The sequence below is a fragment of the Massilia sp. BKSP1R2A-1 genome (genome assembly GCF_050586525.1).
GTDB lineage: Bacteria > Pseudomonadota > Gammaproteobacteria > Burkholderiales > Burkholderiaceae_D > Telluria.
On sequence record NZ_JBOBRE010000005.1, the window covers coordinates 226,509 to 281,369 of the forward strand.

Consider the following 54,861-nt stretch of genomic DNA (forward strand, 5'->3'; position numbering starts at 1 on the left):
GAACTCCACATCCGCGACGTCGCCGTCGCCCGCATCGCCCCGCTGGGCGACAGTTTTCTCAGCATTACTTTCCAAGGCGAGGCCCTGGCCCAATTCACATCGCTCTCTTTCGACGACCACGTCAAGTTCATGTTCGACGTGGATGGCGGGCAGGTCCGGCGCGACTTCACGCCGCTGCACTACGATGCCGGCCGGCGCGAACTCACCCTCGAATTCGCCCTGCACGAGGATGGCGCTTCGTCAAACTGGGCGCGCGCCGCCAGCGTCGGGCAGCGTGCCATTATAGGAGGTCCGCGCGGCTCCATGGTCATTCCACAGGACCATGACTGGCACCTGCTGGCAGGCGACCGCAGCGCGCTGCCGGCGATCCGGCGCCGCCTGGCCGAGCTGCCGGCCGCCAGCAAGGTCGTGGCCGTGATCCACGCCGGCGGCGCCGACCGCCTGGCGCTGGACACGCAAGCCGATCTCGAGTTGCGCTGGGTCGACAGCGATGCCGCGCTGCTCGCGGCCCTGCGCGCTGTCGCGCTCCCCGCCGACGACGGGTTTGCCTGGTTCGCAGGCGAGGCCGCCACCGCCAAGGCGGTCCGCGCCCTCTTGCTGGAAGAAAAAGGCTTGCCGAAGGAAGCGATGCGGGTATCGGCCTACTGGAAGCAGGGTGTGGCCGATCACCACGAAAACCTCGAATAAGCGTCATTCAGGCGTCGCCGGGCATGACGCAAGCCCTCCATGTGGCTATAATTTCGGCCTTCGCATCCAGGAATCCGCCATGTCATTGTTGAATCACGAGCTCGAACTGCTGTCGCCCGCCAAGACCGCCGAGATCGGCCGCGAGGCCATCCTCCACGGCGCCGACGCGGTCTACATCGGCGGCCCCGCCTTCGGCGCGCGCCACAACGCCAGCAATCCGCTGGAAGACATCGCCTCCCTGGTGCAGTTCGCGCACGGCTACCGCGCGCGCATCTTCGTCACCATGAACACGATCATGCACGACAGCGAGCTCGAGCTGGCGCGCAAGCAGATCTGGCAGCTGTACGAGGCGGGCGTGGACGCCCTCATCATCCAGGACATGGGCCTGCTGGAAATGGATCTGCCGCCGATCCAGCTGCACGCCTCGACCCAGTGCGACATCCGGGGCGTGGAAAAGGCGAAATTCCTGGGCGACGTCGGCTTTTCCCAGCTGGTGCTGGCGCGCGAGCTCACGGTCGAGCAGATCCGCAAGATCAAGGCCGAAGTGGACACCCCGCTCGAGTATTTCGTCCACGGCGCCCTGTGCGTGGCCTTCTCGGGCCAGTGCTATATCTCGCACGCCGACACCGGACGCAGCGCCAACCGCGGCGACTGCTCCCAGGCCTGCCGCCTGCCCTACACCCTGAGCGACGGCCAGGGCCGCGTGGTCGCCTACGAAAAGCACCTGCTGTCGATGAAGGACAACGACCAGAGCCGCAACCTGGAAGCCCTGGTCGACGCTGGCATCCGCTCCTTCAAGATCGAGGGCCGCTACAAGGACATGGGCTATGTGAAGAACATCACCGCCCACTACCGCCTGCTGCTCGACGAATTGCTCGAGCGCCGTCCGGAATTCGTGCGCGCCTCGAGCGGCGCGACCCGCGTCCTGTTCACCCCGGACGTGGACAAGAACTTCCACCGCGGCCACACCGACTATTTCGCGCAGGGACGCCAGGACGACATCGGCGCCTTCGATTCGCCCAAGTACGTGGGCGTCGAGCTGGGCACGGTCAGCCGCATCGGCCCGGACTTCATCGACCTCGTGACGAACGCCCCGATGGCCAATGGCGACGGCCTGAACTACATGCACAAGCGCGAGACCGTCGGGGTGCAGGCCAACACGGCGCACAAGCTGGGCGAGGATGCCGAGGGCCAGCGCTGGCGCATCTTCCCCAACGAAGTGGTCAAGAGCCTCGAGGGCCTGAAGGTCGGCACCGTATTCCACCGCAACCGCGATCACCACTGGGAAGCGGTCCTGAACAAGAAGTCGTCCGAACGCAAGGTGCGCGTCGACCTGTGCCTGGAAGAGCAGCCCGGCGGCCTGCGCCTGGTGGTGCGCGACGAGGACGGCATCGAGTCCGCGACCGGCGCCGAACTCGCCCTGCAGCCGGCCCAGCAGGCCGCCCAGGCGGAAAGCGCGCTGCGCACCAGCGTCGCCAAGCTCGGCAGCACCATGTTCGAAGCCGGCAGCGTCGAGCTGAAGCTGTCCCAGCCCTGGTTCGTCCCGGCCGCCGGCATCAACGCCCTGCGCCGCGACGCCATCGCCGCCCACGAAGCGGCGCGCCTGGCCGCCTGGCAGCGCCCGGAGCGCAAGGCGCCCGTGGCGCCGCCTGCAATCTATCCGGAGCAGCAGCTGAGCTACCTGGCCAACGTCTACAACGAGAAGGCGCGCGCCTTCTATCACAAGCACGGCGTGCAGCTGATCGACGCGGCCTACGAGTCGCACGAGGAGCCGGGCGAAGTGTCGCTGATGATCACCAAGCACTGCCTGCGCTTCTCCTTCAACCTGTGCCCGAAGCAGGCCAAGGGTGTGCAGGGCGTGCAAGGCCAGGTGCGTGCGGAACCGATGACCCTGGTCAGCGGCGACGAGCGCTACACCCTGCGCTTCGACTGCAAGCCCTGCGAGATGCACGTGGTCGGCGCGATGAAGCCGGGCATCCTGAAGTCGCCGCCGCCCTCGGCCGTGCCCTACAGCCCGCTGACCTTCCACCGCCAGCGTCCGCGCGCGCAATAAAGAAAAAACGCCGCCCGGTCTCCCGAGGCGGCGTTTTTCATTGGAGGTCGCGGCGTTCAGTCGACCGTCGCACCGCTCTGCTTCACGACCTTCGACCAGCGCGCATGCTCGGCCTGCACGAACTTGCCGAAGTTCTCCGGCGTGTCGCCCACGTAGTCCGAACCGGTATCGGCCAGCACCTTCTGGAACTCCGGACCCTTCATGACCTTCTGCGCCTCGGCATTGATCTTGTCGACGACGGCTTTCGGGGTCTTGGCCGGTGCGAAGAAGCCATACCAGGCGTAGGACTCGATCTGCGGCAGGCCCGCTTCGGCGAAGGTCGGCACGTCCGGCAGCAGCGGCGAGCGCTTGGCGCTGGAGATTGCGATCGGCTTCACCTTGCCGCTCTTGATGTGCGGCATGATCGCGATGGTGCTGTCGAACATCACCGGAATGTGGCCGCCCAGCAGGTCGGAAATGGCCGGCGCCGAACCCTTGTACGGGACGTGGGTCATCTCGAGCTTGGTGACGCTGGCGAACAGTTCGCTGGTCAGGTGCTGGGGCGTGCCGTTGCCCGAGGAGCCATAGGAGAACTGGCCCTTCTTCGACTGGATGTAGGCCATCAGTTCCTTCAGGTTCTTGGCCGGCACGGAAGGATGGGCGACCAGCACCAGGGGCACGCGCAGCAGGTTGGTCACCGGCTGGAGGTCCTTGAGCGGGTCGAAATTCATGTTCTTGTACAGGCTCGGATTGATCACGATCGGCGCGCTGGACGTGATCAGGAGCGTGTTGCCGTCCGGCTTGGCGCGGGTCACGGCCGCCGTGCCGATGTTGCCGCCGCCACCGGCGCGGTTATCGATCACGAAGGGCTGGCCCAGCGCCTGGGTCAGGCCCTTGGCGAGCGGACGCGCCGCGATGTCCGACGGGCCGCCCGGCGGCCAGGGCACGACCACGGTGACCGTGGAGCTGGGCCAGTTCTGCGCGAGCGCGCTGAACGACAAGACCGAAGCCGCAATGGCGAAACCCAACTGTTTGCCGGCGTTACCGGAGCCGAAGAATAAACGCATAGTCCCCATCCTTCTATTGATGCTGTTGATGAATTGGCATGAGCGGACAGTGTAGCGCATTCCCGGCTGGGTAACACGTCGTGCATGCGTATCGGAGACGCCGTCCTGTCCTCGAATTTATGCATCCGACATCGCGCCGGGCGGTCGGCGTGGCACTCCGCACAACAGATTCATCAATTTTCCGCAAGAAATGTAGATTTATTAATGGAAATACACTATTCTGTAGGAACTATCCTACTTTGAATTTTTTTCATGGACCGCAGCTATCCTTACACCCGACGCCTGGCGCGGCGCACGCAGCTCCACAAGCGCATGGCGGCCCTCGCGGCGGTCGGTGCGGCGGGCTGTGCGGTCCTGTACGCACTGATGGCTCCGGCGCCCAGCCCCGCGCCGCTGGCTGCGCAGCCGGCACCTTCCACGCTCGCTGCGGCCGCATTGCCCGGCGCGGCGCCGCTGGAAGCGCTCAAACCGGGCCAGCGCCGCGTCTACCCCTATTCCATCGTTCCGGGCGGCGTAACCGGTGCACGGGAACTGGGCCGCGTGATCCGCGAAGACAAGGTGGTCGCCGCCCACTACGCCGAGTTCGACATGGCCAGGGCCCATGAGACGACGGTCACGACGCCGCGCGCCGTGCACGTGTCCTACCGCAAGGGCGACAAGGTCTACTGGACCGCGAAGAAAGTGATGCTGGCAGAGGGTGAGACCCTGGTATCCGACGGCAAGATCGAGGCGCGGGCCCGCTGCGCCAACCAGATTTCCGATACGCCGCGCCTCCCGGTCGAGGCCCACGGTCCGTCGGCGGAAGAGCTCGACTCCTCGGTCGTGGAAAACAATCCTGCCGCGGCAGGCGGCCTCGAGAACGTGTCCATGGGCATGCTCGAGGGCGAAGGCGTAGCCGGCGGCTTCCTGAATGCAGCGGGGACCGGCAGTGCCGGCGGCATCCTGGCCGGCGGCAGCGCATCCGAACGCGAATCCCTGTTCGCCGCTGCGGCGAACGTCCCGGGCGCGTCCAGCGGCGCCTTCCTGTCCTCGCGCTCGAGCAGCTCGCGCGGCGCACCCGGCAAGGGTGCGGAAGAATCCTCGGGCGAAAGCGGCGCTGGTGACAGCGGCGGCAGCGGCGGCATCGGCGGCGGCATACCAACCGAATCGAATCCGTCGACCGGCACGCCCGGAAGCAAGGGCCCCGACACGCCATCCGCCCCGTCGCCCCAGCCCGCGACACCGCAACCTTCCACGCCCGGCGCCACGCCCGGCGACGGCGGCAGCCCCACGACGCCGGGCACGCCCGGGACCCCGTCCCAGCCGGAGGTCCCTTCCCCCGTCACGCCGGGTGGCGGCCAGTCCGGCGGCGGCGAAAGCGGCACCCCATCCCAGCCACCGACCGACATCGGCGGCAATCCGGCGCCTGGCGGCCCGGGCGGCTCCCCTGCCCCCGAGCCCTCCCTCGAACCGCCGAAGGAGCCGGTGCAGCCGGGCCCGCAGCCGTCCAAGCCGGTCGAAGTTCCCGAGCCGGGCTCGCTGTGGCTGCTGGCCCCGGGCCTGGCGCTGCTGCTGGTCCAGCGGCGCCGCAAGCGCCACAGTCAGGCGCTCAAGACGGAATCCTGAGCCCGGCCGCAACGGCCGGACGCTCGCGGAAACGTTCCAGGGCCGCCTGCAGGCGCGGGAAGTCCTTGAAGCCCACCAGCTCGCCGGCGTCGTAGAAACCGATCAGGTTGTTCACCCAGGGGAAGGTCGCGATGTCGGCGATCGTATAGTCCTCGCCCGCGAGCCAGGCATGCCTGCCCAGCTGGCCCTCCAGCACGCCCAGCAGGCGCTTCGATTCGTTGACGTAGCGATCGCGCGGGCGCTTGTCCTCGTATTCGCGGCCGGCGAACTTGTGGAAGAAGCCGAGCTGGCCGAACATCGGCCCGATGCCGCCCATCTGGAACATCAGCCACTGGATCACCTCGTAACGCCTGGCCGGATCGCTGGGCAGGAAGCGGCCGGTCTTCTCGGCCAGGTAGATCAGGATGGCGCCCGATTCGAACAGGGCCAGGGGCTTGCCGCCGGGACCATCTGGGTCGATGATGGCCGGGATCTTGTTGTTCGGATTCAGGGACAGGAAGGCCGGCGACAGCTGGTCATTGGTCTCGAAACTGACCTTGTGCGCCTCGTAGGGCAGCCCCGTTTCCTCCAGCATGATCGAGGCCTTCACCCCATTGGGCGTGGGCAGCGAGTACAGCTGGAGGCGGTCGGGATGGTGCGCCGGCCATTTGGCGGCGATGGGAAAGGCGGAAGGGTCGAGCATGGCAGTCCTCACCAGGTTGCAGGACTGCCAACGATAGCAAAGTTCGTCGCGTCCTGCCGGACGCGCCTTCAAACACCTTGCGCCGGCGTCCCGTCCTAGCCGAACAGCTTGGCGGCCGTGCGGGCGATCAGCTCGCCCTGGTGGCGCGCGCCGCCCAGCTCGATCTCGCTCGGCTGGCGCTGGCCCTGCCCGCCCGCAATGGTCGACGCGCCATAGGGGCTGCCGCCGACGATCTCGTCGAGCGACATCTGGGGCGCATAGCTGTACGGCAGGCCGACCACCACCATGCCGAAGTGCAGCAGGTTGGTGATGATCGAGAACTGCGTCGTTTCCTGGCCGCCGTGCTGAGTCGCCGTGGACGTGAAGGCGCCGCCGACCTTGCCGTTCAGGGCGCCGCGCGCCCACAGGCCGCCGGTCTGGTCGAGGAAGGCCGCCATCTGGGAGGGCATGCGGCCGTAGCGGGTCGGTGCGCCGATGACGATGGCATCGTAGTCCGGCAGCTCGTTCACGGTGGCGATCGGCGCATCCTGCTGCAACTTGAAGTGGGCATTCTTCGCCACTTCCTCGGGCACCGTCTCGGGAACCCGCTTCACGTCGACCGTGGCGCCGGCCGCACGCGCGCCTTCCGCCACGGCATTCGCCATCTGCTCGATATGTCCGTAGGTCGAGTAATACAGTACCAGTACCTTTGCCATCGACTGCCTCCGCTAGATTGGTGGGTGGAAGGCCATTGTAGCGACAATGGCCGGATACGCTTCCGGGCCGGGCTGCGAACCGTGCGTGACGCGCCGGAGGCAACACCGTACACTTTGCCTTTCCATTCTGGCATGAAAGGAAGCGAATAACTGTGCAAGATCGTGAAACATCGTGCCTGCCGGCGCCCCTGCCGGAAGGCATGGCGGCGCTCGTGGCGGGATATGCGTGGGCCCGCGACACCGTCGGCGAATCCGGCGGCGCCGTCTACAGGCTGCACGGCAAGCCGGGCAGCCCGGAGCTCCACCTGAAACACGGCGGTGCGGCCGTCGCCGACGACATCGGCCAGGAAATGGTCAAGCTGCGCTGGCTCGCCGGGCGCCTGGCCGTGCCTACAGTCGAGCACTTCGTGCGCACCCGTGACGAGGCATGGCTCCTGATGCGCGCGATCCCGGGGCGGACCGCCTGGCAGCTGATGGAGCTCGAGCCCGCATCGCGCCCCGCGGTGGTGGATGCCCTCGCGGCCTTCCTGCGCCGCCTCCACGCGATTCCCGTCGAGAGCTGTCCCTTCGCGAGCGACCATGCCCGGCGGCTGCAGGCAGCGCGGGCGCGCATCGATGCGGGCCTGGTGGACGCGGACGACTTCGACGAGGATAGGGAAGGCTGGACCGCCGAACAGGTCTGGGAGGCGATGCAGGGCCTGCTGCCCCTCGGGGCCGATCCGGTGGTGACGCACGGGGACTATTCGCTCGATAACCTCCTGATCCAGGACGGCCAGGTAGTGGGCTGCATCGATGTGGGACGGGTCGGCATCGCCGACCGCTACCAGGATCTCGCCATCATGTGGAACTGCCTGGGCGAATTCGGCGCGGACTGCCAGCGGCGCTTTCTCGCCGGCTACGACGTCAACGAGGTGGACCAGCACAAACTGGCCTTCCACCTCATGCTGGACGAGCTGTTCTGATCAGATCCACCAGATGAAGGCGGCCAGCGCCACCACCAGCAGGATGCGGGTGATGTTGTAGGCCGTCCTGTTCCAGGCCTTGAAGCGGCGGCGGTACTGGCCCATGGTGTAGGAGATCCGGAACAGCTTGCTCACCAGGCCGACCTGGTCGCCCGTTTCGTTGGGCGAGGCGGCGGCCGTCATCAGGGTGCGGCCCAGCCAGCGGTTGACGGCCCCCATCCAGCGGTAGCGCATCGGGCGCTCGACGTCGCAGAACAGGATGATGCGGTCGCTCTCGCTGCCGTTGATGGCCCAGTGAATATAGGTTTCGTCGAAGATCACGCCCTGGCCGTCACGCCAGCTGTGGCGCTCGCCGTCGACCTCGATGAAGCAGCGGTCGTCGTTCGGTGTGGCCAGGCCCAGGTGGTAGCGCATCGAGCCGGCGAAGGGATCGCGGTGCGGGTTCAGCTTGCCGCCTGGCGGCAGCTCGGCGAACATCGCCGCCTTCACCGAGGGAATGGACTGCAGCAGCGCATGGGTCTGCGGGCAGAGTCGCTCGGCCGAGGGGTGGCTGGCGTCATACCATTTCAGGTAGAAGCGCTTCCAGCCGTTCTTGAAAAAGGAATTGAAACCGGCGTCGTCGTTCTGCTCGGCCGCCTTGATCTTCTTGAGGGCCAGCAGGTTCTCGGCCTCGGCGCGGATGATGGGCCAGTTCTCCTGCAGGCGGCTCAGTTCCGGGAACGCGCTCACCGGAATGTAGGGCGTGCTCGGCACACGCGAGAACTTGTGCATGAAGATGTTGATGGGCGCCATGAACGACGAATGGTCGAACAGCTGGCGCCGGAACGGCAGGCGCACGCGCCCGCGGAAGTGGATGTGCAGGATCGAGAGAATATAAAAACCGACCACGACCCACTTCATTGCATCCTCCATCCCGGCCGACCTGGCCTGCTTGACAAGGACGCAGGATACCATAACGGCCGCTCGGCCGTTGGAGGGTGGGTCGCAATTCTACGGACCCAGGGTGCGCCGGCAAGTGAGTCGCTCACCGGGCCGGCGCGGTGTGCGGCGCAGCAGGCCGCAAGGGAAACTCAGTGCTGGCTGGAGGTGATCGCGTAACCCTTTTCGCCGATCTGGCCGGACACGTTCTCCAGGTCGAACTCGCTCACCTGGTCGGCGTCGTCGTCGACCTCGTAGGCACGGGTGTCGATTTCCCAATCGGTGTTGGTGGCTTCTTCAGGGATGTTGCGTGATTCCGGGACTGCCAGATAGGACAGCTTGCCGTCGGTCTCTGCTCTACGGTAAATATCCAAGCGCATAGTCGTTTCCTCAAAGTCAAAGCCTGCTTTCACGATAAAAGCGGGCAGCTCCACAGTAGAAGATCGAAGCGCTGTCGTCTGTTATCTGGCCCACACTCAGCGGCCGGGTGAATTGCCGAGTATCCGCGCCGGCAGCATCACGATGGCGCGCAGCAACTCGAACACTGCCTCCACCCCGATGCCGAGCAGCCGGAATGGCAGCAGGATCAGCCAGACAAGCGGATACAGCAGCAGGGCCAGCAGGGCGATGGGCCAGCACAGGAACAGCAGCAGCAACCATAGCAGGAAACCTAACATTGTTCTCGCTCCTTTGAGTTTGACGGCGCAGGAGAAGAGTAGGCTGGCGTGGCGGTATTGACAATCCGTCTGCGACAGACGGGGCAAAACGCGGGGTGGATGGAAGAAAAGGCGGGTAAGCGGCGGGCGCCGCCGCCGCCCACCTGGCGCAGCATCAGGCGTAGGCCGGGACCTGCGCGAGGACCTTCTGGTTGATCACCTGGGCCTGGATCGAGGCCTGCAGCGACGGGATCGAGCCGCCGGCGCGGTACTGGAAGGCCACGTGCAGCATGTCGCCCGCCTCCACCTGCATCGGGTTGGCCAGCGGCAGGGTCATGTAATGGTTGAGCCAGTCGATCGTGGTCGACTGCTCCTGCACGATGGCGAGCACGTTCTTGGTGATGAAGCGCATGGCGTTGAGCAGGCCGCCCTTCTCGATCATGATCGCGCCTTCCCAGGCGAATACATTGTCGACCGGCTGGCTGAAGTCGATCACGCTGTAGACGGCCGGCTGGCCCAGCTCGACGGTGCCGGGCCAGATCACGCCGGTTTCCTGGAACTGGACGATGGGCGCGTGGAAGCCCTCGAAATCGTATTCCTGCGAAATCGGCTGGGCCGCCATGATCAAGGCTTCCGGCAGGAAGACCGGCAGCGGGCCGCCGAACTTGGCCAGGTAGCGGCGCTTGAACGATTCGATGACCTCGACCTGCTTCTCGCGCAGCATGGCCACGTGGATCATCTCGCAGATCACGACGTCGACCGGCTCGGGCGGCAGGTAGTCGAAGGCGTCGGCGTGGATGACCTCGACCTTGTGGCCGTTCGGGTTCATCGCCAGGAACTTGCGCGCCTCGCGCACCATGTCCGGGTTGTATTCGACGCAGTAGACCTTGGCCGCCTGCTGGGCTGCGAAGAAGGACAGCACGCCGGTGCCGCCGCCCAGTTCCAGCACCTTGGCGCCGGGCTTCACGGCATAGTGGATGGCGGACTTGAAGCTGTGCATCCGGTTCTGGTCCATCAGCATATTGTGATGGTAGTGGACTGGAATGAACTGCCCCAGGTAGCAGCTTTCGATTTCGCGTTCGTTCAGCATGGTCTTCCTTCTCGCACGATGTGCACGCCTTGCGCACATTTCAGGTCGTGGGAGCATTATGGCCAAGGAAGCATGCCGCCCATGCGCGGAGCTGGAGGGTGTTTACCGTCCAGTTCCGTGAAGGAATGTTAAAACGCTAGGGTTTGAAGCCGGATATCGCCCTGGCAAGGTCGTCGCGGCCGGCACGCGCGGCGATCTGGACGGCGGTGAGGCCCTCGCCGTTCTTCAGGCGCGGATTGGCGCCCTGCGCCAGCAGCAGGCGTGCGACCCCTTCCTGTCCCTCGCGCGCCGCCATCATCAGGGGCGTGTAGGCGCCGCTGGCGCGCGGCGAGACCGCATCGAGCTTCGCCTTGCGGGCGATGAGCAGGCCCGCGATCTCTTCGTCGCCGCTGGCGGCCGCATAGTGCAGCGGGGTCCAGCCGGCCCGGTTCACGGCGGCGCCGCGCTCGATCAGCGCCTGGGCCGCCGCCTTGTTGCGCTTGAACGCCGCCATCATCAGGGCGGTGTTGCCGTTCATGGCCTTCGCCTCGAGGTCGGTGCCCGGGTGGGCCAGCAGGGCGCGGAACACGCCCATCGCGTCTTCGCGCACCGCCAGCACCAGGGCCGGCTCGCCGCCGAGCGGATTGATCTCGTTGGCGTTCACCACCTTGCCCACCATCTCCGTCACGGTCTTCGTGTCGTTCAGCTGGACCGCGCGGAAGAAGGCGGTGAGTTCCTCGGGCGTGGCGGCAGCCGCCAGCCCCCCATGCAGGGTGGCGGCCAGGACGATGGCGGGCAAGAATAAACGCATGATTCAGGCTTTCGCGGTATTGAACAGGGTGAAGAAGTTCTCGCTGGTCTGCCGGGCCACCTCGGGCAGGGAGACGCCCTTGAGGTTGGCGATGAACTCGCCCACATGGGCCACATAGCCGGGCTCGTTCATCTTGCCGCGGAAAGGCACCGGGGCCAGGTAGGGCGAATCGGTCTCGATCAGCATGCGCTCGAGCGGCACGGCCCTGGCCACTTCCTGCAGCTCCTTTGCGCTCTTGAAGGTCACGATGCCGGAGAAGGAAATGTAAAAGCCCTGCTCCATGGCGGCCCGGGCGACTTCCAGCGACTCGGTGAAGCAGTGCATGACACCCGCCACGCCGCCGGCGTCCGTGCCGGCGCCCTCTTCCTTCATCAGGCGGATGGTATCGAGGCTGGCCGCGCGGGTGTGGATGATCAGGGGCTTGCGGGTCTCTCGCGAGGCGCGGATATGGGTGCGGAAGCGCTCGCGCTGCCACTCCAGGTCGCCTTCCAGGCGATAGTAATCCAGGCCGGTCTCGCCGATGGCGACGATCTTCGGATGGTTCGCCAGCGCGACCAGCTGCTGCACGGTCGGCTCCGGCGTGTCTTCGTAGTCCGGGTGGACGCCGACCGAAGCGTAGATATGCGGATATTGCTCGGCCAGGGCGAGCACTTGCGGGAAGTCCGGCAGGTCGACCGACACGCACAGGGCGTGGGTCACCCTGTTCTCGGCCATCTTGGCGAGGATCTCGGGCATCCGGGCTGCCAGCTCCGGAAAATTGATATGGCAGTGGGAATCGATGAACATTCCGTCATTTTAATGCAGCCGCCGACAGGCCGTCGCCCCGGGGGCCCGCCGGCTTGCCCTACGATATTGCCATTCCAACAGGGACTGGCCGATGAGCATCAAATCGATGACGAAGGAGGCGCTGTATACCCTCCTGCTGGCCTTCCATGGCGCCTCGCTCGCGCTGCGCGGCGTCGGAGGCGAACACAGCGCCGGCTTCGCCATGGCGCAGCGCCTCGAACAGCCATGGCAGGACGTTCCGGCAATCGTGGCCAGGCACATCAGGAAAGCACGGCCACCCCAGTAGTGTCAGGTCTGACATTCGGACACGAGCTCAACAGTCCTTGCCAAGAATGGATGAGTTCGTGTCCGTTTGTCAGACCTGACACCCGGTTTAGACAGCCGCTTCAAGGTTCCAGCAATCCGCGCAGGCGCTCGAGCGACGCGTCCCAATGGGTGGAGACGGCGCCGAGGTAGGCGCGCGCCTGCTGCAGGCGGCGTGCGTCGAGGGCATACAACACTTCGCGGCCCTGGTGGCTGTGCGTGACCAGTCCCGCGGTCTCGAGTACCTGCAGCTGCTTGACGATGGCCTGGCGGCTGATCGCCTCCCCGTCCGCCAGCGCCGTCGCCGACATGGCGCCGGCTGCCGGCAGGCGCCCGATCAGCTGCAGGTGTCCGCTGTCGCCCAGGGCCGCGAACAGCTGGGAGCGTGCGCTGGTGGGCCATGATCCTGGCTTCGTCGAATCAGGCGACGCGTTTGCCCAGAATGATGAGGTCGCGCTCGATGCCGTCGAGATTGGCCACGCGCGGGAAATGCGCCCATTTCTCGAAGCCGTACTTGCCGAACAGTGCCAGGCTCGGCGCATTGTGGCCGAAAATGAAGCCCAGCAGGGTGTGCACGTCCACCTCCGGCGCATGCGCGATGGCGAGCTCCAGGCAGTAGCGGCCGATGCCCTTGCCGCGCGCGCTTTCCGCGATGTAGATCGACACCTCGGCCGTGCCGGAATAGGCCGGGCGGCCGTAGAAATTCGAATAGGACAGCCAGCCGATCACCTCGGGATCGTCGCGCCTGTCGTCGGCGTCATGGATCACCCACAGCGGACGACGCTCCGGCGTATGGTCCGCGAACCACCCTTCGCGCGACTGGACCGTGATGGGGTCGGTGTCGGCGGTGACTTCGCGCGAGGCGATCGTGGAATTGTAGATGTCGACGATGGCGGGCAGGTCGTCGCGGGTGGCGAGGCGGTGAACGTAGGACGGCATAGATTAAGCGCAGCTAATGCGAAACCGAAATGGGTAAATTAAATTGAATCAGAGCGTGTGGGTAGCGCGCGCCGAGCGCAGGGCCGCGCCGAGGATCTCTTCGATGCGCGCCTTGGCGCGCTGGCCCGCTTCGTCGGCCGGGAAGTGCACGCCGATGCCCTGGGCCTTGCTGTTGTTGGCCCCGGCCGGCGTGATCCACGCGACCTTGCCGGCGATCGGGTATTTGTTGGGGTCGTCCATCAGCGACAGGATCAGGTAGATCTCGTCGCCAATCTTGTAGGGCTTGGTGGTCGGCACGAACATGCCGCCATTCTTCAGGAAAGGCATGTAGGCGGCGTACAGGGCCGCCTTTTCCTTGATCGCGAGCGACAGGACGGACGGCCGCGGCTGCTGCGGGGCGGTCGGGTCGTTCGTCGTGGCGTTCATCTGATTCCTTTCATGCGCAGCACGAAGTGTACTCAAGCAACATATCTTCTACAAATAATTTCGCAGAAAGGGGGTGGTCCGCCACCGCCCGGCGCTCCCCGAGCCCCTTGATGGCGCGATTCAGCCTGGCGGTCGGCACCCGGCCGGCCAGCTGTGAAACTTCCTTCTGGTAGCGCGGATAATAACGGATTCGGCCGGACAGCTTCATCGAGAGTACATCGTATAGCCAGCGCTGCTGCCACGCCACCAGGGCCGGCAAGGCGGCCTTGGACAGCTTGTCGGCGGTGCGCAGGGCGCCATCGACGCTGGGCGCCGCCAGGAAATGCAGCAGGGTGTCCATCTCCTCGCGGCTGCCGGATTCGGACTCCTGCAAGGCCGCCAGCGGGGCGCCGCCCTGCTCGCGCAGCCAGCTGTCGGCATCCTGCACGCCCTGCGCCTTGAGCCAGGCCAGCGCTTCCTCGTGGGCCGGCATCGGCAGCGCGAACTTGCGGCAGCGCGACAGGATGGTCGGCAGCAGGCGGTCCAGGCTGTTCGAGGCCAGCAAAAACACGGTGCCCGGGGGCGGCTCTTCGAGTGTCTTCAGCAGCGCATTCGAGGCCGGCATGTTCAGCGCCTCGGCCGGATACAGCACCACCACGCGCAGCCCCTGCCGGTGCGTGGAGATGTTCATGAAGTCGGCGAGCGAGCGGATCTGCTCGATCTTGATCTCTTTCGACGGCGCCTTGCTCGACTTGGCCTTGCCGGCGGGCTCGGCGCCCTCTTCCGCCTCGCCGGAGGGCTCGTCTTCCAGGGCTTCGGGCCGCACGCGCCGGTAGTCGGGGTGGTTATTCTGCAGGAACCAGCCGCAGGACGCGCATGCGCCGCAGGCGTGGCCATCCGGGCGCACGTTCTCGCACAGCAGGGTCTGGGCGAAGGTTTCCATGAAGTCGGCCTTGCCGACGCCGAGCGGGCCGTGGAACAGGATGGCATGGGGCAGGCGCTCGCGCATCTGCTGCAGGCGGGACCAGGCGGTCTCCTGCCAGGGGTACATCGTCACAACAATTTCTCCAACACTTGCGACAGCTGGGACTGGATCGCGGAAATCGTCTGCGTCGAGTCGATCACGACGAAGCGCTCCGGGAACTGCCCGGCCCGGCGAAGGTACTCGCCGCGGCATTTCTCGAAAAACCCGGCCTGCTCGCGCTCGAACTTGTCGAGGGTGCGGGTCGCATCCAGGCGCTCGCGCGCAACGTCCAGCGGCACGTCGAACAGCAGCGTCAGGTCCGGCTGCAGATGCGGATGCACCCAGGCCTCCAGCGCCTCCATCTTCGCGCGTCCAAGGCCGCGTCCACCGCTCTGGTAGGCGAAGCTGGCATCCGTGAAACGGTCCGACAGCACCCAGTCGCCGCGCGCCAGGCCGGGCTCGATGACCTGGGCGATGTGCTCGCGGCGGCTGGCGAACATCAGCAATGCTTCGGTTTCCAGGTGCATCTTCTCGTGCAGCAGCAGCTCGCGCAGCTTCTCGCCCAGCGGCGTGCCGCCCGGTTCGCGCGAGGAGACGACGGTCTTGCCGCGCGCCGCCAGGAAATCGGCGACGAAGCCGATGTGGGTCGACTTGCCGGCCCCGTCGATGCCCTCGAAGGTAATGAATTTCCCTCTGACCATACCGTCCTGCGTCATTGATTGATCCGCCGCTGGTACTGGTTGACTGCCCGGTTGTGGTCGTTCAGGTTGTCCGAGAACTGGCTGGTGCCGTCGCCGCGCGCCACGAAATACAGGGCCTGGGTCTTGGCCGGGGCCAGGGCTGCCGACAGCGACTGGATGCCCGGCAGGGCGATCGGGGTGGGCGGCAGGCCGCTGCGCGTATAGGTATTGTAGGGGGTGTCGAGCTGCAGGTCCTTCTTGCGGATATCGCCGGCGAAGCGCTCGCCCATGCCGTAGATCACGGCCGGGTCGGTCTGCAGCATCATGCCGGTGCGCAGGCGGTTGACGAACACGCCCGCGATCATGGTGCGCTCGCTCTTCTGCCCGGTTTCCTTCTCGATGATCGAGGCCATCGTCAAGGCCTCATAGGGGTTCTTGTAGGGCAGGCTCGGGTCGCGGGTTTCCCAGGCGGCCTTCAGGTGGTTCAGCATCGCCTGGTGCGCCTGCTTGTAGATGGCCAGTTCCGACGAGCCCTTGGCGAAGAGATAGGTATCCGGGAAAAAGAGGCCTTCCGGCTTGGTGTACTCGGTCGAGATCTTCTTCATCAGCTCTTCGTCCGACAGCTTGACGGTGTCGTGGCGCAGGCGCTGGTGGGCCTGGACGGCGGCGCGCATCTGGCGGAAGGTCCAGCCTTCGACGATGGTGATCGATTCCTGGGCGAACTCACCGCGCACCAGCTGGGTGAGCAGGCGCCGCGGCGAGGTATCCGGCTTCAGCTCGTAGCTGCCCGCCTTGATCTTGCCGGCCTGGCCCGTCACGCGCGCCAGGATGTTGAACAGCTGCGGGTTGACCGGCACGCCGGCCTTGGCCATCTGCTGGGCCGCCGCGCCGACCCCGCTGCCCGGATTGATGGTGAACTCGACCACCGGCCCTTCCGTGGTGAGCGGGCTCTTGGCCCACCAGGAAAACCCGGAGACCGCGGCCACCGAGACGATGACGCCGGTGACCAGGAGTTTTTTAATGAATGCCATGTGTTCTTTTTGTGGTGTGCGTCGCGGGTTGGACCGCTTCCGGCGCGATTTTGCCGACATCTTTATAATGAGCCCGTAATGATAAAGCCTAATTGCTAATACTAACTGGATTTATGCTCAACTGGACAGATACGCTTTCCTCGCTTGGCGCCCGTTTCCATATTGACGAGGCTTCCCAAGTGGAAGATTTTGGCCGTCCCCTGGCGGCCGCCGAGCTGGCCGGGGGCTTCGTGGCCGCGGTCACCGACCTGGGTCTGATCGCCGTGCAAGGCGAGGATGCCGCCAGTTTCCTGCACAATCAGCTGACCAACGACGTCGAACACCTTGGCCAGGGCGAAGCCCGCCTGGCCGGCTACTGCACGCCGAAAGGCCGCCTGCAGGCGACCTTCCTGGTCTGGCGCGATCCCGACACCGTGTATCTGCAACTGCCGCGCGCCATCCAGGCGCCGCTGCAGAAACGCCTGTCGATGTTCGTGCTGCGCGCCAAGGCCAAGCTGCGCGACGCTACCATCGAGGCGCCCTTCGCGGCCGTGCTCGGCCTGGGTGGCGCCAAAGCCGAAACCGCCCTGCGCCGGCACGTGGCCACGCTGCCCGAGGCGCCCTACGGCAAGGTCCAGGGCGAATTCGGCACCGTGATCCGCCTGGCGGACGCGTTCAAGGCCCCGCGCTACCTGTGGCTGGCCACGGCCGAAGCCGCGAGCAGCGCCCTGCCCGCCCTCGCCGGCGAACTGGCGCTGGGCGGCGCGCAAGCCTGGCAGCTCGCCGCCATCCATGCCGGCGTGCCGCAGATCACAAGCGCCACCCAGGAACAGTTCGTGCCGCAGATGGTCAACCTCGAACTGCTGGGCGGCGTGAACTTCAAGAAAGGCTGCTACCCGGGCCAGGAAATCGTCGCGCGCAGCCAGTATCTCGGCAAGCTCAAGCGCCGTACCGCCCTCGCGACGGTCGACAACCCGGCCGTGCGCGCCGGCGACGAAGTCTACTCGATGGAAGACCCGGGCCAACCCTGCGGCATGGTGGTCAACGCGGCGCCCAACGGCCTGGGCGGCGCCGACCTGCTGGTCGAGCTGAAGCTGGGCGCGCTCGGCGAGGACGTGCGCCATGGCGCGGCCGGCGGCCCCGCCTTGCGCTTCGAGCAGATGCCCTACCACCTCGACGCGCTCGACATCTAGCGATGATCGACCTGTACGTGTATTACAAGGTGCGCGAGGAAGATGCCGCCGCCCTCGCGCCGCGGGTGCGCGCCATGCAGGCGCGGCTCGCCGTTGAGGGCGTCGCCTGCCAGCTCAAGCGCCGTCCGGAAGTCCGCGACGGCCTGCAGACGTGGATGGAAGTCTATCCCGCCACCACCGAGTCCTTCGCCGGCGCGGTGGAAGGGGCCGCGCTTGACGCCGGCCTTGCCGAATTCATCCAGGGCCCGCGCCGGTCCGAAATCTTCATGGACCTGCCAATATGTGCCTGATCGTCTTTGCCTGGAAAGTGCTGCCGGGCGTACCCGTCATCGCCGCGGCCAACCGCGACGAGTTCTACGACCGTCCCGCCACCCCGGCCGCGCCCTGGCCGGAACACCCGCACGTCATCGCGGGCCGCGACCTGCAAGGCGGCGGCAGCTGGATGGGAGTGACGACCGACGGCCCCAACGGCCCCCGCTTCGCCGCCCTGACGAATATCCGCGGCCCGGCCGAGCGCCGCGAGAACGCGCCCACCCGCGGCGACCTGGTGGCCGGCTTCCTGACGGGCGCGATGTCGGCCCAGGAGTACATCGCCGACATCGTCGCGCGCGGCGACGTCTACAACGGCTACAACCTGGTGCTGGGCGACCGCGAGGCCCTGTACTGGTACTCGAACCGCGGCGCGGACGATCCGCGCAACGGCCAGGCCCTGGAACCGGGCCGCATCTACGGCATCTCGAACGGCCTGCTGGACGCACCCTGGCCCAAGGTGCTGCGCACCAAGGCCCAGTTCGCCAGCCTGCTGTGCCAGGGCGCGCCGGAAGACGCCTATTTCGAGATGCTGGCCGACACCACCCGCGCGCCGGACGTGCGCCTGCCCGAGACCGGCATGCCGATCGAGATCGAGCGCATGCTGTCGCCGGTCTGCATCGAGTCGGATGGCTACGGCACCCGCACCTCGACCGTCGTCAAGCTGTATAGTGAGGGCGAGCCGGAACTGCACGAAAGGGTCGTCCAGCCCGACGGCCAGGTCGCCGCCTGATCCGCGCCCACCCCTTCCGCACTCCCCCCTCGGGTGGGGGAAAGACATTTGTGCGACAGATTCCGGGCGCGGACGGACTTAACATTCTTTCCTCATGGCAACCACAGGAGGAAAGAAATGAAGACATCGTTGAAACGGCTGGCGGCGCTCTGCCTGCTGGCGGCAAGCGCCGGCGCTCCCAGCGCGGCGCAGGCCCAGGACAGCGGCAAATGGGTGACCGGCTACTACGGCGCCTATTTCTGGGACAACCCCGACTACCAGGCGCCCGAGCACGTCGACATGACGGCGATGACACACTTCGTCTTCGCGCGCATCGGTCCGGGCGGCGGCAAGAGCGGCAAACCGGGCGAGATCGTGCCCGGCGCCGGCAGCGCCCATGAGCGCCGCGACCTCGGTCCCGGCGCGGCCTGGGACAAGAGCGTCGAAGAATATCTGGTCATGCGCGCCCACCAGGTCGGGACCAAGGCCATCATCATGCTGGGCGGCGAAGGCGACAACGCCGGCTTCATCGCTTCCTCGCAGCCCGCCGTCCGCCCGACCTTCGTCAGGAACCTGGTCGACTACATGGTCGCCAAGGGCTACGACGGCGTCGACGTGGACTGGGAAGGCATCGCGGATGCAGCCCTCGAGGAGCAGGCCCTGCTGGAGGCCCTGATCGCGGACATCCGCAAGGAGGCCAACGCGCGAGCGCGCTACCAGGACAAGCCGGTCATCATCACCTTCCCGGCCGGCATGCTCAACACCAATATCGACAAGGTGAGCGAGCACCACAAGCGCGTGGCCAAGCTGGTCGACCAGTACAACTTCATGAGCTACGGCATGGGCTGGTTCGGCCAGGGCTGGAGCAGCACCACCTTCGCCCCGCTCACCGGCCACAGCCGCACCCGCCCGATGTCGATCGCCAGCACCATCCAGATGTACGAGGACGCCGGCATCCCGCGCTCGAAGCTGGGCATGGGCCTGGGCTTCTACGGCATGAACTATGCGCCGCCGTTCACCGCGCCGGACCAGCCGACCGACGGCGACCTGAGCCAGTGGTCGGTGTTCGACGTGCGCTGGAACTACGCCCAGCTGCACAAGCACGGCTACCTGAACAACGGCATCCTCGCCTGGGACGCCGCCACCCAGACCAGCTACCGCGTCTACCCGGGCGGCTACACCCCGGCCAGCCGTCCCGAGTGGGCGACCGGCTACCTGAGCTACGAGGAGCCGGCCACCATCGCCGCCAAGGGCGCCTGGGCGCAATCGACCCGCGCCGGCGAAGGCGCGGCCGGCACCATCATCTGGCTGGTCAACTACGGCACCACGGACGGCGTCGACAATCCGCTGCTGACCGCGACCAAGAAGGCCTTCCTCGATCCGAACGCAGTGGAGCCCGGCCCCTACCCGAACCCGCTGCCGCCGGCGCCGGTGCCGACGGTCTCGGTGACGTTCGCCAGGCCGAACGACTGGGGCAGCGGCTGGTGCGGCACCATGACGGTCACGAATATCGGCACTACTGCCGGCTGGTGGGTGGCCGAGCAGGACTTCCCGGACACCGTCACCTCGCTGTGGAACGGCAGCTGGACGCAGGAAGGGCGCAAGCTCACCGTCAAGGGCATGAACTGGAACAAGATGCTGCGTCCGGGCGACAGGGCCGAGATCGGCCTGTGCGCGACGCGTCCCGCCAGACCGGTGGAAGCGCCGCCGCAGCTGCCGGCCGGCGCGCTGCTGTCGAAGCTGGTCATCACCGGGGACTGGGGCAGCGGCTACTGTGCCCGGGTGGAGGTGAGCAATACGAGCCAGGTCAATGCCGTGGGCTGGTCCGTGTCGCTTCCGGTCGCCGGCACGCCGACCGGGCTGTGGAACGGCAAGTACACGCTCGAGAATGGCGTGATGAAGCTGTCGGGGCCGGACTGGAAGCCGGACCTGGCGGCCGGCGCGACCTGGGACAGCACGGGGTTCTGCGCCACCCGGTAAGCACCGAGCCCGTCGTCCCGGCCTTCGCCGGGGCGACGTTCAGCGCCGCCCCTTGACCCCGGCCTTCAGCATCGCCGTCACCTGAGGCGTCGCCGCGTAGGGATCGGCCGGCTGCGTCCCCTTCACGATCGCCTCGAAACGCTCGGCCGCCGCCCCCAGCGCCTGCGGGTGCGAATAGATGTAGAAACGTTCCTCGCGAATCGCATCGAAGGTGATGCGTGCCACGTCCTGCGCCGTCACCTTGCCCGACTCGACCGCCTTCTCCGTCATCATCTGCGCCGCCAGCTGGCTGGGCGTCACGCGCTCGTCGCTCTCCAGTTCCTCCGGCCGGTTACGGTGCGACTGGGCTATGCCCGTCGGCACGAAATAAGGGCAGAGGACCGAGGCCTTGATCGGCGCGCCGACCAGCGCCAGGTCGTGCTCGAGCGTTTCGGTGAGTGCGACGACGGCGTGCTTGGACACGTTATACACGCCCATGGCGGGGGGCGTAAGGAGGCCTGCCATCGACGCGGTGTTGACGATGTGACCCTCATAGCCGGAATCGCGCGCGGCGCATTCGAGCATCGCACGGGTGAAGACGCGTACGCCATGGATGACGCCCCAGAGGTTCACCCCCAGCACCCACTCCCAGTCCTGCTCCGAGTTTTCCCAGATCAGCCCGCCGGAGCCAACACCGGCATTGTTGAACACGAGATGCACCGCACCGAAGCGGGCCATCGCCGAATCGGCCAGTTCCTGCACGTGCGAGGCCTTGCTGACGTCGCAGACCATGGACAGCACCTCGGCGCCGCCATCGAGCAGCTCTTCGGTGGCGTGCTCGAGGGCCTTGGCCTGCACGTCGGCCAGCACCAGTTTCATGCCGAGCTGCGCCGCCGTGTTGGCGAACTCGCGCCCCAGCCCGCTCGCGCCGCCGGTGATGACGGCGACCTTGCCGCGAAAATCCTTCATGCTTGTTCTCCCCTTGTTCGGTCTCAGACCGCGGACACGCCCCCGTCGACCGCCAGCGTCTGGCCCGTGATGTGCTTGCCGGCGTCGGAGGCGAACAGCACCACCGCGCCCTTCAGGTCCTCGTCGTCGCCCAGGCGGTTCAGCGGCGCATCCTTGGCCAGGTTCTCGGCGCCGAAAGCCGCCAGCACGCCCTTGGTCATCTTCGAGGGGAAGAAGCCCGGGGCGATCGAGTTCACCGTGATTCCGTAGCGGCCCCATTCGCCGGCCAGCGCCCGCGTGAAGTTCACCACGGCGCCCTTGGAGGTGTTGTAGGCGATCGTCTGCATCGTGCCCGGCGGATTGCCGGCCAGGCCGGCGATCGACGAGATGCTGATGATACGCCCGTAGCGGCGCGGAATCATGGACAGTTTGCCGACCGCCTGGGTGACCAGGAAGATGCTGCGCACGTTCAGGTCCATCACCTTGTCCCAGGCCTCGACCGGGTAGTCCTCGGCGGGCGCCCCCCAGCTGGCGCCGGCGTTGTTGACCAGGATGTCGACGTGGCCGAGGTGGGCGATGGCCTGTTCCACGAAGGCGTGGGCCTGCGCTTCGTCGGACAGGTCGGCGGCGATGGCGCCGGCGTCGATGCCGGCTTCCTTCAGCTCGGCGACGGCCAGGTCGAGTTCTTCCTGCTTGCGCGAGGAAATCACGACCCTGGCGCCCTGCTCGCCGAGGGCGCGGGCCATCTGCAGGCCGAGGCCGCGCGAGCCGCCGGTGACGATGGCGGTCTTGCCTTGCAGGGAAAAAAGTTCCTGGGTGGTGCGCATTGCTGTCTCCATTCTATTTATTGGATGGGGGTCTCGCAGGGTGGACGATTCTGCCCACGCGTTCAGATCACGTCTCCATGCCCGCTCTTTGGCACATGTCCGTTCCTTGAACGCGTGGGCGGAGGACCGCGGGGCCGCCCAGGCCCACCCTACAGGTTTAAACCTCGTAGTCCATGCACTGGCGCGCCTCGCGGATCGCGCCGATGAAGGGCACCACCGCCTTGTGGACCGGGTGGTTGACGTAGGCGTCGAGCGCGGCCTTGTCGGTGAACTCGGAATACAGCACCACGTCGTAGGTCGCCTCCAGGCCCGGCTGGGCCAGGGTCACTTCGAAGGCCAGCTGTCCCGGAACGATATTCGCGCACGCGTCCAGACGGCGTTTCATTTCGCGCGCATTGCCCAGGCGGTCCGCGCCTTCGGCTTCATCCTTCAACTTCCACATCACGATATGCTTGAGCATCCTGACTCCTGTTACTGTCAAACGTGGTTAGACGACTTCGAACAGCCCGGCCGCGCCCTGGCCCCCGCCCACGCACATCGTCGCGACCACATACTTGACGCCGCGGCGCTTGCCCTCGATGAGGGCATGGCCGACCAGGCGGGCGCCCGAGACGCCGTAGGGATGGCCGACGGCGATCGCGCCGCCGTTCACGTTCAGGCGGTCCATCGGGATGCCGAGCTTGTCGGCACAATACAGCACCTGCACCGCGAAGGCCTCGTTCAGTTCCCACAGGCCGATGTCGTCGACCGTCAAGCCGGCGCGCTGCAGCAGTTTCGGGATCGCGAACACCGGGCCGATGCCCATCTCGTCGGGCTCGCAGCCGGCCACGGCGTAGCCGCGGAAGATGCCCAGCGGCGCCAGGCCCCTGGCCTGCGCCATGCGGCTGCTCATCACGATGGTGGCGGCGGCGCCGTCCGAGAACTGGCTCGCATTGCCGGCGGTGATGACGCCGCCCGGCAGCGCGGTGCGGATCTTCGACACGCCCTCCAGGGTCGTGTCGGCGCGGATGCCCTCATCAAGCGAGATGGTCACTTCGCGCGAGAGCAGCATGCCTGAGGCCTTGTCGGCCACGCCCATGGTCACCGTCATCGGCACGATCTCGGCATCGAAACGGCCGGCCGCCTGGGCCGCGGCCGCGCGCTGCTGGCTCTGCACGCCATACTCGTCCTGGCGCTCGCGGCTGATGGCGTAGCGCCTGGCGACGGTTTCGGCGGTCTGCAGCATCGGCCAGTAGATTTCCGGCTTGTTCTGCTTGAGCCAGATTTCGTGGAGCATGTGGCGGTTCATTTCCTGCTGCACACAGGAGATCGACTCCACGCCGCCGGCCGCGAAGACTTCGCCTTCGCCGGCCAGGATGCGCTGGCTGGCGGTGGCGATGGTCTGCAGGCCGGACGAGCAGAAGCGGTTGATGGTCATGCCCGGCACCGTCACCGGGCAACCCGCGCGCAGTGCGATCTGGCGCGCGATGTTGACGCCGGTGGCGCCTTCGGGATTGGCGCAGCCCATCAGGACGTCCTCGATCTCGCCCGCCTCGATGCCGGCGCGCTCGATCGCCGCCTTCAACACGTGGCCGCCGAGGGTGGCGCCGTGGGTCATGTTGAATGCGCCCTTCCACGAATTGGCCAGGCCCGTGCGGGCGGTCGATACGATGACTGCGTCTACCATGCTTGTCTCCTTCTATGGGTGTTCTGGACCGGTCGAGAATAGCATAATTAAGAACGGTCGTTCGTAAAATAGTTGCAAGTGCTATTGCGCGGCGCAGCAAGCGTACAGACAGAGTGAAAACTGGCGCCGCTATGTTGTCTTGCACCAATTGCAATGCTCATCTGTAAGGTTCGCGTAAGTTTTGAGAAAGCATCGTGTAAGGAAATCGGCACACACTCCGCGACAGCTGACAAACAATCAGCATTTCCGGTGACACGAAGACCATCAACTATAACGGAGACACACATGGCAATTACACCCGGCATGACCGCCGGAGGGAAAGCTGCACCTTCCTCCGCCGGACTCACCAAGGAAGAGAAGAAAGTCATCTTCGCTTCCTCACTCGGCACCGTGTTCGAATGGTATGACTTCTACCTCTACGGTTCGCTTGCCTCCATCATCGCCAAGCAGTTCTTCATCGGCGACCCGACCACCACCTTCATCTTCGCCCTGATGGCCTTCGCCGCCGGCTTCATCGTGCGTCCCTTCGGCGCCCTGGTGTTCGGCCGGCTGGGCGATATGATCGGCCGCAAATACACCTTCCTGGTCACCATCCTGATCATGGGCGCCTCGACCTTCCTGGTGGGCCTGCTGCCCAGCCATGCGCAGATCGGCATCGCCGCGCCGATCATCCTGGTCACGCTGCGCATCCTGCAGGGCCTGGCGCTCGGCGGCGAGTACGGCGGCGCAGCGACCTATGTGGCGGAACATGCGCCGCACGGCAAGCGCGGCCTGTTCACCTCCTACATCCAGACCACCGCGACCATCGGCCTCTTCCTGTCGCTGCTGGTGATCCTGGGCACCCGCACCGCCATGGGCGAGGAAAACTTCCAGGCCTGGGGCTGGCGCATTCCCTTCCTGATCTCGGTGGTCCTGCTGGGCATCTCGGTCTGGATCCGCATGTCGATGAACGAGTCGCCGGCCTTCGCCAAGATGAAGGCGGAAGGCAAGACCTCGAAAGCGCCGCTGTCGGAAGCCTTCCTGAAGCCGAAGAACGCCAAGGTCGCCTTCCTGGCCCTGGCCGGCCTGACCATGGGCCAGGCGGTCGTCTGGTACACCGGCCAGTTCTACGCCCTGTTCTTCCTGACCAAGACCCTGAAGATCGACGAGCCGCTGGCGAACATCCTGATCGCGATCGCCCTCGCCCTGGCCACGCCCTTCTTCATCTTCTTCGGCTCGCTGTCCGACCGGATCGGCCGCAAGTGGATCATCCTCGGCGGCTGCGTGATCGCCGCGGCGACCTACTTCCCGATCTTCAAGGCCATCACCCACTACGGCAACCCGGCCCTCGAGCGCGCCATCCAGACCGCACCGGTGGTGGTGGTCGCCGATCCGAACACCTGCCACTTCCAGGTGGACCCGACCGGCACCAAGAAATTCCCCTCGTCCTGCGACATCGCCACCAGGATGCTGACAGCCGCCTCGGTGAGCTACAACATCCAGGAAGCGCCGGCCGGCACGGTGGCCTCGGTCAAGGTCGGCGACGCGACTTTCCAGTCCTTCAACGCGGTCATGACGCCGGATAACCTGAACTTCGACGCCGCATCGAAGGCACGCGAAGACGCGCTCAAGAAGGAAGTCAGCGGCGCCCTGACCGCCGCCGGCTATCCGGCCAAGGCCGATACGGCCGAGATCAACAAGCCCATGCTGGTGCTGCTGCTGTTCATCCTGGTGCTTTATGTGACCATGGTGTACGGACCGATCGCGGCCATGCTGGTCGAGATGTTCCCGACCCGTATCCGCTACACCTCGATGTCCCTGCCCTACCACATCGGCAACGGCTGGTTCGGCGGCATGCTGCCGACCGTGACCTTTGCCCTGGTGGCTTTTAAGGGCGACATCTACTACGGCCTGTGGTATCCGATCGTCATCGCACTGGCAACCGTCGTCATCGGCGGCCTGTTCATCCGCGAGACCAAGGACAACGACATCTACGCCCACGACTGAGCATTGCAGGCTCGATGAAAAATGCCGCTGGAGACAGCGGCATTTTTTTTATTGTGGCGTCACTTCGAGTCGAGCAAGGGGCTGCGCGGCCACACCAGCAGGACCACCAGCCAGGCCAGCAAGGAAAAACCGCGCCAGAAGCCGAGCACGCAGAAGAAGAACAGCGTCCATTGCGCCGCGCCGGCAGGATCGGGAATGCCGGCCTGGTCGAGCACGAAGCGCGCGCAGAAAGCGCTGACGCCACCGGCTAATGCGTTGAACCACCACTTCTTTTCAAGATTCGACATTGGATCGCCAGCGATTGTTTGGGAACCGGCAGTGTAGCAAGCCGGCAGGCGAAAAAATCCACGGAAACTCACCCCAGCGAAAGAGGCCGGGCACTTGATCGGAGGTCCAGGCAATGGTTTAATTATACAGCGTATATTTAAGGAGACGACAATGAGCACCGGTCACGTATTCATTGCCACCAGCCTCGACGGCTACATCGCCCGGCCCGACGGCGACATCGGCTGGCTGCTCCAGCGCGACGCCGCCGGCGAAGACCATGGCTACGCCGACTTCATCGCCGACAAGGACGTGATCGTCATGGGCCGCGGCAGCTTTGACAAGGTGCGGACCTTCGACACCTGGCCCTACGACCGGCCCGTCCTCGTCCTGTCGCGCCAGCTCGCGGGCACGCAGGTGGAGGCCGCGTTGGACGGCAAGGTGCGCTTTTCAAACCAGTCCCCGCGCGAAGCGATGCGTGCACTCGGCGAACAGGGCGTGCGCCGGGTCTATGTCGACGGCGGCCAGCTGGTGCAGTCTTTCCTGCGCGAGGGACTGATCGCCGACATGGTGATCACCACCGTCCCGGTGCTGATCGGCGCCGGCCGCCCCCTATTCGGGGCACTGGAGCGCGACCTGGACCTGGAACTCCTGGCGAGCCGCAGCTTCCCTTCGGGCCTGGTCCAGTCGACCTACCGCGTGCTGCCATGAACCGGCCCAGAGGCCGGCCGGCGCGTGGCCAGGGCGTGACGCTGGACGCCATCCTGGACGCCGCACTGTCCCTGCTGGACGAAGAAGGCGAAGCGGCGCTGTCGATGCGCGCCCTCGCCGCCCGCATCGAGGTCACGCCGATGAGCCTGTACCACCACGTGGCCGACCGCGCCGCCCTGCTGGTCGCCTTGTCGGGCAGGATCTATGGCGGCGTACTGGAGGGCGAGCACGACGAAGCGCCTCCGCAGGAGGCCTTGCGCGCGCTGCTCCTGCGCTACCACGAGGCCGTCGGCCGCCATCCGGCCCTGACCCTGGCCATCTTCGGCGAACCTTCGGCCTTCGCCGGCACGACGGTCCGGATCTCGCAGCGCCTGGAAGCGCTCGTGTCCACGCTCACACAGCAAGCGGACCTGTGGCGCGACATCCTGGTCGACCACGCGCACGGCAGCGGCCTGGCGCTCGCCGCAGCGCGGGACGATGCGGTGTACGCCGACACGCTCCGGGTCCGGTATGCCGAAGCGCTGGACCTGCTGCTGGCGGCCCTGCGCGCATCCGGCAGCAAGCACTGAGCGCTGCGCGCCCGCCAGGGCCATCGCTGTACCATGAGGCTCAGCATGCACGTAGGGGAGACGGCGGTGTTCGAACAGGTGGAAGGACAGGTCCAGGCGTCGGTCGAATGGCTGCGCCTCTTCGTGGAGGCGCTCGGCGCCCTGGTGATCGCGGCGGGCGTCGTGGTGGTCGTGCTGGCGCTGGCGCGGCACCTGCTGCGCGAGCGGGGAGCGAGCTTCGGCCCGATCCGCCTGTCGTTCGCCCGCTATCTGACGCTCGCCCTCGAGCTGCAGCTGGCGGCCGACATCCTCTCGACCTCGGTCGCCCCGACCTGGGACCGGATCGGCAAGCTGGCCGCGATCGCGGTCATCCGGACCGCCCTGAACTACTTCCTGAGCAAGGAGCTGCAGGCCGAAGGCGCTACTGCAATGGCGACTTCGGGGGAGCCGACGCACCGCCGTGATCAGCCGTGATTCCGGCCGGATGGTCGCCACCTTCCGGCACCTTCTTCATCGGAAGCGCCCCATTCCTTTCGCGCAGCAGAAAGACGATGGCGCCGACAGGCAGCGAGGCGACCAGGATCCAGGGGCCGTCCAGTGGCGCCATGAAACTCGCGCCAAGGAGCTGCAGGTGCAGGGGCACGAAGCGCCATTCCCCGCTCGTCCAGTCGACCGCCAGCTGGCCGAAGCTCACCAGGATGAACAGGACCCAGAGCGCTTTCTTCGCCAGGCCCTTGGTACGCACGCAGCGGTACAGGGCGTACAGGGAGATCACGAAAGCGGCCAGCGCCGCCGCGAGCACGCCGTACTGTATCAGCGACTTTCCGGCCAAACCGAAGCTGCGTTGCGCCACCAGCGACTGCTCCATCGGAGAGACGTGAAAGGAAGTAATGGAGCGAGCGCCGTCGCGCATCTCGGTGGTGACGGTCGCCAGCATCCAGCCGGTGGCGAACTCGTACTCGGTACGAAGCGTCAGCCAGGTAACGCCAGGCGCAGTATTCTTGTGCGCGCTGACGATGGTCACCGATCGCGGTTCACCCGCAGGCACCACTGCAGCCATCGTCTCCAGGGTCTTGCGCAGCTCGGGCGTGCGCAGGTCTTCGCGCAGCGCACGCTCGATCGCCGCATAGTCGCGGGCGCGCAGCTGGTGGACCAGGCTGCGGGCCCGCGCCTGCTCGTCGGGCGTCGCGACCAGGCCGATCCAGGCCTCCAGGGAGCACCCGGCCAGGGCGGTGCACCAGGCCAGGCAGAGCAGGACGGTCCGCCTGCGCATGGCGGCAAGAAGAAGGTGTATTCGCATCGCGTTGCTCCGAGAAGAACAAGACGCAGCTTACCATTTCGCCGGCCATGCAAAACCAGCGGAATGTCACGCGAAGCAAACAGTGGCTAGGTTCGCGGCATCTCGATGCCGCCCAGCTTCCAGGTCCACAGGCCGTGGCGGTGCAGGATGAAGGCGCCGCCGTCCCCGCCTTCGCGCTCGATGGCGACCCGATCCCAGCTGCGGTAGGACAGCGTATAGCGGACCTTTTCCTCGCTCGACGAAGGCGGCGGCATGCCGTCGTCCGGCTTGCGGCGGATGCGCACGTCGCCCGCTTCGAGCATGGCGGTCACGCCGGCCGGCGACACCAGGGCGTCGACGAGCGGGTCGATCACCACGCCGGCGAGCGCCCTGCCGACATTGCCCAGCAGGCCGCCGCCATCCTGCCCCGGCGCGCCCGCCCCCATCCTGCCCATCACCTGGACCTTCACGTTCTCGCGCAGCGCCGGGAAGTCGACGAAGCCGGCGACACGGGCCGCGTCACGCTCGGACACCGCTTCGCGCAGCTGCTGCAGGCGCCACCAGGGACTGGCATAGCTCGTCGCCCCCAGCAGCACCAGGGCCGCGACCGCGCCGGTCAACAGGCGTTTGCCGGTCTTGCGCTTGCTCACCCGTTGAAGCCTTTGCCTTCAGCGGCCCGCTGCTCCAGCAGCGGCGCCGGTTTCCAGGCCTCGCCATGGCGGCCGCGCGCATACTTGCGGATGGTGTCGAGCACGTTCGGCAGCCCGACCGTGTCGGCATAGAACATCGGACCGCCACGGTGCACCGGGAAGCCGTAGCCGGTCAGGTAGACCATGTCGATGTCCGAAGCGCGCAGCGCGATGCCCTCCTGCAGGATCTTCGCGCCTTCGTTGACCAGGGCGTACACCAGGCGTTCCACGATCTCCGCATCGGCAATCGCGCGGCGCTCCACGCCGATGTCCTTCGAGTGCTGCTCGATCATGTCGTTGACCATCTGCGAGGCATACGCCTTGCGGTCGCCCGCCTTGTAGTCGTACCAGCCGGCGCCGGTCTTCTGGCCGAAGCGCCCCTGTTCGCACAGCAGGTCGGCGGTCTTCGAATAGGCGATCTCGGGCGACTCGATGGCGCGGCGCTTGCGGATGTACCAGCCGATGTCGTTGCCGGCCAGGTCGCTCATGCGGAAGGGGCCCATGGCGAAGCCGAACTTCTCGATGGCGGCATCGACCTGCTCGGGCAGCGCGCCTTCTTCCAGCAGGAAGAAAGCCTGGCGCAGGTACTGCTCCAGCATGCGGTTGCCGATGAAGCCGTCGCACACGCCTGACACCACGCCGGTCTTCCTGATCTTCTTGGAGAGCGCCAGCGCGGTGGCCAGCACGTCCTTGCCGGTCTCCTTGCCGCGCACGATCTCCAGCAGCTTCATCACATTGGCCGGGCTGAAGAAGTGCAGGCCGATCACGTCCTGGGGACGCCTGGTGAACGAGGCGATGCGGTCCAGGTCCAGGGTCGAGGTGTTCGATGCGAGGATGGCGCCCGGCTTCATGACCTCGTCCAGCTTGCGGAACACCTGCTCCTTGACGCCCATGTCCTCGAACACGGCTTCGACCACGATGTCGGCCTGGGCGATGTCCTCATAGGCCAGGGTGCCGGTGATGAGGCTCATCCGCTGCTCGCACTTTTCCTGGGTCAGCTTGCCCTTCCTGACCGTGTTCTCGTAGTTCTTGCGGATGGTGGCAAGGCCCTTGTCCAGCGCTTCCTGCCTGGTCTCGAGGATGCTCACCGGGATGCCGGCGTTGGCGAAGTTCATCGCGATGCCGCCGCCCATGGTGCCGGCGCCGATCACGGCCGCGCGCTCGATATTGCGCACCGGCGTGTCCGAGGGCACGTCCGGCACCTTGCTGGCGGCGCGCTCGGCGAAGAAGGCGTGGCGCAGCGCCTTCGATTCCGGCGTTTGCGCCAGGTGCAGGAAGCGCTCGCGCTCGAACTTCAGGCCCTCCTCGAACGGTTTCGTCACCGAGGCGGCGACCGTCTCGACGCACTCCAGCGGCGCCGGGAAAGGACCGGCCATGGCCTTGACGGTGTTGCGCGAGAACTGGAGGAAGGCCTCGTGGTTCGGATAGTCGACCTTGCGGTCGCGCACCTTCGGGAGCGGACGCATATCCGCGACCTTCCCGGCGAAGGCGATGGCGGCCGGTAACAGGTCGGTTCCTGCCGGGAAGACCTCATCGAACAGGGCCGTGCCGGCCAGCTTCTCGGACGGCACCGGCGTGCCCGACACCACCATGTTGAGGGCCATCTCCAGGCCCAGCACGCGCGGCAGGCGCTGGGTGCCGCCGGCGCCCGGCAGCAGGCCGAGCTTCACTTCCGGCAGCGCGATCTGGGCGGCAGGGATGGCCACGCGGTAGTTGCAGCCCAGGGCCAGTTCAAGGCCGCCGCCCATGCAGACGGTGTGGATGGCGGCGACGGTCGGCTTGCTGCTGTTCTCGACCACGCGGATCAGGCTGTGCAGGGTCGGCTCGGTCAGGGCCTTGGGCGAATTGAACTCGCGGATGTCCGCGCCGCCCGAGAACGCCTTGCCGGCGCCGGTGATGACGATCGCCTTGACGGCGTCGTCGCTCTCGGCCTGGCGGATCGCGTTGACGGCGGCGGTCCGGGTCTCCAGGCCCAGGCCGTTCACCGGCGGATTATTCAAGGTTACAACGGCAACACTGCCCTGGACGGTGTAGTCGGCGCTCATGTCTCTTCCTTCTCCTTGTTGGTGGCTCGGGCTTGCCCCGGCTATCGAATCCTCTTAACTATACATCAAATAAAAGTACGCCCGTATTATTTTCTGGCCCGGGCTTGTGTGCCAGAATAACGCTCTCGCATCCCACACTCGCACCCCATGGAAAAACTGTCCGCACAACTGAGCCGCCTCTACCTGATGCCGGGGAACCTGCCGGAGGATCGGAACGGCCAGGGTCTTGTCTCGCTGGTTTCCGCCGAAGGCCTGGGCCGCGCCATCGTCATCGACTTCCCGAAACTGCGGGGCGCCGCGGCAGAACAGCACTGGCTCGACCTGTGCGCGGTCGCGAACGCCTTGCAGGAGTCCTTCGGCTTTCCCGCGCCGGCGGTCAGCATCACGGGCGAGACCGGCTACCAGTTGTGGCTGTCGCTGCGCGAGCCGGTGCCTGAAGGGGATGCGCGCCGTTTCGTCGCCATGCTGCGCGAGACGCGCTTCCCCCAACTGGAACTCCCGATCAGCGAGCAGGTCCGGCTGCCTCCGGCGCTCAATCCGGTCTCCGGCAGATGGGCAGCCTTCATCCACCCGGGCATGGGCGCCTCCTTCGCCGAGGAAGCCGGCCTCGAGATGGCCCCGCCGGTCCATGCGCAGCTCGCCTTCCTCGAAGGGCTGGAGAGCATCGAGAAAACGCAGTTCTTCGATGCGCTGGTCTCGCTGAAACAGAACGAGACGGCAGTCGACCTGCCCCGCGCCGCGGCGCCGGCCGCGGACGGCCTGCTGCTCAAGGACGCCACGCTGGAAGACATCGTGCGCCACCTGCATGCGATGGACATCGAGCCGACCTTCCGGCACCTGCTTCCTGCTCGCAACTGAGCACCTGCGCGTCGCCGGGATGACCCTCAGATGAACCGCCCAAAAGCGGTTCACCAATCGTGTGCGCTCGCATGCGATCTACTATCTCCCGCGTATCAGACAGCTGCCGGCGCCCGGTTCACGCGGGGTTCACCGTGCCTGGCCCCGGCAGACCCGCGTTCAATCTTTTTCAGGAGACACACCGTGAGGATATTCGGGTTGGTTAAAGCGGCCCTGCTGGCATGCGCCTGTGCCGGCTTCCTGTCCGCCTGCGGCGGCGATGACGACGATCCGCCAGTCGCGATGCAAAAAAATATTGCGGAAGTAGCGAAAGACCAGGGCTTCAACGCCCTGCTGGCAGCGGTGACGAAGGCCGGCATCGGCGGCACGCTGACGGACGCGAACGCGCAGTTGACGGTATTCGCGCCGACCGACCAGGCCTTCGCCAACCTGGCCACCCGCCTCGGATTTGCCGATGCGGCCGCAATGGTCAACGCACTGCCGCCCGCCGCACTACAGAGCATCTTGAACTACCATGTGCTGGCGGCCAAGCGCTCCGCAGCCGACCTGCGCGCCGGCGGGGCAAGCCAGACGACCGCCTATACCTATGCCAATGCCCCGGCCAGGCTGAGCCTCGACTTCAGCAATGGCGTCCGGATCACGGACGCAGCCCTGACGGTCGCCACCGTCACCACCGCCGATGTCGCGGCGAGTAACGGCGTCATCCACGTGGTCGACAAGGTGCTGGTGCCGCCCGGCGTGTTGAACATCGTCCAGATGGCGCAGGTGAATCCCAGCTTCAGCTCCCTCGTCGCGGCGGTCGTCGCCAGCAATCTGCAAGGCACGCTCGGTGGCACGGGCCCATTCACGGTCTTCGCACCAAGCAACACCGCGTTTGCGGCGGCTCCGCAAAACCTGAGCGCCGCCCAGTTGCGCACCGTGCTGACCTACCACGTCCTGTCCAGCCAGGTACTGTCGACCCAGATTCCCTTCGGCACGCCAGTTGCGACCGTGGCCGGCCAGACCATCAGCTTCGTGTCGGCCACACCGCCCAGGATCCGGGACACCACCGCTGTCGAGGCAAGCATCACGGCGGTCGATGTACGCGCGAGCAACGGTGTCATCCACGTCGTCGACAAGGTCCTGATTCCCGCCTTGTAGCCGTCGGCCGGCGGCGCACCCCTCCCGACCAGAGGGGCATAGAATGACGGCCAACGCATCCCTGCAGGGGAAAGAAATGAAGACCGCCGTATTCAGCGCCCGCCGCTACGACAAGACCATGCTGGCCCGCGCCAACGCCGGCGCGGGCCACGAACTGCGCTTCGTCGAAGACCGCCTCACTGCCTCGACCGCCGCGCTGGCCGCGGGCTGCGAGGCGGTCTGCGTTTTCGTGAACGACAACGTCGACGCCGCCGTGCTCGCCATCCTGGCCCGGCAGGGAACGCGCCTGGTCGCCACCCGCTCCACCGGCTACAACCAGATCGACGTGGCGGCGGCCGAGGCGCTGGGCATCGCCGTGGTGCGCGTCACCGATTATTCTCCCCATTCCGTGGCCGAGTTCGCGGTCGGCCTGCTGCTGGCCGTGAACCGCAAGATCGCGCGCGCCAGCACCCGCACCCGCGACGGCAACTTCGACCTGGAAGGCCTGATGGGCTTCGACCTGCACGGCAAGACCGTCGGCGTCATCGGCACCGGCAAGATCGGCGCCATCTTCGCCCGCATCATGGCCGGCTTCGGCTGCACCGTCCTCGGCCACGATCCCTGCGAGAATCCCGCCTTCGTGCAGGCGGGCGGCCGCTACCTGCCGGTGCAAGAGCTGCTCGCGCACAGCGACGTGGTGTCGCTGCACTGCCCCCTGCTCGACTCGACCCGGCACATCATCAATGCCGGCACGCTGGCGCGGGCCAAGCGCGGCAGCATCCTGGTCAACACCAGCCGCGGCGGCCTGGTCGACACCAACGCCGCCATCGAGGCACTCAAGACCGGCCAGCTGGGCGGCCTGGCGATCGACGTCTACGAACAGGAAGCCAACCTCTTCTTCCAGGACCTGTCGACCACCATCATCTGCGACGACGTGATCCAGCGCCTGGTATCCTTTCCGAACGTGATCGTCACCGGCCACCAGGCCTTCTTCACGGTCGAGGCGATCGGCCAGATCATGCAGACCACCATCGACAGCATCGGCGCCTTCGAACGTGGCGAGGAGCTGGTCAACCGCGTCCCCCGTCCTTGAAACCCCGCATGCCTGAGCAGCCCTGTGATTGCGAACTCAGGCCGTCGGCAGGCGGTGGTCCTGGTAAGCCTCGCGCAGCTTGTTCTTCTGGATCTTGCCGGTGCCGCCCACCGGCAGGGCCTCGGCGAACACGACGTCGTCCGGGATCCACCACTTGGCCACCTTGCCCTCGAAGAAGGCCAGCAGCTCCTCGCGCGACAGTTCGGCGCCGGGCCGCTTGACCACGACCAGCAGCGGCCGCTCCGCCCACTTCGGGTGCTGCACGCCGATGCAGGCGGCCTGCAGCACGGCCGGGTGGGCCATGGCGATATTCTCCAGGTCGATCGAACCGATCCATTCGCCGCCCGACTTGATCACGTCCTTGCTGCGGTCCGTGATCGTCAGGTAGCCGTCCGGGTCGATGGTGGCCACGTCGCCGGTCGGGAACCAGCCGTCCTGCAGCACCTCGCCCCCCTCGCCGCGGAAGTAGCCCGACACCACCCATGGTCCCTTCACCAGCAGGTGGCCATAGGTCGCGCCGTCCCAGGGCAGTTCGGTGCCGTCGTCGTCGACGATCTTCATGTCGACGCCGTAGATCGCGTGGCCCTGCTTGCGCAGCACCGCGCGTTGTTCTTCAGGCGGCAGCGCACGGTGCTTCGCCATCAGGGTGCAGGCGGTGCCGAGCGGCGACATCTCCGTCATGCCCCAGGCATGCACCACGTCGACGCCGAACCGGTCGATCAGGGTGTCCATCATGGCCGGCGGGCAGGCCGAGCCGCCGATCACGGTGCGGCGGAAGGTCGAGAAGCGCAGCTCGTTCTGCATCATGTAGTTGATCAGGCCGAGCCAGACGGTCGGCACGCCCGCCGAGAAGGTCACGCCTTCGCTCTCGAACAGTTCGTGGAGCGACTTGCCGTCCAGCGCCGGGCCGGGGAACACCATTTTCGCGCCGGACAGCGGCACCGAGTACGGCAGGCCCCAGGCGTTTACGTGGAACATCGGCACCACCGGCAGCACGACGTCGCTGCTGGACACGTTCAGCGCATTCGGCATGGCCGAGGCGTAGGCGTGCAGGACGGTCGAGCGGTGCGAATACAGGGCGCCCTTCGGGTTGCCGGTGGTGCCCGAGGTGTAGCACAGGGCCGCGGCGGAGCGTTCGTCGAACTGCGGCCAGGCGAAGTCGCCCGGCGAGGTCGCGACCAGGTCCTCGTAGCACAGCAGGTTCGGGATGCCCGTCTCCTGCGGCATGTGGGCGCGGTCGCACATCGCCACATAGCCCTTGATGGTCTTGCAGTGGCGCGCCATGGCTTCGATGGCCGGCAAAAACGTCATGTCGAAGAACAGGTACTGCCCTTCCGCATGGTTGATGATGTAGGCGATCTGCTCCGGGTGCAGGCGCGGATTGATCGTGTGCAGCACGGCGCCGGAGCCCGACACCGCATAGTAGAGCTCCATGTGGCGGTAACCGTTCCAGGCCAGGGTCGCGACGCGGTCGCCCATCCTGACACCCAGCGTCTCCAGCGCCTGGGCCATGCGGCGCGCGCGCAGCTCGCAGTCGCGGTAGGTATACCGGTGGATGTCGCCCTCGACGCGGCGCGATACGATCTCGCTGCGGCCATAGTGGCGGGCGGCGAACTGGATAATGCTCGAGACCAGCAGGGGCTGGTCCATCATCTGCCCCATCAGGGGACTCATCGGGTATTCGCTCATGCTCCTCCCTATGCAACGTGATTATTTGGCAACATTTCCAAGGTAATGGCGAGTTTCAAGGCATGCTTGAGCTGCGTCAATCCAAATCGATGACGCGATGCAGCATCCCGGCCGCTGGCGTGCATGCACACCCGTGGCGCATGGAATCCGCCCGGGTACGGTAAAATCCTGCCAACTTCGCGACATTCCATATTGGAGCCGCCATTACTGCCGACGAAATTCCCTTCAACAACTCCTTCGCCGAGTTGCCGCCCGCGTTCTTTACGCGGCTGATGCCGACGCCCCTGCCGGGCCCCTCTTTCATCGCTGCCAGCGCACCCGCGGCGGCACTGGTGGGGCTCGACCCGGCGGACCTTGCGCGCGACGATTTCGTCGAGGTCTTCAGCGGCAACAAGGTGGCCATGCGCTCCCAGCCCCTGTCGGCGGTGTATTCCGGCCACCAGTTCGGCGTCTGGGCCGGCCAGCTGGGCGACGGCCGCGCCATCGTGCTGGGCGACCTGAGTGGCCCCGAAGGAGCGATGGAAGTGCAGCTCAAGGGCGCCGGCCTGACGCCTTATTCGCGCATGGGCGACGGGCGCGCGGTGCTGCGCTCGTCGATCCGCGAATTCCTGTGCTCGGAAGCGATGGCCGCGCTCGGCATCCCGACCACGCGCGCCCTGATGCTGACCGGCTCGCCACAGCGCGTCATGCGCGAGAACGTCGAGACCGCCGCCGTCGTCACCCGCATGGCGCCCAGCTTCGTGCGCTTCGGCTCCTTCGAGCACTGGCACTACCGTAACAAGCAGGACGAGCTGAAGCTGCTGGCGGATTACGTCATCAAGAACTGGTATCCCGAGTTCCTGGGGGCGGCCAATCCCTACAGGGAGCTGCTGGCCGAAGTCACGCGCCGCACCGCGCGCATGATCGCAGGGTGGCAGGCGGTGGGCTTCATGCACGGCGTCATGAACACCGACAATATGTCGATCCTCGGCCTGACGCTCGACTACGGCCCCTTCGGTTTCATGGAAGCCTTCGACGCCAACCACATCTGCAACCACACCGACCAGGGCGGCCGCTATTCGTACGCGAACCAGGTCCCGGTGGGCCACTGGAACTGCTATGCGCTGGGCAATGCCCTGCTCCCGCTGATCGGCACGCCGGAAGACGCCGAGGAGGCGCTCGACGTCTACCGCCCGGCCTTCGGCAGCAAGCTGGATGAGCTGCTGCACGCCAAGCTCGGCCTGCTCGACGCCCGCCCCGGCGACGAAGCCCTGTTCGACGCCATGTTCAAGCTGCTGCAGGCCAACCATGCGGACTTCACCCTGTTCTTCCGCCGCCTGGGCGAACTGAAGCTGGACGGCGGCCCGGACAGCGACGCGCCGCTACGCGACCTGTTCATCGAGCGCGAGGCCTTCGACGCCTGGGCCGCCAGCTACCGGGACCGCCTGCGCCAGGAGAACAGCGTCGACGCGCAGCGCCGCGCCGCCATGCACCGCGCCAACCCGAAGTACGTACTGCGCAACTACCTGGCGCAGACCGCCATCGAACAGGCCCAGAACGGCGACTATGCCGGCGTGCACAAGCTGCTCGCCATCCTCGCGCGCCCCTTCGACGAACAGCCGGAAAACGAGGCCTACGCGGCCCTGCCGCCCGACTGGGCGGCCCACCTCGAAGTCAGCTGCTCTTCCTGAACACCGTTTAACGAGAACGACGAGAACCACGAGACCGACATGAACGACAAAGTGACCAAGACCGACGCCGAATGGCGCGCCCAGCTCGACCCCATGGAATACCAGGTGACCCGCCACGCCGCCACCGAGCGCGCCTTCACCGGCAAGTTCTGGGACCACCACGAGCACGGCATCTATACCTGCGTGTGCTGCAATACCCCGCTGTTCGAGTCGGACGCCAAGTTCGATTCCGGCTGCGGCTGGCCCAGCTATTTCCGCGCCCTGGATCCCGACAACGTGACCGAAAAGGTCGACCGCAGCCACGGCATGGTGCGCACCGAGATCATCTGCGCCGTCTGCGACGCCCACCTGGGCCACGTGTTCCCGGACGGCCCGCCGCCGACCGGCCTGCGCTACTGCATCAATTCGGCCGCACTGCGCTTCGAACCTCGCTAAGGAAGCCTACATGATCAAGTTCTTGTTCGACATGCTGCCGGTGATCCTGTTCTTCGGCATCTACAAGTATGGCGAAAACAACCAGGACTGGGCCCACGGCCTGGTCAGCGACTACCTCGGCTTCCTGATCGCGGGCGGCGCGGTGCCCGCCTCGCAGTCGCCGATCCTGCTGGCCACCGCCGCCACCATCCTGGCGACCGTGCTGCAGATCGTCTACCTGCTGGCGCGCCGCCGCAAGATCGACGGCATGCTGTGGCTGTCCCTCGGCGTGGTCGTGGTCGCGGGCGGCGCCACCATCTACTTCCACGACGACACCTTCATCAAGTGGAAGCCGACCATCCTCTACTGGGCGTTCGGCGCGGCGCTGCTGTTCGGCCAGCTGGTCTACCGCAAGAACCTGATGCGCTCGGCGCTGGGCGGGGCGATGAACCTGCCGGATGCGGTCTGGAACCGGGTGCTCTACGCCTGGGTCGCCTTCTTCGTCGGGATCGGCCTCCTGAACCTCCTGATGGCCTTCGTGGTCTTCCGTAGCGATACCGGCGCCTGGGTCAGCTTCAAGCTGTTCGGCATCACCGGCATCCTGTTCGCCTTCATCATCATCCAGTCGTTATTCCTTTCCAAACATATCCAGGAGGATGCACAATGAGCACAAATCCGGCCGACCAGAACCGCACCGAACGCCTGCGCGAGCGCCTGCAGGCGGAACTGTCGCCCACCCTGCTCGAGATCAGCGACGACTCCCACCTGCACGCCGGCCATGCGGGCGCGGCCTCCGGAGGCAGTCATTACAGCGTCAAGATCGTCTCCGAGAAGTTCGCCGGCCTCACGCTGGTCATGCGCCATCGTCTTGTGTATGATGCCGTTCACGAAATGATCAACAAGGCGGAAATCCACGCCCTCGCGATCACGGCCATCGCGCCGTCGGAGCAGGCTTGAAGCCGGCCGGCATACTGCCGGCTTCAGTCATCTTTAAGAATAGTGGCAGACAATAGCTAACACGTAGTATCAGAACTTGAAGTGCAAGAACACATCCAAGAACGCAGCAACTCCCGTCCAAGCTCATCCCCCCAAGGAATCCCAGAAATGACTTTTAAGCCAGCACGCCTGCTGTTAGCTCTGATCGCCGTTAGCGCGGCGCCTGCCTTCGCGCAGAACCTCGCCGTGGTCAACGGCAAGCCGATCCCGACCTCGCGCGTCGAGGAAGCGGTCAAGCAGATGGTGGCCGCTGGCCAGGGCCAGGATTCCCCGCAGCTGCGCAATGCCATCAAGCAGGAAATGATCGCCCGCGAAGTCCTGATGCAGGAAGCGGTCAAGCAGGGTTACGACAAGAAGCCGGAAGTCAAGACAGCCCTCGACAATGCCCGCCAGGCCATCGTCGTCAACACCCTGGCGCGCGACTACATCACCAAGAACCCGGTCACCGACGCCGACATCAAGGCCGAGTACGACCGCTTCGTCAAGCAGACCGGCGACAAGGAATACCACGTGCGCCACATCCTGCTCGAGAACGAAGCCGACGCCAAGGCCGTGATCGCCAAGCTCAAGGGCGGCGCCAAGTTCGAAGAGCTCGCCAAGCAGTCGAAGGACACCGGCACCGCCAACAGCGGCGGCGACCTGGACTGGGCTGTCCCGGCTGCCTTCCCGCCTGAATTCGCCGCCGGCTTCACCGGCCTGCAGAAAGGCGCCGTCACCGAGACCCCGGTCAAGACCGCCAACGGCTTCCACGTGATCAAGCTGGACGACACCCGCGCGGCCAAGCTGCCCTCGCTGGACGAGCTGAAGCCGCAGATCGCCGACTCGCTGGCGCAGAAGAAGCTCGAAGCCTATAAAGAGCAAATGGTCAAAAAGGCAAAGGTGCAGTAAGATGTACTACCGCCGGTGCTGCGAGGCACCGGTTATTGCCGCCCGCGGCGAACTTTTTCGTGTTTAGATAGGACCTCAACAATGATTTTGAAGCCAGCCCGTCTGCTGTTAGCCATGACTGCAATCGTTGCCGCGCCTGCATTCGCGCAGAACGTCGCGACCGTCAATGGCAAGGCCATCCCGGCGGCAAAGGTTGACCAGCTGGTCAAGCAAGTTGTCGCACAAGGCCGCGCCACCGATTCGCCGCAGCTGCGTGACGCGATCAAGAAAGACCTCATCGGCCGCGAAGTCCTGATCCAGGAAGCCGACAAGCAAGGTATCGGCGGCCGCGCCGAAGTCAAGGCGGCAATCGACAACGCCCGCCAGAGCATCATCATCAACGCGATGCTCGCCGACTACGTCAAGAAGAACCCGGTCAAGGATGCCGACATCAAGGCCGAGTACGACAAGTACAAGGCTGCCGTGGGCGACAAGGAATACCACGCACGCCACATCCTGGTCCCGACCGAAGACGAAGCCAAGGCCATCATCACCAAGCTGAAGGGCGGCGCCAAGTTCGAAGACCTGGCCAAGGCCCAGTCGAAAGACGGCTCGGCGCAGAACGGCGGCGACCTGGACTGGGCAAGCCCGGCCAACTATGTGCCTGAGTTCTCGAAAGCCATGACCGCCCTGCAAAAAGGCGCCATCACCGACACCCCGGTCAAGAGCCAGTACGGCTTCCACGTGATCAAGCTGGAAGACGTGCGCCAGGCCAAGATCCCGGCCCTGGACGAAGTCAAGCAGCAGGTCGCGGAACAGCTGCAGCAGCGCCAGCTGGCGCAGTACCGCGAAAGCCTGGTCAAGAAGGCCAAGATCCAGTAATTGGGGATGGGTCGAAGAAGAAGCGCTCCCGAGGGGGCGCTTTTTTATTGCCTGTATGCTGACGAAGCTGGCGGAATTGTCGAAGTCAGCTGCGCGCGATGAACCCGACCTCATCCGACGCCGCCCCGGCGCAGGCCGGGGCCCAGTTCGCACACACCGCGCCTACGTTTGCTTTCTCACTGTGCGTGGGAAGTGGACGAATCAATGCCAGTGGCATGAATTCGGCCTTCGCCGGGATGACGTTGGCGAGAATGGCGTGCGTCCCCTCCTACGCCGCCATCGCCCGTGCTCCTATTGAGACTTCCTCCAGCCGCATTACCATGTTCCCGAAGCCATCCAATAGGAGAACACCATGGATCAAAACAAGGATCAGGACAACAATCTCGACGGCGGCCGCGGCGGACCGGGTGACGACATGCCCATGCCGGGCGCCGGGACCTCGAACGCCGGCCATTACACGGCGAACCCCGCAGGCCGTGGCGGCGGCATTGTCGGCTCGTCGCCGGAAGCGCAGCTCAATCCGCCGGGCAAGCCGCAGAGCGGCCAGGGCAGCGCGACCGAGCCGGTGGCGCCGGGCACCGCAGGCATCGCATCGCGCGAAGCTGCCGCGGGCCGGATGGCCGGTGGCGCCGGCGGCGGGGATATGGGCAACCAGCCGCCGAACGCCGACAGCAATTTGAGCGGCGACGCGGGCGACGACTAGCAGGAGGCATCATGAACGATGATCTGAAGCAGGAACCGGGCGCCGGCGGCGGCCAGCCCGGCCAGGACAAGCAGCCTGGCGGGACAGGAGCCGGTAAGTCCCCCGCTGCCGATAGCGGCACGACGGCCGGCGCCGGCGCCGGTATCCCGCCGGGCACGCCGGGCGGCAACGGCAGCAAGGACGAGCCGATCTGGGGCAGCTGAGCCTCGAATTGAAAAGCGCTTCCGAGGAAGCGCTTTTTTCTACCCTTTTGCTATCTCAGCCCAGCCACTTGCGCGCATTCTGGAACATGCGCGCCCATGGCGCCGCGTCGCTCCAGGAGTCCGGCGCCCACGAATGGACGACGGTGCGGAACACGCGTTCCGCGTGCGGCATCATCGCGGTGAAGCGTCCATCCTCGGTCGTCACGGCGGTCAGGCCGCCCGGCGAGCCGTTCGGATTGAACGGATAGGCCTCGGTGGCCTGGCCGCGGTTGTCGACATAACGCAGGGCCTTGACGGCCGCATCGATGTCGCCGGTCAGCGAGAAGTCCGCGAAGCCTTCGCCGTGGGCGATGGCGATCGGCGCGTGAGTGCCGGCCATCCCCTGGAAGAAGATCGACGGCGAGTCCAGCACCTCGACCATGCCGAAGCGGGCTTCGAACTGCTCCGACTTGTTGCGGGTGAACTTCGGCCACGCATGCGCGCCCGGGATGATCGGCTTCAGGTTGGCGAGCATCTGGCAACCGTTGCACACGCCCAGGCCGAAGGTGTCCTTGCGCGCGAAGAAGGCCGCGAACTGGTCCGCCAGCTGCGGGTTGAACAGGATGGTCTTGGCCCAGCCCTCGCCCGCACCCAGCACGTCACCGTAGGAGAAACCGCCCACCGCGATCACGCCGTGGAAGTCGTCCAGCTTCGCGCGGCCGGCGATCAGGTCGCTCATGTGCACGTCGACGGCGGTGAAGCCGGCCTGGTGCATCGACCAGGCGGTCTCGATGTGCGAGTTCACGCCCTGCTCGCGCAGGATGGCCACGCGCGGACGTGCACCCGTGGCGATGAAGGGCGCCGCGATGTTCTCGCTCGGATCGAAAGTCAGGATCGGCGACATGCCCGGATCCTGCTCGTCCAGCAGGCGGTCGTATTCCTGGTCGGCACAGGCCGGGTTGTCGCGCAGGCGCGCGATGCGCCAGCTGGTCTCGCTCCACAGGCGGTGCAGCGCGCTGCGCTTGACGTTGTAGATCACCTTCGCGTCACGGGTGAACTCGATCACGCCACGGTCGTTCAGCTTGCCGATGATGTGGCTGCAGGCGCCCAGGCCCCCTTCGCGCAGCACGCCCATCACGGCCTGCTTGTCTTCCGCGCGCACCTGCACCACCGCGCCCAGCTCTTCACTGAACAGCGCGCGCAGGGTCATCTCGTTGCGGCGCTCGCCGACCTGGGTGGCCCAGTTCTTGGCGTCGCCCCAGTCGGAGGCGTGCTCGCCTTCCATGGTGAGAATGTCGAGGTTGACCGACACGCCGGCGCGGCCGGCGAAGGCCATCTCGGTGAGGGTGGCGAACAGGCCGCCGTCCGAGCGGTCGTGGTAGGCCAGCAGCTTGCCTTCCTTGTTCAGTCGCTGGATCGCGTTGAAGAAGGCTTTCAGGTCTTCCGGCGAATCGACGTCCGGCACGCTGTCGCCGATCTGCTGCGTCACCTGCGCCAGTGCGGATGCGCCCAGGCGGTTCTTGCCGCGGCCCAGGTCGATCAGCACCAGGGCGGTGTCGCCCAGATCGGTGCGCAGCCGCGGAGTCAGCGAACGGCGCACGTCCGAGACCGGCGCGAAGCTCGAGACGATCAGCGACACCGGCGAGATGACGGCCTTGTTCGCGCCGTCCTCGTTCCAGGTGGTGCGCATCGACAGCGAATCCTTGCCGACCGGGATCGACACGCCCAGGGCCGGGCACAGTTCCATGCCCACGGCCTTCACGGTGTCGAACAGCGCGGCGTCCTGGCCCGGCTGGCCGCAGGCCGCCATCCAGTTGGCCGACAGCTTGATGTCGCCGATCTGCTCGATCGCCGCGGCGGCGATGTTGGTGATCGCCTCGCCCACGGCCATGCGGCCCGACGCGGCGGCGTCGATCACGGCCAGCGGCGTGCGCTCGCCCATCGCCATCGCTTCGCCCACGAAGCCCTCGTAGGACATGGCGGTGACGGCGCAGTCGGCAACCGGGACCTGCCACGGGCCGACCATCTGGTCGCGCACGGTCATGGCGCCCACGGTACGGTCGCCGATGGTGATCAGGAAGGATTTGTCGGCGACGCTCGGCAGCAGCAGCACGCGGCGCGCGGCTTCTTCGAGCTCGATGCCGGTCAGGTCGATGGCCGGGAAGTCGTACTTCACGTGCTCGACGTCGCGCAGCATCTTCGGCGGCTTGCCGAGCAGGACTTCCATCGGCATGTCCACCGGGGAGTTGTCAGCCTGCGGGTCGATCACGCGCAGCTGGCGCTCTTCGGTGGCGGTGCCGACCACCGCATACGGGCAGCGCTCGCGCTCGCACAGGGCGGCGAACTTGTCGAGGTCCATCGGCGCGATCGCCAGCACATAGCGCTCCTGCGATTCATTGGACCAGATCTCTTTCGGCGCCATGCCGCTTTCTTCCAGCGGCACCTTGCGCAGATCGAACAGCGCGCCGCGCTTGGCGTCGTTGACGATTTCCGGGAAGGCGTTCGACAGGCCGCCCGCGCCCACGTCGTGGATCGAGATGATCGGATTGTCCGCGCCCATCTGCCAGCAGCCGTTGATGACTTCCTGGGCGCGGCGCTCCATCTCCGGATTGCCGCGCTGGACCGAGTCGAAGTCCAGGTCGGCGGTATTGGTGCCGGTCGCCATCGAGGACGCGGCCGAGCCGCCCATGCCGATGCGCATGCCCGGGCCGCCCAGCTGGATCAGGAGGCTGCCGACCGGGATCTCGTCCTTGTGGGTGTGCTCGGCCGAGATATTGCCGATGCCGCCGGCGATCATGATGGGCTTGTGGTAGCCGTAGACGGCGTTCGCCGCGCCGACGTTCTGCTCATAGGAGCGGAAGTAGCCGCCCAGGACCGGTCGGCCGAATTCGTTGCTGAAGGCGGCGCCGCCGATCGGGCCGTCGATCATGATCTGCAGCGGCGAGGCGATGCGTTCCGGCTTGCCGTAGACCGCATCCACGCGCCCGGCTTCACCCTTGCTGACGTCGCTGGCGTTCTCCCACGGACGCTCGGCGCCCGGGATCAGGAGGTTCGACACGGTGAAGCCGGTCAGGCCTGCCTTCGGCTTGGCGCCGCGGCCGGTGGCGCCCTCGTCGCGGATCTCGCCGCCGGCGCCGGTCGAGGCGCCCGGGAAGGGCGAGATCGCGGTCGGGTGGTTGTGGGTCTCGACCTTCATCAGGGTATGCACCAGCTCCGTCGACGGGGCATATTCCTGTTTCTCACGCGGGAAGAAACGGGTGACGGTCGCGCCCTCGATGATCGAGGAGTTGTCGCTGTAGGCGACCACGGTGCCGCGCGGGTTCAGCTGGTGGGTGTTCTTGATCATGCCGAACAGCGACTTGTCCTGCCTGACGCCGTCGATGATCCAGTCGGCGTTGAAGATCTTGTGGCGGCAGTGCTCGGAGTTCGCCTGGGCGAACATCATGAGCTCGACGTCGGTCGGGTTGCGCTGCGCCTTCGTGAACGCCTCGTGCAGGTAGTCGATCTCGTCGATCGACATCGCCAGGCCCAGTTCCGTGTTGGCGCGCACCAGCGCGTCGCGGCCCTGCCCGATCACGTCCACGGTCTCCAGCGGCTTGCCTTCGAGTTCGTCGAACAGGCGCGAGGCCTCGTCGGCGTTGCGCAGCACCGTCTCGGTCATGCGGTCGTGCAGCAGCGCGGCGACCAGGCCGACTTCTTCGTCGTCCAGCTTCTTCGGCGCGCCGATGCCGGTGCCGAGCAGGCCGCTCTTGAGCACCACGGTGTAGCCGACGCCGCGTTCGATGCGGTGCACATGGGCCATGCCGCAGTTGTGCGCGATGTCGGTGGCCTTCGAGGCCCACGGCGAGATCGTACCCAGGCGCGGGATCACGAAGAACTCCTCGGTCACGCCTTCGTACAAAGTCTGGGCGGCAGGCTCGCCGTAGGTGAGCATGGCCGATAGACGCTCGGTGTCCTCCACGGACAGCGGTGCGCTGCTGTCGATGAAGTGGTAGAAGCGGGCCTGGACTGCGGCAATCGACGGGGCGACCGATTGGAGTTGCGACAGGAGGCGTTGGCTACGGAAGGCGGAGAGGGCGTTGGAACCCGGCAGAATCAACATGGCTGAGAAGTCGGTTGACGCAGCGTGGCTGCTAGGGTGGAAGATAGCCCGCTATTATACAGTGTTGCAATGCAGCGATGCATGCTGCCCAATGAAAGGCTTGTAGAACGGACATTTCTTGATCCCTCAGGAACTTATCGGTATTGTAAGGGCTACATAATTACGATCCGAAGAACGGAAAGCGAAGATGCAAGAGAATGCGAACCTGTCGGTCCTGATCGTCGATCCGAACCAGGGCATGCGCGGCAGCCTGCAGAACATGCTGAACCAGTCCGGCATCAGCAAGGTCGAGTCGGCGATCAACGCCAGCATGGCCATCAAGCAGCTCGGCAAACGGGCCTACGACATCATCCTGTGCGAATACGACCTCGGCGGCCCCAGCGGCGACGGCCAGGACGGCCAGCAGCTGCTCGAAGACCTGCGCCTCCACCGCCTGATCACGGCCTCCACCATCTTCATCATGCTGACTTCGGAAGGCGTCTACGACAAGGTCGTGAGCGCCGCCGAACTGACCCCGACCGATTACGTATTAAAACCCTTCACCGTCGAGATGCTGAGCAGCCGCATCAGGCGCGCGCTTGAGCGCCGCACCGCCCTGCTCCCGGTCTGGCAGCTCGCCGCCCAGGGCAAGCCGGTCGACGCCATCCGCGCCTGCACCACGGCGGCGATCGCCAGCCCGCGCTACGCGCTCGACTTCCTGCGCCTGAAGGCCGAGCTGCACACATCGAGCGGCGAACACGCGCAAGCCGGCAGCATCTACCGCGACGTGCTGGCCGAGCGCCCGCTGGGCTGGGCCGGCCTGGGCCTGGCGCGCACCATGGTGGCCCAGGGCCAGATCGAGGAAGCCCGCGACACGCTCGAACAGCTGGTGCAGGCCAATCCGCGCCTGATGGCCGCCTACGACCTGCTGGCGCGCTGCCACGAGAAACTCGGCGCCAGCCAGGACGCCCAGAAGGTGCTGGAAGACGCGGTCTCGATCTCGCCGCACATGGTGCGGCGCCTGCGCAAGCTCGGCGAAGTCGCGATGGAGAACGGCGACGCGCTGGCCGCCGAGAAGTCCTTCAAGCAGGTCGTCACCAAGGCCAGGTATTCGGAATTCCGCAATCCCGAAGACCACGTCAACCTCGTGAAAGCCCTGGTCACGCGCGGCGACGTGCAGGGCGCGAGCGGCGTGATCCGCGACCTGGAGCGTTCGATGCGCGGTAGCGCCGAGGTCGACGCCTGCAAGGCCTTTTCCAGCGCCCTGCTCCACGAAAAAATGGGCAATGGCAGCGCCGCGGTGGCCGAGTTGCAGATGGCGGCCGGCGCCGCGCGGACCAGCAATGCCTTGTCCTCGAACCTGCGCATCGGCCTGGCCGAAGCCTGCCTCGAACACCAGATGGACGAACAGGCTTCGAACGTCATGATGACCGTGATGCATGACGTCTCCAGCCCGGTCAGCATCGACGAAGCCATGGGTGTGTTCGTGCGCGCGGGCCGTCCCGACCTGGCCGACGGCATGGGCGCCCAACTGCGCGCCCAGGCCCAGATCCTGCTCGGGGTGGCCGACGAGAAGCGCAATATGGGCGACGTGCGTGGCGCAGTCCAGACCCTGCTCGAGGCGCTGCACATGGCGCCGGGCAATCTGCAGGTGATGGTCGCGGTGGCCGGGGGCATACTGCGACAGGTGAACGAAATGGGGTGGGACCACACGCTCGGCGGGGTCGCAAGGGAGCAGATCGAGAAGCTGCGGGTAATGGACCCGAATCATCCGCGCCTTCTGGCGCTCACCAGGGAATTCCTGGAAGCGCAGCGCAAGTTCGGTATTTCGACCTGACGAAGGGGCGTACGCCACAGCGTTCGCCTACCTGCAATGACGGGCAAGGAATAGCGCGGCGCGCTCGTGTCGGCCTTCTTTACACTGGCGGCAATCGTCAATACAAGACCACTGATTCTAAAAGGAAATTTCTCTATGGCATAGGATTTGCTTAAAGCATCGAGTAGTAAGCAAATCACAACTAGGGAGAAAAACATGAAATCAATTCGCTCGTTGTCGGCTGCTGTCTGCGTCGCTGCGCTGGCCTGGTCTACCGCGGTTTCCGCCGAAGTCATCAACAACACCGCCGTCGTCAGTACTGCCAGCCCGTTCGGCGCGCCCGACACTGCAACCTACGGCCAGACGTTCACTGTCGGCACCGATAATGTATTGAATGGTTTCTCGCTGTTCCTGAACGGTCGAGTGGGTTCGAGCCTGGACTTGCGCGGCTATGTCGCCGGCTGGGACGGCAACAAGGCGACAAGCATCCTCTACACGAGCACGACGCGTACGGCAACGGCCACCAGCGGCATGCAGGAGTTCGCCTTCGATACCGGCGCCCTTGCACTGACGGCCGGCGCGCAGTATGTGCTGTTCCTGTCGGTGTCGGAACTCGCTGCACAGGCTGATAGCGTGTACGACATGCCGATCACGGGCAACAACTACGGCGGCGGGCATTTCGTGTACTTCAACAACGGCGTCAACTTCAGCGCCCTGACCAGTAGCCAATGGGATTGCTCCACCGATTGCTTCGGCGCCGACGCGGCTTTCCGTGCCACGCTGACGAGCAGCGCCGACGTGCCCGAACCGGCATCGCTGGCGCTTCTCAGCCTAAGTCTGTTGGGCCTGGCCGGTTCGCGCGCCGGCCGCCGCAAGGACTGAGCGGCTTCACGGGGAACCGCTGGCCGGCATTCGCCAGCCAGCGGGGCGGCATCAAGGACGGGAATTGTGGCGTGCTGTATCATCCCGCACCTCGTCAAGAAAGCCGCACATGCTCATCATTACCATCAAACAGGGCAAGGAAAAGAACCTGCTCAACGGCGACCCGTGGATCTACCTGTCGGCCATCGACAAGGTCGAGGGTAAACCCCACGAACGCAGCAAGATCGGCGCCACGGCGCTCGTCCAGTCTTCCTCGCGCCAGTTCCTGGCCCGCGCCGCCTACAACGTCAAGTCGCAGATCGCCGGGCGCGTCTGGACCCTGCGCGAGGACGAACCGGTCGACCACGCCATGATCAAGCGCCGCGTGCAGGCGGCCGTCGCGCGCCGGCTCGGGAACGTTCCCGCCGCGGATCCCCAGGCCCTCGTTCAGTTGATCGACGGTGAACAGGATGGCTTGTCCGGCCTGCAGGTCCACGGTGTCGGCGGCGCTGCGGGCTACCTCGTCTGCCAGTTCAATGCCGGGGGTGTCGAATACTGGAAGATTCCGATCGTGCAGGCCCTCCTCAAGGAAACCAACTGCCCGAACGTCTACGAACGCTGCGACAAGCTGGTACGGGAAGCCGAGGGCTTGCCGTTCCGGTCGCGCGTGCTGGCTGGCGAAGAACCGCCGCAGCGCCTGATGGTGCGGGCAGATGGTCGGCTTGCGCCAATGGACATCCGCACCGGGTTCGTCTACCCGCGCTGAGTATATCGCGGTGTTGTTTCGAGCCGTGCAAGGCGTGGCTATCGGTCGGCGCCAGCGGCGTCGGCTTCATTCCGCCGCATTCCATAGCCACCGCCGCCTGGTGTCTCGATCACCAGCACATCGCCCGGCGCCATGTCCACCTTGCCGATGTGGCCGAGGGTTTCCACCGTCCCGTCGGCCCGCAGGACCGTGTTTCTTCCCCGCTCACCTGGCTCGCCGCCCGCCATGCCGAAAGGCGCATGGATGCGGTTGTTCGAGAGGATCGCCGCCGTCATCGGCTCGAGGAAACGCACCTTCCTCGTGCCGCCATTCCCACCATGCCAGCGCCCTGCTCCGCCCGAGCCCTGGCGGATCTCGTAGCTCTCCAGGCGAACAGGGAAGCGGAACTCGAGGATTTCCGGGTCCGTCAGCCGCGAGTTGGTCATGTTCGTCTGGACCACGTCGGTACCGTCGAAGCCTTCCCCCGCCCCCGAGCCGCCGGAGATCGTCTCGTAGTACTGGTAGCGTTCGTTCCCGAAGGTGAAGTTGTTCATCGTGCCCTGGCTTGCCGCCATCACGCCGAGGGCGCCGTAGAGCGCGTTGGTGATGCAGGTGGAAGTCTCGACATTCCCCGAGACCACCGAGGCCGGATAGTGCGGATTGAGCATGGAACCCGGCGGGATGATGACCTTGAGCGGCTTGAGGCAGCCGCCGTTGAGGGGAATCTCGTCGTCGACCAAAGTGCGGAAGACGTACAGCACCGCCGCCATGCAGACGGCCGACGGCGCATTGAAGTTGTTCGGCAGCTGGGCCGACGTGCCGGTGAAATCGATCTCCGCGCTGCGGCTGGCCTGGTGGACGCGGATCGCCACTTCGATGCGGGCGCCGTTGTCGAGGTCGTAGCTGTAGCGGCCATCCTTGAGGGCCGAGATCACGCGCCGCACCGCTTCTTCCGCATTGTCCTGCACATGGCCCATGTAGGCACGCACGACATCCAGGCCGAAATGCGCGACCATGCGGTGCAGTTCCTCGACGCCCTTCTGGTTGGCCGCGACCTGGGCGCGCAGGTCGGCCATGTTCTGGTCCGGATTCCTCGCCGGGTAGCGGCCGCTGCCGAGCAGGACACGGGCCGCATCTTCGCGCAGGATGCCGTCGCCGCCGTCGACCAGCTTGAAGTTGTCGATCAGGACGCCTTCCTGCTCGATGTGGTGCGAGTCCGGCGGCATGGATCCCGGCGTGGTGCCGCCGATGTCGGCGTGGTGGCCGCGCGAGCCGACGTAGAACAGGATTTCCCTTCCCGCCTCGTCGAACACGGGCGAGATCACGGTGACGTCGGGCAGGTGGGTGCCGCCGTTGTACGGATCGTTGAGCACATAGACGTCGCCGGCCTTCATCCTGCCCGCGTTCTTGCGCATCACGGTCTTGATGCTCTCGCCCATCGAGCCGAGGTGCACGGGCATGTGCGGCGCATTCGCGACCAGGTTGCCGCTTGCGTCGAAGATCGCGCAGCTGAAGTCCAGGCGCTCCTTGATGTTCACCGAATACGCCGTGTTCTGCAGCCGCAGGCCCATCTGCTCGGCAATCGACATGAACAGGTTGTTGAAGATCTCGAGCATCACCGGGTCGGCCGTGGTGCCGATGGCGCGCCGCGCGGGCAGCGCCTCCACGCGCCTGAGCACGAGGTGATTGTAGGGGGTCACCTCGGCCTGCCATCCCGGCTCCACGACGGTGGTCGCATTCGCTTCGGCGATGATCGCCGGGCCGCGCACGACGTCGCCGGGCCCGATGGACTCGCGCACGTAGATACCGGTGTCATGCCAGGCGCCGCCGCTGTACATCCTCACCGTTTCGCCGGCCTGCGGCTGCGCGCCGGTCGAGACGACGGACGCCTGCATCTCGCCGGGCGCGTCCGAGCGGCCGATCGCCTCCACGGAAACCGCTTCGACGACCAGGCCGCGCGAAGGCATCAGGAAGGAATAACGGCGTTTATAGGCCTGCTCGAATGCCGCCTGCATGGCGGCCGGGTCGGCGAAGGGCACGACGATGGCCGAATCGGTGCCCTCGTAGCGCAGGTGCACGCGCAGGACCAGTCCGATGCGTTCTTCGGCCACGCCCTGCCGCAGCAATTGGCCGCGCGCATCCTGGCCGAGGCTTGAGAGCTCCTGTGCCAGTGCATCGCTTCCCAGTTCGGCCAGGCGCCGTTCGATGGCGCGCTCGCGCATCGCGGTCTGGTCGGCCAGGCCCATGCCGTAGGCCGACAGCACGCCGGCCAGCGAATGGATGAAGACCGTCTTCATGCCCAGCGCGTCGGCGACGAGACAGGCGTGCTGTCCGCCGGCGCCGCCGAAGCTCGTCAGGGCATACTCGGTGACGTCGTGGCCGCGCTGCACGGAGATCTGCTTGATCGCATTGGCCATATTCCCGACCGCGATCCGGATGAAGCCTTCGGCCACTTCTTCCGGCGCCGGCGTCTGGCCGGTACTGGCGCCGATCTCCTGCGCCATCGCGGTGAAGCCCGCGCGCACGGCGCCGGGGTCGAGCGCGTCGATGCCCATCGGCCCGAACAGGCGCGGGAAGTGGCGCGGCTGGATCTTGCCGAGCATGACGTTGCAGTCGGTGACCGCGAGCGGTCCGCCGCGCCGGTAGCTGGCGGGGCCCGGGTTGGCGCCGGCGCTGTCGGGCCCCACGCGGTAGCGCGCGCCGTCGAAGTGCAGGATCGAGCCGCCGCCGGCCGCCACCGTGTGGATGCTCATCATCGGCGCGCGCATGCGTACGCCGGCGACCTGGGTCTCAAACACGCGTTCGAACTCCCCGGAGTAATGCGACACGTCGGTCGAGGTGCCGCCCATGTCGAAGCCGATCACGCGTTCGAAGCCGGCCAGGCGGCTGGCGCGCACCATGCCGACGATGCCGCCGGCCGGCCCCGACAGGATGCTGTCCTTGCCCTGGAAGGCGCGCGCATCGGTCAGGCCGCCGCTCGATTGCATGAACTGCAGGTTTACGCCGGGCAGTTCGCCGGCGACCTGGTCGACGTAGCGGCGCAGGATCGGGGAGAGATAGGCGTCGACCACGGTGGTGTCGCCACGCGCCACGAGCTTCATCAAGGGGCTGACTTCGTGCGAACTCGAGACCTGGGTGAAGCCGATCCCGCGCGCGATGCGCGCCACCGCCGCCTCGTGCGCCGTGTACCGGTAGCCGTGCATGAAGACGATGGCAAGCGAACGCAGGCCGCGGTCGTAGGCAGCCTGCAGCGCGGCGCGCGTGGCCGGCTCGTCCAGCTCGCGCACCACGTCGCCATGCGCCCCCATGCGTTCAATCACCTCGATCACCTCGCCATAGAGCAGCTCGGGCAGCACGATGTGGCGGTCGAACAGGCGCGGCCGGTTCTGGTAGGCGATGCGCAGCGCATCCCGGAAGCCTTTCGTGATGGCCAGCACGGTCGGCTCGCCCTTGCGCTCCAGTAGCGCATTGGTGGCCACCGTCGTGCCCATCTTGACCGCCTCGACCAGGGAAGCGGGAATCTGGTCGCCGGCCGCCACGCCCAGCAGGTGGCGGATGCCGGCCACCGCAGCGTCGCGGTACTGCTCCGGGTTTTCGGACAGCAGCTTGTGGGTGAGGAGCTGCCCGTCGGGCCTGCGCGCCACGATGTCGGTGAAGGTGCCGCCGCGATCGATCCAGAACTGCCAGTCCATGCTTCTCTCCTGCCCCATGCCGTCGATCCCGCTATTCTAGTCGCAGCGCGCGACCGCGCCGGCGAAAATGCACGACAATGCGGAACATGGACAATCATCTTTACACCGTGGCGCAGGTGCGCGCCATCGAACAGGCGGCCTACGCCGGCCTGCCACCCGGAACCCTGATGCGCCGCGCCGGCGAAGCGGCCGCCCGCTACGCCCTCGAACTGCTGGGCGAACGGCGCGACAAGCCCGTGCTCGTGCTGGCCGGCCCCGGCAACAACGGCGGCGACGCGCTCGAAGCAGCGGCCAACCTGGCCGACAGCGGCGTCGACGCCACCGTCCTCTACCAGCCGGGCCAGCGCGAGAGCTCCGACGAGGCCCAGACAGCCCACGAGCGCGCCAGGAGCGGCACCGTCGGCTTCATCGACATGCTGCCGCCAAGCGGCAACTGGGGCTTGGTGGTGGACGGCCTCTTCGGCATCGGCCTGGCGCGTCCGATCGAGGGCGACTACCGCGACATGGTGGAGGCGGTCAACGCAATGCGCTGCCCGGTGCTGGCCCTGGACGTGCCGAGCGGGCTGGACGCCGACACCGGCGCCGTCATCGGTCCGGAAGGCGTCGCAGTCCGCGCTACGCACACCATCACTTTCCTGGGCGACAAGCCGGGGCTGCACACGCTCGATGGGCGCGATCACGCGGGGCACGTGCGGGTGGAGATGCTGGGCGTCGGCACGGAGCTGCTGCCCTCGCCGTCCGCGCGTCTCGGCACGGCCGAGCTGTTCGCGCATCGCCTTGCCGCGCGGCGCCACAACAGCCACAAGGGCAGCTTCGGCGACGTGGCCGTGGTCGGCGGCGCCCATGGCATGGCGGGTGCGCCGGTGCTGGCCGCGCGCGGCGCCCTCCACGCCGGCGCGGGCCGGGTCTTCGTCGCCATGCTGGATTCCAGCCCGGGCTACGACAGCGTCCACCCGGAGCTGATGTTCCGCCAGGCCGACGGTGTCGACCTCACCGGCCGCACCCTCGTCATCGGCCCCGGCATGGGCGACTCCGCCGGTGCGATGCGCCTGCTGGCCAAGGCGCTCGACAGCGACAGCCCCCTCCTGATCGACGCCGACGCCCTCAACCTGATCGGCGCCAGCCCCGACCTGCTGGCGCGCCTGGCCGGCCGCGGCGCCCCGAGCGTATTGACGCCGCATCCCCTGGAAGCGGCGCGCCTGCTCGGACAGGACACGGGCCTGATCCAGTCCGACCGCCTGGCGGCGGCGCGCGAGATCGCCCTGCGCACGCGTGCGACCGTGATCCTGAAGGGTTCGGGCTCCGTGATTGCGCAGCCGGACGGCGCGATCGTGATCAATCCGACCGGGAACGCGGGGCTGGCGACGGCCGGTAGTGGCGACGTGCTCGCGGGGATCTGCGGTGCGCTGCTGGCCCAGGGCTGGCCTGCGTGGGAAGCAGCGATCGGCGCGGCCTGGATCCATGGGGCGGCGGCGGACCTGCTGGTCGCCCATGGCATCGGCCCGATCGGGATGACGGCCGGAGAGCTGCCCGCGGCGGCGCGGGCCGTGCTCAATCTGCTGGTGGCGGAAGTGTCCTAGCGCGTCAAGCCAGCCGGCCTGCCGCGATCGTGATGGTGCGGCCGCAGCGCGCCGCCATCGCCGGATCGTGCGTGACGAGCACCAGGGTCGAACCCCGTTCGCGGTTCAGTTCGAACATCAGCTGGATCACGGATTCGCCGGTCGCCGCATCCAGGCTGCCGGTCGGTTCGTCCGCGAACAGCAGCGGCGGTTCGGTGACGAAGGCC

General features: G+C 66.4%; 55 protein-coding genes (2 of these 55 running past the window's edge). 28 read left to right on the forward strand and 27 right to left on the reverse strand.

Annotated features, from left to right (window positions below):
* Positions 1–687, forward strand: partial view of a siderophore-interacting protein gene (locus ACQ7JA_RS10180; RefSeq protein ID WP_430897197.1) — the 3' portion only. Its footprint begins 42 nt before the window's first position; 687 of the gene's 729 nt are visible here — the last part of the coding sequence; the start codon falls outside the window, past its left edge; the stop codon is at positions 685–687.
* Between the two features lie 79 nt (positions 688–766).
* The gene (locus tag ACQ7JA_RS10185) at positions 767–2,740 is read left to right on the forward strand and encodes a peptidase U32 family protein (RefSeq protein ID WP_430897199.1); all 1,974 of its coding nucleotides are present in this window, start codon (positions 767–769) and stop codon (positions 2,738–2,740) included.
* A 56-nt stretch (positions 2,741–2,796) separates the two neighbouring features.
* Here the strand turns inward: ACQ7JA_RS10185 and ACQ7JA_RS10190 are convergent, their stop codons facing one another.
* Positions 2,797–3,786, reverse strand: a complete 990-nt coding sequence (locus ACQ7JA_RS10190) for a Bug family tripartite tricarboxylate transporter substrate binding protein (protein WP_430897201.1) — start codon at positions 3,784–3,786, stop codon at positions 2,797–2,799.
* Between the two features lie 252 nt (positions 3,787–4,038).
* Here ACQ7JA_RS10190 and ACQ7JA_RS10195 point away from each other — a divergent pair, with 252 nt between their 5' ends.
* Positions 4,039–5,391, forward strand: a complete 1,353-nt coding sequence (locus ACQ7JA_RS10195; RefSeq protein WP_430897203.1) for a PEP-CTERM sorting domain-containing protein — start codon at positions 4,039–4,041, stop codon at positions 5,389–5,391.
* On the opposite strand, the gene ACQ7JA_RS10200 is transcribed toward ACQ7JA_RS10195, so the two are convergent.
* Together ACQ7JA_RS10200 and wrbA are read right to left on the reverse strand one after the other, a co-directional pair.
* Positions 5,375–6,073: a glutathione S-transferase N-terminal domain-containing protein gene (locus tag ACQ7JA_RS10200; RefSeq protein WP_430897205.1), complete on the reverse strand. Its 699-nt coding sequence runs from the start codon at positions 6,071–6,073 to the stop codon at positions 5,375–5,377. The genes ACQ7JA_RS10195 and ACQ7JA_RS10200 overlap by 17 nt on opposite strands.
* A gap of 95 nt (positions 6,074–6,168) precedes the next feature.
* Positions 6,169–6,768 carry an NAD(P)H:quinone oxidoreductase gene (wrbA, locus tag ACQ7JA_RS10205; protein ID WP_430897207.1) on the reverse strand — a complete coding sequence of 200 codons (600 nt, stop codon included), beginning with the start codon at positions 6,766–6,768 and terminating at the stop codon, positions 6,169–6,171.
* Between the two features lie 152 nt (positions 6,769–6,920).
* Here wrbA and ACQ7JA_RS10210 point away from each other — a divergent pair, with 152 nt between their 5' ends.
* Positions 6,921–7,730, forward strand: coding sequence for an APH(3')-I family aminoglycoside O-phosphotransferase (locus ACQ7JA_RS10210; RefSeq protein ID WP_430897209.1), 810 nt, complete (start codon positions 6,921–6,923; stop codon positions 7,728–7,730).
* On the opposite strand, the gene lpxO is transcribed toward ACQ7JA_RS10210, so the two are convergent.
* The 6 genes from lpxO to ACQ7JA_RS10240 all read right to left on the reverse strand — a co-directional run bounded on the left by lpxO (position 7,731) and on the right by ACQ7JA_RS10240 (position 11,970).
* Positions 7,731–8,630 (reverse strand): lipid A hydroxylase LpxO, encoded by a 900-nt coding sequence (gene lpxO, locus ACQ7JA_RS10215; protein WP_430897211.1) that lies wholly within the window; start codon positions 8,628–8,630, stop codon positions 7,731–7,733.
* A 170-nt stretch (positions 8,631–8,800) separates the two neighbouring features.
* Positions 8,801–9,028, reverse strand: a complete 228-nt coding sequence (locus ACQ7JA_RS10220) for a DUF6139 family protein (protein ID WP_430897213.1) — start codon at positions 9,026–9,028, stop codon at positions 8,801–8,803.
* Positions 9,029–9,124: 96 nt separating this feature from the next.
* Positions 9,125–9,325, reverse strand: coding sequence for a hypothetical protein (locus ACQ7JA_RS10225; protein WP_231057997.1), 201 nt, complete (start codon positions 9,323–9,325; stop codon positions 9,125–9,127).
* A gap of 154 nt (positions 9,326–9,479) precedes the next feature.
* Positions 9,480–10,394 carry a methyltransferase domain-containing protein gene (locus ACQ7JA_RS10230; protein WP_430897216.1) on the reverse strand — a complete coding sequence of 305 codons (915 nt, stop codon included), beginning with the start codon at positions 10,392–10,394 and terminating at the stop codon, positions 9,480–9,482.
* 136 nt (positions 10,395–10,530) lie between these two features.
* The gene (locus ACQ7JA_RS10235) at positions 10,531–11,184 is read right to left on the reverse strand and encodes an ankyrin repeat domain-containing protein (protein ID WP_430897218.1); all 654 of its coding nucleotides are present in this window, start codon (positions 11,182–11,184) and stop codon (positions 10,531–10,533) included.
* Positions 11,185–11,187: 3 nt separating this feature from the next.
* Positions 11,188–11,970 (reverse strand): TatD family hydrolase, encoded by a 783-nt coding sequence (locus ACQ7JA_RS10240; RefSeq protein WP_430897220.1) that lies wholly within the window; start codon positions 11,968–11,970, stop codon positions 11,188–11,190.
* A 91-nt stretch (positions 11,971–12,061) separates the two neighbouring features.
* Between ACQ7JA_RS10240 and ACQ7JA_RS10245 the strand changes: the two genes are divergently transcribed.
* Complete coding sequence (locus tag ACQ7JA_RS10245) at positions 12,062–12,256, forward strand: hypothetical protein (RefSeq protein WP_430897222.1); 195 nt, start codon at positions 12,062–12,064, stop codon at positions 12,254–12,256.
* Between the two features lie 100 nt (positions 12,257–12,356).
* On the opposite strand, the gene ACQ7JA_RS10250 is transcribed toward ACQ7JA_RS10245, so the two are convergent.
* The 6 genes from ACQ7JA_RS10250 to mltG all read right to left on the reverse strand — a co-directional run bounded on the left by ACQ7JA_RS10250 (position 12,357) and on the right by mltG (position 16,292).
* Complete coding sequence (locus tag ACQ7JA_RS10250) at positions 12,357–12,584, reverse strand: ArsR/SmtB family transcription factor (protein WP_430897224.1); 228 nt, start codon at positions 12,582–12,584, stop codon at positions 12,357–12,359.
* 109 nt (positions 12,585–12,693) lie between these two features.
* Entirely contained in the window at positions 12,694–13,212 is a 519-nt protein-coding gene (locus tag ACQ7JA_RS10255; RefSeq protein ID WP_430897227.1) for a GNAT family N-acetyltransferase, read from the reverse strand.
* Positions 13,213–13,260: 48 nt separating this feature from the next.
* Positions 13,261–13,638: a PilZ domain-containing protein gene (locus tag ACQ7JA_RS10260; protein ID WP_258829584.1), complete on the reverse strand. Its 378-nt coding sequence runs from the start codon at positions 13,636–13,638 to the stop codon at positions 13,261–13,263.
* Positions 13,639–13,648: 10 nt separating this feature from the next.
* A complete protein-coding gene (locus ACQ7JA_RS10265; RefSeq protein WP_430897414.1) occupies positions 13,649–14,668 on the reverse strand; it encodes a DNA polymerase III subunit delta' in 1,020 nt (339 codons plus the stop codon).
* A 2-nt stretch (positions 14,669–14,670) separates the two neighbouring features.
* Positions 14,671–15,282: a dTMP kinase gene (gene tmk, locus ACQ7JA_RS10270; protein WP_430897229.1), complete on the reverse strand. Its 612-nt coding sequence runs from the start codon at positions 15,280–15,282 to the stop codon at positions 14,671–14,673.
* 11 nt (positions 15,283–15,293) lie between these two features.
* Entirely contained in the window at positions 15,294–16,292 is a 999-nt protein-coding gene (mltG, locus tag ACQ7JA_RS10275) for an endolytic transglycosylase MltG (protein ID WP_430897231.1), read from the reverse strand.
* Between the two features lie 113 nt (positions 16,293–16,405).
* Between mltG and ACQ7JA_RS10280 the strand changes: the two genes are divergently transcribed.
* The 4 genes from ACQ7JA_RS10280 (at position 16,406) to ACQ7JA_RS10295 (ending at position 20,465) form a co-directional block, all read left to right on the forward strand.
* Positions 16,406–17,464, forward strand: coding sequence for a YgfZ/GcvT domain-containing protein (locus ACQ7JA_RS10280; RefSeq protein ID WP_430897233.1), 1,059 nt, complete (start codon positions 16,406–16,408; stop codon positions 17,462–17,464).
* 2 nt (positions 17,465–17,466) lie between these two features.
* Complete coding sequence (locus tag ACQ7JA_RS10285) at positions 17,467–17,754, forward strand: DUF4936 family protein (RefSeq protein WP_430897235.1); 288 nt, start codon at positions 17,467–17,469, stop codon at positions 17,752–17,754.
* Positions 17,745–18,506 carry an NRDE family protein gene (locus ACQ7JA_RS10290; RefSeq protein WP_430897237.1) on the forward strand — a complete coding sequence of 254 codons (762 nt, stop codon included), beginning with the start codon at positions 17,745–17,747 and terminating at the stop codon, positions 18,504–18,506. The genes ACQ7JA_RS10285 and ACQ7JA_RS10290 overlap by 10 nt, the downstream gene beginning before the upstream one ends.
* Before the next feature lie 117 nt (positions 18,507–18,623).
* Positions 18,624–20,465: a glycosyl hydrolase family 18 protein gene (locus ACQ7JA_RS10295; protein ID WP_430897239.1), complete on the forward strand. Its 1,842-nt coding sequence runs from the start codon at positions 18,624–18,626 to the stop codon at positions 20,463–20,465.
* A 39-nt stretch (positions 20,466–20,504) separates the two neighbouring features.
* On the opposite strand, the gene ACQ7JA_RS10300 is transcribed toward ACQ7JA_RS10295, so the two are convergent.
* The 4 genes from ACQ7JA_RS10300 to ACQ7JA_RS10315 all read right to left on the reverse strand — a co-directional run bounded on the left by ACQ7JA_RS10300 (position 20,505) and on the right by ACQ7JA_RS10315 (position 23,885).
* Complete coding sequence (locus tag ACQ7JA_RS10300) at positions 20,505–21,413, reverse strand: SDR family oxidoreductase (protein ID WP_430897241.1); 909 nt, start codon at positions 21,411–21,413, stop codon at positions 20,505–20,507.
* Between the two features lie 23 nt (positions 21,414–21,436).
* Entirely contained in the window at positions 21,437–22,219 is a 783-nt protein-coding gene (locus tag ACQ7JA_RS10305) for an SDR family oxidoreductase (RefSeq protein ID WP_430897243.1), read from the reverse strand.
* Positions 22,220–22,376: 157 nt separating this feature from the next.
* Positions 22,377–22,679 carry a Dabb family protein gene (locus ACQ7JA_RS10310; RefSeq protein WP_430897245.1) on the reverse strand — a complete coding sequence of 101 codons (303 nt, stop codon included), beginning with the start codon at positions 22,677–22,679 and terminating at the stop codon, positions 22,377–22,379.
* Between the two features lie 27 nt (positions 22,680–22,706).
* Positions 22,707–23,885: an acetyl-CoA C-acyltransferase gene (locus ACQ7JA_RS10315; protein WP_430897247.1), complete on the reverse strand. Its 1,179-nt coding sequence runs from the start codon at positions 23,883–23,885 to the stop codon at positions 22,707–22,709.
* Positions 23,886–24,170: 285 nt separating this feature from the next.
* Here ACQ7JA_RS10315 and ACQ7JA_RS10320 point away from each other — a divergent pair, with 285 nt between their 5' ends.
* The gene (locus ACQ7JA_RS10320) at positions 24,171–25,871 is read left to right on the forward strand and encodes an MFS transporter (protein ID WP_430897249.1); all 1,701 of its coding nucleotides are present in this window, start codon (positions 24,171–24,173) and stop codon (positions 25,869–25,871) included.
* 59 nt (positions 25,872–25,930) lie between these two features.
* Here the strand turns inward: ACQ7JA_RS10320 and ACQ7JA_RS10325 are convergent, their stop codons facing one another.
* Complete coding sequence (locus ACQ7JA_RS10325) at positions 25,931–26,158, reverse strand: hypothetical protein (protein WP_430897251.1); 228 nt, start codon at positions 26,156–26,158, stop codon at positions 25,931–25,933.
* Between the two features lie 151 nt (positions 26,159–26,309).
* On the opposite strand from ACQ7JA_RS10325, the gene ACQ7JA_RS10330 reads away from it, so the two are divergent.
* From ACQ7JA_RS10330 to ACQ7JA_RS10340, 3 genes are read left to right on the forward strand one after another with little or no spacing between them, the layout of a single operon-like run.
* The gene (locus tag ACQ7JA_RS10330) at positions 26,310–26,846 is read left to right on the forward strand and encodes a dihydrofolate reductase family protein (RefSeq protein WP_430897253.1); all 537 of its coding nucleotides are present in this window, start codon (positions 26,310–26,312) and stop codon (positions 26,844–26,846) included.
* A complete protein-coding gene (locus ACQ7JA_RS10335; RefSeq protein ID WP_430897255.1) occupies positions 26,843–27,415 on the forward strand; it encodes a TetR/AcrR family transcriptional regulator in 573 nt (190 codons plus the stop codon). The genes ACQ7JA_RS10330 and ACQ7JA_RS10335 overlap by 4 nt, the downstream gene beginning before the upstream one ends.
* A gap of 45 nt (positions 27,416–27,460) precedes the next feature.
* Positions 27,461–27,868: a DUF1622 domain-containing protein gene (locus ACQ7JA_RS10340; RefSeq protein WP_430897257.1), complete on the forward strand. Its 408-nt coding sequence runs from the start codon at positions 27,461–27,463 to the stop codon at positions 27,866–27,868.
* Here ACQ7JA_RS10340 and ACQ7JA_RS10345 read toward each other — a convergent pair.
* The 3 genes from ACQ7JA_RS10345 to ACQ7JA_RS10355 all read right to left on the reverse strand — a co-directional run bounded on the left by ACQ7JA_RS10345 (position 27,816) and on the right by ACQ7JA_RS10355 (position 31,407).
* Positions 27,816–28,694, reverse strand: coding sequence for a hypothetical protein (locus ACQ7JA_RS10345; protein ID WP_430897259.1), 879 nt, complete (start codon positions 28,692–28,694; stop codon positions 27,816–27,818). The genes ACQ7JA_RS10340 and ACQ7JA_RS10345 overlap by 53 nt on opposite strands.
* An 86-nt stretch (positions 28,695–28,780) precedes the next feature.
* Positions 28,781–29,323, reverse strand: coding sequence for a DUF2939 domain-containing protein (locus ACQ7JA_RS10350; RefSeq protein WP_430897261.1), 543 nt, complete (start codon positions 29,321–29,323; stop codon positions 28,781–28,783).
* The gene (locus ACQ7JA_RS10355) at positions 29,320–31,407 is read right to left on the reverse strand and encodes a 3-hydroxyacyl-CoA dehydrogenase NAD-binding domain-containing protein (protein ID WP_430897263.1); all 2,088 of its coding nucleotides are present in this window, start codon (positions 31,405–31,407) and stop codon (positions 29,320–29,322) included. The genes ACQ7JA_RS10350 and ACQ7JA_RS10355 overlap by 4 nt, the downstream gene beginning before the upstream one ends.
* A 147-nt stretch (positions 31,408–31,554) precedes the next feature.
* On the opposite strand from ACQ7JA_RS10355, the gene ACQ7JA_RS10360 reads away from it, so the two are divergent.
* The 3 genes from ACQ7JA_RS10360 (at position 31,555) to ACQ7JA_RS10370 (ending at position 34,477) form a co-directional block, all read left to right on the forward strand.
* Positions 31,555–32,265, forward strand: coding sequence for a hypothetical protein (locus ACQ7JA_RS10360; protein WP_430897265.1), 711 nt, complete (start codon positions 31,555–31,557; stop codon positions 32,263–32,265).
* A 198-nt stretch (positions 32,266–32,463) separates the two neighbouring features.
* Complete coding sequence (locus tag ACQ7JA_RS10365; RefSeq protein WP_430897267.1) at positions 32,464–33,405, forward strand: fasciclin domain-containing protein; 942 nt, start codon at positions 32,464–32,466, stop codon at positions 33,403–33,405.
* Positions 33,406–33,481: 76 nt separating this feature from the next.
* Positions 33,482–34,477 carry a 2-hydroxyacid dehydrogenase gene (locus ACQ7JA_RS10370; protein ID WP_430897269.1) on the forward strand — a complete coding sequence of 332 codons (996 nt, stop codon included), beginning with the start codon at positions 33,482–33,484 and terminating at the stop codon, positions 34,475–34,477.
* 36 nt (positions 34,478–34,513) lie between these two features.
* On the opposite strand, the gene ACQ7JA_RS10375 is transcribed toward ACQ7JA_RS10370, so the two are convergent.
* Entirely contained in the window at positions 34,514–36,166 is a 1,653-nt protein-coding gene (locus ACQ7JA_RS10375; protein WP_430897271.1) for a 3-(methylthio)propionyl-CoA ligase, read from the reverse strand.
* A 191-nt stretch (positions 36,167–36,357) separates the two neighbouring features.
* Here ACQ7JA_RS10375 and ACQ7JA_RS10380 point away from each other — a divergent pair, with 191 nt between their 5' ends.
* The 8 genes from ACQ7JA_RS10380 to ACQ7JA_RS10415 all read left to right on the forward strand — a co-directional run bounded on the left by ACQ7JA_RS10380 (position 36,358) and on the right by ACQ7JA_RS10415 (position 41,901).
* Complete coding sequence (locus ACQ7JA_RS10380; protein WP_430897416.1) at positions 36,358–37,836, forward strand: protein adenylyltransferase SelO; 1,479 nt, start codon at positions 36,358–36,360, stop codon at positions 37,834–37,836.
* A gap of 39 nt (positions 37,837–37,875) precedes the next feature.
* Positions 37,876–38,271: a peptide-methionine (R)-S-oxide reductase MsrB gene (msrB, locus tag ACQ7JA_RS10385; protein ID WP_430897273.1), complete on the forward strand. Its 396-nt coding sequence runs from the start codon at positions 37,876–37,878 to the stop codon at positions 38,269–38,271.
* A 13-nt stretch (positions 38,272–38,284) separates the two neighbouring features.
* The gene (locus tag ACQ7JA_RS10390) at positions 38,285–38,917 is read left to right on the forward strand and encodes a septation protein A (protein WP_430897418.1); all 633 of its coding nucleotides are present in this window, start codon (positions 38,285–38,287) and stop codon (positions 38,915–38,917) included.
* Positions 38,914–39,207 carry a BolA family protein gene (locus tag ACQ7JA_RS10395; protein ID WP_430897275.1) on the forward strand — a complete coding sequence of 98 codons (294 nt, stop codon included), beginning with the start codon at positions 38,914–38,916 and terminating at the stop codon, positions 39,205–39,207. Before ACQ7JA_RS10390 ends, ACQ7JA_RS10395 begins: the two co-directional genes overlap by 4 nt.
* Before the next feature lie 147 nt (positions 39,208–39,354).
* Entirely contained in the window at positions 39,355–40,134 is a 780-nt protein-coding gene (locus tag ACQ7JA_RS10400; RefSeq protein ID WP_430897277.1) for a peptidylprolyl isomerase, read from the forward strand.
* An 81-nt stretch (positions 40,135–40,215) separates the two neighbouring features.
* The gene (locus tag ACQ7JA_RS10405; RefSeq protein WP_430897279.1) at positions 40,216–40,995 is read left to right on the forward strand and encodes a peptidylprolyl isomerase; all 780 of its coding nucleotides are present in this window, start codon (positions 40,216–40,218) and stop codon (positions 40,993–40,995) included.
* Positions 40,996–41,347: 352 nt separating this feature from the next.
* A complete protein-coding gene (locus ACQ7JA_RS10410; RefSeq protein WP_430897281.1) occupies positions 41,348–41,698 on the forward strand; it encodes a hypothetical protein in 351 nt (116 codons plus the stop codon).
* An 11-nt stretch (positions 41,699–41,709) separates the two neighbouring features.
* A complete protein-coding gene (locus ACQ7JA_RS10415; protein WP_430897283.1) occupies positions 41,710–41,901 on the forward strand; it encodes a hypothetical protein in 192 nt (63 codons plus the stop codon).
* Positions 41,902–41,956: 55 nt separating this feature from the next.
* Here the strand turns inward: ACQ7JA_RS10415 and purL are convergent, their stop codons facing one another.
* Positions 41,957–45,982, reverse strand: a complete 4,026-nt coding sequence (gene purL / locus ACQ7JA_RS10420) for a phosphoribosylformylglycinamidine synthase (protein ID WP_430897285.1) — start codon at positions 45,980–45,982, stop codon at positions 41,957–41,959.
* Between the two features lie 187 nt (positions 45,983–46,169).
* Here purL and ACQ7JA_RS10425 point away from each other — a divergent pair, with 187 nt between their 5' ends.
* The 3 genes from ACQ7JA_RS10425 to ACQ7JA_RS10435 all read left to right on the forward strand — a co-directional run bounded on the left by ACQ7JA_RS10425 (position 46,170) and on the right by ACQ7JA_RS10435 (position 49,404).
* Positions 46,170–47,798, forward strand: coding sequence for a tetratricopeptide repeat protein (locus ACQ7JA_RS10425; RefSeq protein ID WP_430897287.1), 1,629 nt, complete (start codon positions 46,170–46,172; stop codon positions 47,796–47,798).
* Between the two features lie 195 nt (positions 47,799–47,993).
* Positions 47,994–48,659: a PEP-CTERM sorting domain-containing protein gene (locus ACQ7JA_RS10430; RefSeq protein WP_430897289.1), complete on the forward strand. Its 666-nt coding sequence runs from the start codon at positions 47,994–47,996 to the stop codon at positions 48,657–48,659.
* Positions 48,660–48,768: 109 nt separating this feature from the next.
* A complete protein-coding gene (locus ACQ7JA_RS10435) occupies positions 48,769–49,404 on the forward strand; it encodes an SAM-dependent methyltransferase (protein ID WP_430897291.1) in 636 nt (211 codons plus the stop codon).
* Between the two features lie 38 nt (positions 49,405–49,442).
* On the opposite strand, the gene ACQ7JA_RS10440 is transcribed toward ACQ7JA_RS10435, so the two are convergent.
* Positions 49,443–53,075, reverse strand: a complete 3,633-nt coding sequence (locus ACQ7JA_RS10440; RefSeq protein ID WP_430897293.1) for a hydantoinase B/oxoprolinase family protein — start codon at positions 53,073–53,075, stop codon at positions 49,443–49,445.
* Between the two features lie 86 nt (positions 53,076–53,161).
* On the opposite strand from ACQ7JA_RS10440, the gene ACQ7JA_RS10445 reads away from it, so the two are divergent.
* Positions 53,162–54,655, forward strand: a complete 1,494-nt coding sequence (locus ACQ7JA_RS10445) for an NAD(P)H-hydrate dehydratase (protein WP_430897295.1) — start codon at positions 53,162–53,164, stop codon at positions 54,653–54,655.
* A gap of 4 nt (positions 54,656–54,659) precedes the next feature.
* On the opposite strand, the gene ACQ7JA_RS10450 is transcribed toward ACQ7JA_RS10445, so the two are convergent.
* Positions 54,660–54,861, reverse strand: the end of a protein-coding gene (locus tag ACQ7JA_RS10450; protein ID WP_430897297.1) for an ABC transporter ATP-binding protein. Its footprint extends 515 nt past the window's final position; only the last 202 of its 717 coding nucleotides appear in the window; the start codon falls outside the window, past its right edge; its stop codon occupies positions 54,660–54,662.

Bases quoted from the DNA above. Each gene is read 5' to 3' on its own strand.
- ACQ7JA_RS10230 (WP_430897216.1), bottom strand. From the start codon at position 10,394: ATGCTGAACGAACGCGAAATCGAAAGCTGCTACCTGGGGCAGTTCATT.
- ACQ7JA_RS10335 (WP_430897255.1), top strand. From the start codon at position 26,843: ATGAACCGGCCCAGAGGCCGGCCGGCGCGTGGCCAGGGCGTGACGCTG.
- ACQ7JA_RS10360 (WP_430897265.1), top strand. From the start codon at position 31,555: ATGGAAAAACTGTCCGCACAACTGAGCCGCCTCTACCTGATGCCGGGG.
- ACQ7JA_RS10320 (WP_430897249.1), top strand. From the start codon at position 24,171: ATGGCAATTACACCCGGCATGACCGCCGGAGGGAAAGCTGCACCTTCC.
- ACQ7JA_RS10310 (WP_430897245.1), bottom strand. From the start codon at position 22,679: ATGCTCAAGCATATCGTGATGTGGAAGTTGAAGGATGAAGCCGAAGGC.
- tmk (WP_430897229.1), bottom strand. From the start codon at position 15,282: ATGGTCAGAGGGAAATTCATTACCTTCGAGGGCATCGACGGGGCCGGC.
- ACQ7JA_RS10410 (WP_430897281.1), top strand. From the start codon at position 41,348: ATGGATCAAAACAAGGATCAGGACAACAATCTCGACGGCGGCCGCGGC.
- ACQ7JA_RS10250 (WP_430897224.1), bottom strand. From the start codon at position 12,584: ATGTCGGCGACGGCGCTGGCGGACGGGGAGGCGATCAGCCGCCAGGCC.
- ACQ7JA_RS10445 (WP_430897295.1), top strand. From the start codon at position 53,162: ATGGACAATCATCTTTACACCGTGGCGCAGGTGCGCGCCATCGAACAG.
- ACQ7JA_RS10240 (WP_430897220.1), bottom strand. From the start codon at position 11,970: ATGTTCATCGATTCCCACTGCCATATCAATTTTCCGGAGCTGGCAGCC.
- ACQ7JA_RS10185 (WP_430897199.1), top strand. From the start codon at position 767: ATGTCATTGTTGAATCACGAGCTCGAACTGCTGTCGCCCGCCAAGACC.
- ACQ7JA_RS10190 (WP_430897201.1), bottom strand. From the start codon at position 3,786: ATGCGTTTATTCTTCGGCTCCGGTAACGCCGGCAAACAGTTGGGTTTC.
- ACQ7JA_RS10200 (WP_430897205.1), bottom strand. From the start codon at position 6,073: ATGCTCGACCCTTCCGCCTTTCCCATCGCCGCCAAATGGCCGGCGCAC.
- ACQ7JA_RS10330 (WP_430897253.1), top strand. From the start codon at position 26,310: ATGAGCACCGGTCACGTATTCATTGCCACCAGCCTCGACGGCTACATC.
- ACQ7JA_RS10355 (WP_430897263.1), bottom strand. From the start codon at position 31,407: ATGAGCGCCGACTACACCGTCCAGGGCAGTGTTGCCGTTGTAACCTTG.
- ACQ7JA_RS10265 (WP_430897414.1), bottom strand. From the start codon at position 14,668: ATGTACCCCTGGCAGGAGACCGCCTGGTCCCGCCTGCAGCAGATGCGC.
- ACQ7JA_RS10315 (WP_430897247.1), bottom strand. From the start codon at position 23,885: ATGGTAGACGCAGTCATCGTATCGACCGCCCGCACGGGCCTGGCCAAT.
- ACQ7JA_RS10285 (WP_430897235.1), top strand. From the start codon at position 17,467: ATGATCGACCTGTACGTGTATTACAAGGTGCGCGAGGAAGATGCCGCC.
- ACQ7JA_RS10370 (WP_430897269.1), top strand. From the start codon at position 33,482: ATGAAGACCGCCGTATTCAGCGCCCGCCGCTACGACAAGACCATGCTG.
- ACQ7JA_RS10430 (WP_430897289.1), top strand. From the start codon at position 47,994: ATGAAATCAATTCGCTCGTTGTCGGCTGCTGTCTGCGTCGCTGCGCTG.
- ACQ7JA_RS10415 (WP_430897283.1), top strand. From the start codon at position 41,710: ATGAACGATGATCTGAAGCAGGAACCGGGCGCCGGCGGCGGCCAGCCC.
- wrbA (WP_430897207.1), bottom strand. From the start codon at position 6,768: ATGGCAAAGGTACTGGTACTGTATTACTCGACCTACGGACATATCGAG.
- ACQ7JA_RS10425 (WP_430897287.1), top strand. From the start codon at position 46,170: ATGCAAGAGAATGCGAACCTGTCGGTCCTGATCGTCGATCCGAACCAG.
- ACQ7JA_RS10325 (WP_430897251.1), bottom strand. From the start codon at position 26,158: ATGTCGAATCTTGAAAAGAAGTGGTGGTTCAACGCATTAGCCGGTGGC.
- ACQ7JA_RS10345 (WP_430897259.1), bottom strand. From the start codon at position 28,694: ATGCGAATACACCTTCTTCTTGCCGCCATGCGCAGGCGGACCGTCCTG.
- ACQ7JA_RS10280 (WP_430897233.1), top strand. From the start codon at position 16,406: ATGCTCAACTGGACAGATACGCTTTCCTCGCTTGGCGCCCGTTTCCAT.
- ACQ7JA_RS10405 (WP_430897279.1), top strand. From the start codon at position 40,216: ATGATTTTGAAGCCAGCCCGTCTGCTGTTAGCCATGACTGCAATCGTT.
- ACQ7JA_RS10290 (WP_430897237.1), top strand. From the start codon at position 17,745: ATGTGCCTGATCGTCTTTGCCTGGAAAGTGCTGCCGGGCGTACCCGTC.
- ACQ7JA_RS10225 (WP_231057997.1), bottom strand. From the start codon at position 9,325: ATGTTAGGTTTCCTGCTATGGTTGCTGCTGCTGTTCCTGTGCTGGCCC.
- ACQ7JA_RS10300 (WP_430897241.1), bottom strand. From the start codon at position 21,413: ATGAAGGATTTTCGCGGCAAGGTCGCCGTCATCACCGGCGGCGCGAGC.
- purL (WP_430897285.1), bottom strand. From the start codon at position 45,982: ATGTTGATTCTGCCGGGTTCCAACGCCCTCTCCGCCTTCCGTAGCCAA.
- ACQ7JA_RS10295 (WP_430897239.1), top strand. From the start codon at position 18,624: ATGAAGACATCGTTGAAACGGCTGGCGGCGCTCTGCCTGCTGGCGGCA.
- ACQ7JA_RS10255 (WP_430897227.1), bottom strand. From the start codon at position 13,212: ATGCCGTCCTACGTTCACCGCCTCGCCACCCGCGACGACCTGCCCGCC.
- ACQ7JA_RS10245 (WP_430897222.1), top strand. From the start codon at position 12,062: ATGAGCATCAAATCGATGACGAAGGAGGCGCTGTATACCCTCCTGCTG.
- ACQ7JA_RS10375 (WP_430897271.1), bottom strand. From the start codon at position 36,166: ATGAGCGAATACCCGATGAGTCCCCTGATGGGGCAGATGATGGACCAG.
- mltG (WP_430897231.1), bottom strand. From the start codon at position 16,292: ATGGCATTCATTAAAAAACTCCTGGTCACCGGCGTCATCGTCTCGGTG.
- ACQ7JA_RS10235 (WP_430897218.1), bottom strand. From the start codon at position 11,184: ATGCGTTTATTCTTGCCCGCCATCGTCCTGGCCGCCACCCTGCATGGG.
- ACQ7JA_RS10195 (WP_430897203.1), top strand. From the start codon at position 4,039: ATGGACCGCAGCTATCCTTACACCCGACGCCTGGCGCGGCGCACGCAG.
- lpxO (WP_430897211.1), bottom strand. From the start codon at position 8,630: ATGAAGTGGGTCGTGGTCGGTTTTTATATTCTCTCGATCCTGCACATC.
- ACQ7JA_RS10220 (WP_430897213.1), bottom strand. From the start codon at position 9,028: ATGCGCTTGGATATTTACCGTAGAGCAGAGACCGACGGCAAGCTGTCC.
- msrB (WP_430897273.1), top strand. From the start codon at position 37,876: ATGAACGACAAAGTGACCAAGACCGACGCCGAATGGCGCGCCCAGCTC.
- ACQ7JA_RS10435 (WP_430897291.1), top strand. From the start codon at position 48,769: ATGCTCATCATTACCATCAAACAGGGCAAGGAAAAGAACCTGCTCAAC.
- ACQ7JA_RS10260 (WP_258829584.1), bottom strand. From the start codon at position 13,638: ATGAACGCCACGACGAACGACCCGACCGCCCCGCAGCAGCCGCGGCCG.
- ACQ7JA_RS10340 (WP_430897257.1), top strand. From the start codon at position 27,461: ATGCACGTAGGGGAGACGGCGGTGTTCGAACAGGTGGAAGGACAGGTC.
- ACQ7JA_RS10400 (WP_430897277.1), top strand. From the start codon at position 39,355: ATGACTTTTAAGCCAGCACGCCTGCTGTTAGCTCTGATCGCCGTTAGC.
- ACQ7JA_RS10305 (WP_430897243.1), bottom strand. From the start codon at position 22,219: ATGCGCACCACCCAGGAACTTTTTTCCCTGCAAGGCAAGACCGCCATC.
- ACQ7JA_RS10395 (WP_430897275.1), top strand. From the start codon at position 38,914: ATGAGCACAAATCCGGCCGACCAGAACCGCACCGAACGCCTGCGCGAG.
- ACQ7JA_RS10440 (WP_430897293.1), bottom strand. From the start codon at position 53,075: ATGGACTGGCAGTTCTGGATCGATCGCGGCGGCACCTTCACCGACATC.